Here is a 45,523-nt window from a genome sequence, read left to right as displayed (position 1 = left end):
GCCGGGGAGCCAGGAGCCCACGAGCGGGAAGCCGGGGAGCCAGGAGCCCACGAGCGGGAAGCCGGGGAGCCAGGAGCCCACGAGCGGGAAGCCGGGGAGCCAGGAGCCCACGAGCGGGAAGCCGGGGCCCGCTGACCGGTTCCCGTCACTCCGGCCGGTCCCGCCCGCGCCCTGACCTCCGCCGTGAACGGCCCGCGCTCCGACGCCGCCGTCACGTCCGAGGTGTCGCCGACGATCACGCACCGCACCAGTCGGGTGCCCTGCGCCCGTGCCACCCGGTCAGCCCGGGCGCAGGCCGCGGCGGCTCCCTCCGCCCAGTGGTCCGCCGCGGCGAGCGCCGCGAGGTCCGCGCCCCCGGCGGCGCGATGCCGGGTCACCACGGCCTGCCCGAGGGCCAGTCCGACACCGAACACCACGCAGAGCGCGGCGATCGCCCCGACACTCCAGACGGTGGCGGATCCGCGATCCGAGCACCTGCGTCCCGTGCCACGCGTACGGCCGCCCGGTGAGGAACGCCCTCCGACGGCGGCCACCGGGCCGCCTGCTGCCGGGCGCGCCCTCATGACCCCGCCCCCACCGTCTCCTCCGCCTCCGCCACGGCCTCCTCCCGCAACCGGAACGGCAGCATGCCCATCCCCGGGGGGTCGGCCACCACGACGACGCGGACGCGCTCTCCCTGCCGGGTCACCGTGACCGTCGCACCGCGCGGTGCGGCCTCACGGGCCACCTCGGTGACCGCGCCGTCCGGATCCTGGCGGGCGGCGGCCCGGGCACCCGCCCGGGCCGCGTCCACGCACCGGATCTGGGCCAGCACGACCAGCAGCCCCCACACCAGCGTCGTCACGACCAGCACCAGCACGGGCAGCGCCATGGCCGCCTCCGCCGTCACGAACCCCCGATCGCCACCTCGTTCACATCCGCGCACTGAGGGCTCGCTTCACGATGTCCTGCAGTTCCGACTTGACCTGCCCGCTCGTCACCACCTCGTACAGCAGCACCGCGAACGCCACCGCAGCGATGATTCCCATCGCGTACTCGGAGGTGACCATCCCCGCGTCCTGGCGCATCCTGGCCCGCAGCCGGGCCCGTACCTTTCCGTACATCTCAACCCCCGTAAGGTCTCGATCGTTTACTCACTCACTGTTCGAACTGCGCGCCGTGTCTCACACCCACCGCCCCGTCAGCCGCCACCCCCTCGCAGCACCCCGCCCGCGAGTCCGATCACCACGGGCAGCACGCCGACCGCAACGAAGGCGGGCAGGAAGCACAGCCCCACCGGCGCGGTGACCAGGACGGCCGCCCGGCGGGCCCGGGCCGTCGAGGTGCGCGTCCGCTCGGCACGGACGTCGGCCGCGAGCCGCGCGACCGGCCCGGCCGCGGGCACTCCGGACTCGTCGGCCCGCTCCAGGAGCCGCGCCAGGGCCGCGGCACCCGGTATCGAGGCGAGCCTGCGCCACGCGGCGGCGGGTTCGCCGCCGAGCCGCACCTCCGCCGCGCCCCTGGCCAGCGCTTCCCCGACCGGTCCCGCGAGGGCCTCGCCGACGGCCCGGGCAGCGGTCACCGGAGCGGCTCCGGCCGCGATGCACGCGGCCAACAGATCGGCGGCGAGCGGAAGTTGTCGGGCGGCCTCCCCCTGGTCGAGCTCCTCGGGCGGATCGCTCGCCGCCGACCGCCGGTGCCACCGCCACAGTGCGGCCGCCCCGGCCAGCCCGACGGCGACTCCCGTCGGCCCACCGACCAGCACCCACCCGGCGAGCGCCACCGCGACCGAAGGCAGCCACCGCCGTGCGGCGGCCGGCGTCGGGAGCCGTGGCCTGGTTCGCGTCTGCGGCGATGCCGGCCCCGCATCCAGCAGCGAGGCCAACCGGCGTCGCAGCCTCCGGTCCCGGCGCGCCGTGCCGAACCGGCGCACCAGCGCCCCCAGGAACAGCGCAACCCCCACCGTCACCCCCAGCCTGTGGAAAACGTCCACGCTCATGCCGCCTCCGCCCGTCGCACGATCCGCAGGGACCACCACAGGCCCACGCCCTCCAGCACGCCGCCGACGACCAGACAGCCGAGGCCCGCTCCGGTGTGCAGCAGTACGCGCAGCGGTTCGGCTCCCATGGCGGTCCCCAGGAGGAGGCCCAGAGCGGGCAGGCCGGCGAGCATCACCGCCGTGGCCCGGGCACCGGCCAACTGAGCGCGGAGGTCGGCGCGTTGGTCCCGCTCCGCCCGCAGCGCCCCTTCCAGCCGGTCCAGCCCGGCCGCCAACCCCGCGCCCCGGTCCACGGCCACCCGCCAGCAGGCGGCGAGGCCTCGCAGTCCCTCGGCGCCCGGTTGCCGTGCGGCCGTGGCGAGGCTGCCCGGCACGTCCCCGCCGAACCGGGCCGCCGCCAGCACCGCCGCCTGGGCCTCCCCGAGCCCGTCCGAGTCACGGGCGGCACGCAACAGCGCCTCGCCCGGCTGCCGTCCGGCCCGCACCTCCCCGGCCAGCGCCCCGCACAGGGCGATCACCGCGGCCGCACGTCGCTCCCGGACCCGGCGCGCGTCCCGGGCCAGACGCGTCCGGCGCAGCAGCGGCACCGCCACCGCCCCCGCGACGAGCGGCAGAACCGACGCACCCAGCACCGCCGGCACCAGCCCGGCGGCCAGCGCCCACCATTCGGCCCCCAACCGCGCACGGATCCGCCGCAGTTCGCCGATGGCACGACCCCACGCGGGCGACCCGGTGGCCACCGTGCCGCCGCCGGCGAGCAACAGCCGTGCCCGCCGCGCCCCGGTGTGGCGCCCGCCCATCAGCCACACCGCCGCCCCGGCACACGCCATCGCCGCCACCATGGACAGCCGGCCCAAAGCGCTCTCACCCATTGCGCTCGTCACCCCTTCCCCGGTTCTCCTCCGGCGACCGGTGAAGCAGCCCCCGCAGCCGCTCCCAGCCCGGTTCCTCCGCGAACGCATCCGCGCCCCAGCGCAGCGCCGGCACCGTCCGGACCAGCCCCGAGGCATCCCGTTCCAGCACCCGCACCTCGTCGATCCGCCGCCGCCCGGAGCGGTCGCGCACCAGATGCAGCACCACCGACAGCGCGGCCGCGAGCTGGCTGTGCAGCGCGGCCCGGTCCAGTCCCGCGGCCGTACCGAGTGCTTCCAGACGGGCCGGGACGTCCGCGGCGGCGTTGGCGTGAACCGTGCCGCACCCGCCTTCGTGGCCGGTGTTCAGCGCGGCCAGCAGATGGACCACTTCGGGGCCGCGCACCTCTCCCACGACCAGCCGGTCCGGCCGCATGCGCAGCGCCTGCCGGACCAGGTCCTCCAGCGTCACGAGACCCGCGCCCTCCTGGTTGGCGGGTCTGGTCTCCAGACGGACCACGTGCGGATGGTCGGGCCGCAGCTCGGCGGAGTCCTCCGCGAGCACGATCCGCTCACCCGGCCCGACCAGCCCCAGCAGCGCGCTGAGGAGAGTGGTCTTGCCGCTGCCGGTCCCACCGCTGACGAGGAAGGACAGCCGCGCCTCCATCAGCGCCCGGAGCACGCGGTCCCCGCCCGGGGGCACCGTGCCCGCCGCGATCAGTTCCTCCAGCGTGAACGCGCGCGGCCGTACGACCCGCAGCGACAGACAGGTGCAGCCGACCGCGACCGGGGGCAGCACCGCGTGCAGCCGGGTGCCGTCGGGCAGGCGGGCGTCGACCCACGGCCGGGCGTCGTCCAGCCGGCGTCCGGCCACCGCGGCCAGGCGCTGCGCGAGGCGTCGTACGGCGGTCGCGTCCGGGAAGGCGACGGGGGTGCGCTCCAGCCCGCCGCCGCGATCCACCCACACCCGGTCCGGGGCGCACACCAGGACATCGGTCACCGTCGGGTCGGCGAGCAGCGGCTCCAGCGGGCCGCTGCCGATCAGCTCGGACCGCAACTGCTCGGCCGCCCCGAGCACCTCCGCGTCCCCGAGCACCCGGCCCTGTTCCCGCAGCGCCTGCGCCACCCGCGCGGGCGTCGGCTCGGCCCCGCTCTCCGCCAGCCACTGCCGCACCCCGTCCAGCAACTCCGCGGACAGTCCCGAACCGGTGGCGCGGGCGATGTCAGCCCTGGGCTCCCCCGCGCCGCTCCCCACGGCACCCGGCGTCCGCCGCTGCTCGGCCGCCGTCCCCGGTCGCCCGGCCACCGTCCTCATGAGGCACCCCGCTCGATCAGGGCCCGCTCCCAGAAGGCGGTGCAGAAGCGGGCCAGCGGTCCCCGCGCGGCCGCGCCGGGCGGTGTCCTGCCCTCGCCGGGGCGCAGCAGCCCCGACTCCACGGGCAGGTCCCCGGCCAGCGGCAGCCCGAGCAGCCGGGCCACCTCGCGGTCGTCCAGTCCCGGCGCGTACGGTCCCCGTACCGCCACTCGCAGGTCGCGCAGGACCATGCCGACCGCCGAGGCCACCCGCCCGGCGGCCGCGACGGCGCGCAGCTCCGCGGGCACGACCAGCAGAGCGAGGTCGAGCTGGGCGAGCGCCTCTGCGATCCCTTGGTCGACACGGCGCGGCAGGTCGACCACCACGGCGCCGCCGCCTCGTCGGGCGGCGGCCAGCACCGCGCGCACGGCCTGGGGCGGGATGGCGACGCAGTCGCCGCGGTCCCAGCTGAGCACCCGCAGCGAGTGCAGTTCGGGCAGCGACGCCTCCAGAGCGCCACCGCCGACTCTCCCCCGCGAGGCGGCGAACGCCGGCCAGCGCAGTCCCTCGGCGGCCTCCCCGCCGAGCAGGACGTCCAGTCCGCCGCCCAGCGGGTCGGCGTCCACGAGCAGGGTGCGCAGGCCCTCCCGCGCGGCGGTGACGGCGAGGGCGCAGGCGAGTGTGGATGCTCCGGCCCCGCCTCGGCCGCCGATGACGCCGACGGTGAGCGCGGGCCGGCCGACGCCCTCGGCGACGTCGGCGATGCGGTCGACCAGCCACTGCTCGCCGTCGGGCAGCACCAGCACGTGGTCGGCGCCGATCTCGACGGCGCGCCGCCAGACTCCGGAGTCGTCCTGGTCACGGCCGACCAGCACTACTCCGCGCCTGCGTGCCGCCCCGCGCACGCGCCGCGCGGCGTCGTCCCCGACGAGCACCAGCGGCGCGGCCTCCCAGGTGCCTCTGTGCTCGGGCACTGCGTGGTGGACCTCGGGTGTGGCGCCGGCTGCCGCGCACAGGCGCAGCAGGTCGTCGAGGAGCTCGGCGTCCTCCGTGACGATCAGTGGTCTGCCCTGGCGTCCTGCGGCGGCGGGCGGCGGATCGTGTGTGACGGTTCCGGCCACGGGTTCGTCCCCCTTCGGTTGCGGCCCTCGCGCAGCCCCTGCGGCCCCGCGAAGCCCAAACGTGTGAAGAACCGGCAACCGGCCTTCATATGGACGGCCGATACGAACCGGCCATACGCGCCCGACAATCGGGAACCGGCCATGAACTCGCCGCGTGCCGGACGCGCAGGATTCACGGTGCAGCGATCCGGAAAATCATGTGGATCTTGGTCGATAACTGTGGACAACTCGGCAGTTGTGAATATCGGTGTCACCCATACCGGTGACCCCTGTACTGGTTCCCGTGCGACTTCCGCAGAGCAGCGCTTCGACTACCCAGCGTGACGAATCATGGGTAGGGCACTTCGGACACCGCAGCACGGCACATGCGGCACGGCAGCCGCGGCCAGAAGAGGAGAAACCCGCCCGGACATGCGACGACCCCCGCCGGGGGGGAGAGCGGGGGTCGTCTCCACGGCCGACTCGGGGGGGGAGGAGTCGGACCGGGTTAGCACGGTCGCGAACGATCCGTGACTTCCATGGTGTACCCGAGAGCCCTCTCAGGCAAACCCACGCGCCCACCTTACGCCGAATGGGCTGCCCCTATGCTCAGGGTCGTGGAAAACCACTCCTTGCCCCGCACCGCAGCGTTCTTTGATCTGGACAAGACGGTCATTGCGAAGTCGAGCACGCTCACCTTCAGCAAGCCCTTCTACCAAGGCGGCCTGATCAACCGCCGGGCCGTCTTGCGTACCGCGTACGCCCAGTTCGTCTTCCTCGTCGGCGGCGCCGACCACGACCAGATGGAGCGCATGCGGGAGTACCTGTCCGCGCTGTGCCGCGGCTGGAACGTGCGACAGGTCAAGGAGATCGTCGCCGAGACCCTGCACGACCTGATCGACCCGATCATCTACGACGAGGCAGCCTCCCTCATCGAGGAGCACCACACCGCCGGACGCGACGTCGTGATCGTCTCCACCTCCGGCGCCGAGGTGGTCGAGCCGATCGGCGAACTGCTGGGCGCGGACCGGGTGGTGGCCACCCGCATGGTCGTGGGCGAGGACGGCTGCTTCACCGGCGAGGTGGAGTACTACGCCTACGGCCCGACGAAGGCCGAGGCGGTCAGGGAACTGGCCGAGTCCGAGGGGTACGACCTCTCCCGCTGCTACGCCTACAGCGACTCGGTGACCGACCTGCCGATGCTCGAGTCGGTCGGACATCCGCACGCCGTCAACCCGGACCGCGCCCTGCGCAGGGAGGCACTCGCGCGCAGGTGGCCGGTTTTGGACTTCCACCGGCCGGTCCGGCTCAAGCAGCGGCTGCCCGCCTTCTCCGTACCGCCCCGTCCGGCACTCGTCGTGGCCGCGGCCATAGGAGCGGCGGCGGCCACCGCCGGCCTCGTCTGGTACGCGAGCCGACGACGCACCCCGATCGCCTGACCTGTCATGTCGTCGCGGACGGACGAGCATGTTCGGCATGCCGACGCCCGTTTAACTCCTGTTTGAACCTAAAAGTAAAGATGTGCGGCCAGGGCTTCCGCTTGCTCCCTGCTTGCAGTACAAAGGGTTTAACGGCCCGCGAGACCAAAGGACATCCGAAAGGATCACCTTTAGAACGCATTTGGCCCACGGACCGCGCATGAATACTGGGCACCCACGCGACGTCGACCCGTCGATTACGGGCCAGCCGCACCAGGTGACGGGCAGAGATTCCGACCTGATGGGCACATATCGAGGACGCTTGGTAACTCGGTGGACATGCCAGCGGCGGTACGAGTCCTCGTACCGCCGCAACCCTTTGGGGCCCCCGCGAGGGGGCCTTCCCCTTTGCGCCGCGCCGCTACCCCGCGCCGCTACCCCGCGCCGCTAGGCCGCGCCGCGCTGCAGCGCCTCACACACCGCCGTCGACTCGCGCACGCCCAGTTCGACCGCCCGGCCGCAGTGCGCGATCCAGGCCGCCACGCCCTCCGGCGTGCCGGAGACGTAGCCGTCCAGGGCCGCCAGGTAGGCCGCGCGGCCGAGTTCGGCGTGGCCGACCTCGGCAGGGCAGACCGACTTCGGGTCGAGACCGCTGCCCACCAGGACGATGCGCTCGGCCGCACGCGCGACCAGACCGTTGTGGGAGGCGAAGGGGCGCAGTGCGAGGAGCTCGCCGTGCACGACGGCCGCCGTCACCAGGGCGGGCGCCGAACTGCCCGCGATGATGAGCTCCGCCAGGCCCTCCAGGCGACCGGACACCTCGGCCGCACTCGGCAGCGGCAGCTCGACCAGCGGCTCGTCGACGCCCTCGCCCTCCTGGCGCGGCCGGCCGACCGCGTCCTCCTTGCTCGCGGCGGCCACCAGGTGCAGCCGGGCCAGCACGCGAAGCGGCGACTGCCTCCAGATGGACAGCAGCTGCCCGGCCTCGGCCGTCAGCCGCAGGGCCGCGCCCAGCACGCGCGCCTCGTCGTCACCGCTGAAGTCGGTGCGCCGGCGCACCTCCTCAAGGGCCCAGTCCGCGCCGGACAGCGCCGCGGAGCCGCGGGCGCCGCGCAGCGCCGCCTCGGAGGTGATCTCGTTGCTGCGTCGCCGCATGATCCGGTGCCCGTAGACCCGGTCCACCGCCTTGCGCACGGACTCCACGGACTCGGCCACACCGGGCAGGGCACCCAGGGTCGCGAGCGGATCGGCGGTCGCGCCTGTCGTACTCATGAGTACGACCCTACGCACCCGAGCGCCCCACCCCACGAAGGAGTGGTCTTCTTCACTGCGGCCGCCACTTACAGCTATCGCACCACTACGCTTCGTGAACATGAAAATTGCTTTCGTCGGGAAGGGCGGCAGCGGCAAGACCACGCTGTCCTCCCTGTTCATCCGCCATCTGGTGGCCGCCGGCGCACCCGTCGTCGCGGTCGACGCCGACATCAACCAGCACCTGGGCGTCGCGCTCGGCCTCGAAGAGACGGAGGCCGCCGCGCTGCCCGCGATGGGCGACCGGCTGCCGCTGATCAAGGACTATCTGCGCGGCACCAACCCGCGCATCGCCTCCACGGAGACGATGATCAAGACGACTCCGCCGGGCGCGGGATCGCGGCTGCTGCGCGTCCGCGAGGCCAATCCGCTGTACGAGGCCTGCGCGCGCACGGTGGAACTCGACGGCGGCGCCGTCCGTTTGATGGTCACCGGCCCCTTCACGGACGCCGACCTGGGGGTCGCCTGCTACCACTCCAAGACGGGAGCGGTGGAGCTCTTCCTGAACCACCTGGTGGACGGCCGTGACGAGTACGTCGTGGTCGACATGACGGCGGGTTCGGACTCCTTCGCCTCCGGCATGTTCACCCGCTTCGACATGACGTTCCTCGTCGCCGAGCCGACCCGGAAGGGGGTCTCCGTCTACCGCCAGTACAAGGAGTACGCCCGCGACTTCGGCGTCGTCCTGAGGGTCGTCGGCAACAAGGTGCAGGGTCAGGACGATCTCGACTTCCTTCGCGCGCAGGTCGGGGAGGACCTGCTCGTCACCGTCGGGCACTCGGACTGGGTACGCGCCATGGAGAAGGGCCGGCCGCCCCGGTTCCACCTCCTGGAGGACGCCAACCGCCGGGCCCTGCGCATGCTCCGGGTGGCCGCCGACGCGACGTACGAGCTGCGCGACTGGGATCGGTACACCCGCCAGATGGTGCACTTCCACCTGAAGAACGCCGGCACGTGGGGGAACGAGCGCACCGGAGCCGACCTGGCCGCGCAGGTCGACCCCGGCTTCGTGCTGGGCGAGGGCGTCACCGCTCCCGCGTGACGGCCGCTACGGCCTGGGCGCCCCGGGCACGCCCTTCGGGGCCGGGGCGGGGTGGGCCGACAGGAAGGACGCCCAGCCCTGGCTCGGGGCCTCGCCGACCTTCAGGCTGCGCAGCTTCTCCAGGGTCTGCGGGTCCTGGGCGTCCAGCCAGTCGACCAGCTGCCGGAAGGAGACGCAGCGCACCTCGGGCTTGTTGCACACCTCCTTCACGACGTCTTCGACGGCGCGCATGTAGGTGCCACCGTTCCAGGACTCGAAGTGGTTGCCGATGATCAGGGGCGCCCGGTTGCCGTCGTAGGCCCGGTAGAAGCCCTTGAGCAGGCCGTCCCGCATCTGGTCGCCCCAGTAGTCGAACTTGTCGGGGTCGCCCTGGGTGAGGGTGCCGGACTGGTTGACCATGAAGTTGTAGTCCATGGTGAGCTGCTCGTAGGTGTGCCCCGGGAAGGGCACCAGCTGCATCGACACATCCCACAGGCCGTACCGTTTCTTGGGCCACACCTGGTTGTTGACGCCGCTGGTGTCGTAGCGGAAGCCCAGGTCACGGGCCGCCTTCATGAAGTTCTTCTGGCCCTCCAGGCAGGGGGTGCGGGCGCCGATGAGCTCCTTGTCGTAGTCGAAGGGCAGCGGGGCCGCGGTCGTCATGTCGCTGTTGGTCTTCCAGGTCTTCACGAACTGCTTCGCCTGGGCGATCTCGCTCTTCCACTCCTCGACCGACCACTGGCCGACGCCGCCGTTGTTGCCACAGAAGTGGCCGTTGAAGTGGGTGCCGATCTCGTTGCCCTCCAGCCACGCCAGGCGCAGCTGCTGGACGGTGTCGGCGATGCCCTTCGCGTTGTTGAAGCCGATCTCGGAGCTTCCCTGTGGGTGCTGCGGAGGCTGGTACAGGTCGCGCTTCTCCTCGGGCAGCAGGTACACCCCGCTGAGGAAGTACGTCATCGTCGCGTGGTTGGCCTGGGAGACCTTGCGGAAGTGGGAGAACAGCTTCTGGCTGTCCTCGCCCGCGCCGTCCCAGGAGAACACGACGAACTGCGGGGGCTTCTGACCGGGCTGAAGCCGCTCCGGTCCGGGCAGGTGCGGCTGGGCTCCGGTGTAGGCGGTGGAGCCGTCGCCGATCAGGCGGAGAACGCTCCCCGGCGCCTGCACCCCCTTCTGCGGGCCGTGCGCCCCTTGCCCGGTGCTCGCGTCGCCGCTGGCGCAACCGGCGAGCGACGAGGCACAGGCCGCGGCGACGACGGCGCCCACGGCGATCCTCTGGGTGGCGGCCATGTTCCGCCCACCTTCTTCCTTCTCTCGTCCAACGCCGAGACGGCGTGTGCTGTTGACGTGCCGGACATACCGGCAGCGCCGCCAAGGTCGCATGGGGCCAAGAGGGGAATTAGTACGACAAGCCGATAAACAGATCACTTCACTCATCGGGGTGATTCGACGCCTCGTATGCACGCAAATTCGATGCATGACCTTTACGTGGCATTACGATCGCTTTACCGATCTTTGCTGTTCTTTGATCCAGTCGACTCAGTTGATCCATCCCGCCGCTGCACGCCGTGACCCACGGCCGCGACCAGACCCCCCGCCCCGGCGGAGACCAGCAGTTCCGCGACCGCGCCGCCCCGGAGGAGACGGGAACCATGTCAGCCTGTGTTCCGGCCCGCGCCGACGACCCCGCTCGGACCCAGCACCCCCACCAGCCCCACAGCCCGCCGCGGCCGCGCCGTTTCCGCATCGACGGCGCCGACCTGTCGGCCTCGATCGCGGTCTTCCTGATCGCCCTGCCCCTGTCCCTCGGCATCGCGCTCGCCACCGGCGCCCCGCTCCAGGCCGGCCTCGTCGCCGCCGCCGTGGGCGGCCTGGTCGCCGGACGGCTCGGCGGCTCCCCGCTCCAGGTCAGCGGCCCGGCGGCCGGACTCACCGTGGTCAGCGCCGACCTGATCCACCGTTTCGGCTGGCGTACGACGTGCGCCGTCACCGTCCTCGCCGGGCTCGCCCAACTCGGGCTCGGCTGCCTGCGGGTGGCGCGCACCGCGCTCGCCGTCAGCCCCGCCGTCGTCCACGGCATGCTGGCCGGCATCGGCGTGACCATCGCCGTCGCCCAGGTGCACATCGTGCTCGGCGGCAGTCCGCAGAGCTCGGTGATCGACAATCTGCGGGCGCTGCCCGCACAGTTGGCCGGGTTGCGTCCGGCCGCCGTGTCCGTGAGCCTGCTGACCCTGGCCCTGCTGCTGCTCTGGCCGCGGCTCCCCGGTCGGCCCGGACGCCTTCTGGCCAAGGTGCCGACACCCCTCGTGGCCGTCGCCGGGGCCACCGCGACCGCCTCGCTGACCGGGCTCACCCTGCCCCGGGTCGACCTGCCGTCCTGGCGCAGCCACGCCCTGGCCGGTCTGCCCGAGGGACCCGCGCTCGGGATCGTCGCGGCCGTGCTCACCACCACGCTGGTGTGCAGCGTGCAGTCGCTGCTCGGCGCCGTCGCCGTGGACAAGCTGGCCGCGGGCCGCCCCGCTCCGGCCGCCCCCGTCCCGCGCTCGGACCTGGACCGGGAGCTGCTTGGTCAGGGTGCCGCCAACGTCGTCTCCGGCGCGCTCGGCGGACTGCCGGTCGCGGGGGTGGCCGTGCGGAGTTCGGCAAATGTGCGCGCGGGTGCCGTGAGCCGGAACTCCACGGTGCTGCACGGCGTTCTCGTAGTAGTCGCCGCGCTGCTGATGGTTCCGCTCCTGGAGCTCATCCCGCTCGCCTCGCTCGCCGCCCTGGTGATGGCCGTCGGCATCCAGATGGTGTCCCTGCACCACATCCGCACGGTGACCCGCCACCGAGAGGTGCTGGTGTACACCGTCACCACCCTCGGCGTGGTGGCCTTCGGTGTGCTGGAGGGCGTGGCGCTGGGCGTCGCCGTGGCCGTGGCCGTCGCTCTGCACCGCCTCACCCGCACCCGGATCACGCACGACGAGAAGGAAGGAGTCCATTACGTACATGTACGAGGGCAGTTGACGTTCCTCGCGGTGCCCCGGCTCAGCCGGGCCCTGCACCTCGTGCCCCAAGGGGCGGACGTGGTCGTCGCGTTGGACGGCTCGTTCATGGACCACGCGGCGTACGAGGCACTGCAGGACTGGCAACGCACGCACACCGCGCAGGGCGGCTCCGTCAGACTCACCGGCCGGCATGCCGCGGTCCGCATCGCCGAACCCACCGACTCCCACGGATGCCGCTGCCGGCCCTGGACGCCCTGGCGCAACCACCAGTGCGGGGGCCCGGGAGCGGCTTCGGCAGCCGACGGCGGCACGGACACCGGCGGGCCCACCGAACCGGGCCCGAGCAGGCAGCAACTGGCGCGTGGCATCAGCGCGTTCCAGCGCAACACCGCACCTCTGGTGCGGGGTGAGCTGGCACGGCTGGCGCGGGAGGGGCAGCAGCCCTCCCAGCTCTTCCTCACCTGCGCCGACTCGAGGCTGGTCACGTCGATGATCACGTCCAGTGGTCCCGGCGACCTGTTCGTGGTGCGGAACGTGGGCAACCTGGTGCCGCCGCCCGGCGAGGAGAGCGGCGACGACTCGGTTGCGGCCGCGATCGAGTACGCGGTGGACGTCCTCGGGGTGCGCTCGATCACGGTGTGCGGGCACTCCGGGTGCGGAGCCATGCAGGCGCTGCTCAACTCCGGTGCGGCCGGGAGCGGGACACCGCTCGGGCGGTGGCTGCGGTACGGGCTGCCCAGCCTGGCACGGCTGGCGGACGACGGCAGCGCCTGGCCCGGGCTGGCCGGGCGACGGCCCGCCGACGCGGTGGAGCAGCTGTGCCTGACCAACGTCGTCCAGCAACTGGAGCACCTGCACGCCCACGACTCGGTGGCGCGGGCCCTGCGAGAGGGCGCGCTGGAGCTGCACGGGATGTACTTCCACGTGGGCGAGGCACAGGCGTACCTGCTCGCGGGGGCGGCCGGGGACGAGGTGTTCACCGGCGTCGCAGCGACGGAGGACCTGCCGAGCCGCACATGAGCGACGACCGGCTCGGCGCCGGGCAATGGCGCGGCGCCCATACCGATCACGCGGCACCCACCGCCGAAAGCCGCCACGCGCCCCGCGACACGCTCGCCGCAGGCAAGGTCTGTGGAATGGGTGAGGGCCGTGCTGAACTTGGGCGGCTCGGCGTCCGTGAACACAGGTGTTCGCCGACCGTCGAGGCCGACGCGGGCCCGCAGCTCAGGGGCACCGCGGCACGCACTGTGGGCGGCCGAGCAAACGTTACGCAAACAGGTCTAAACCAATGTTCCGTCGGCCCTTGTCATCGGGCCCCCGGGTCTGATGAGCTGTGGCCTGGGACACAACGCCCCTGCGAGAGGGAGATGTCGTGAGCAACGAAAGCCTGGCCAACCTGCTCAAGGAAGAGCGCAGGTTCGCGCCCCCCGCCGAGCTGGCCGAGGACGCCAACGTCACGGCGGAGGCGTATGAACAGGCCAAGGCTGACAGGCTCGGCTTCTGGGCCGCGCAGGCCCGCCGGCTGACCTGGGCCAAGGAGCCGGCCGAGACGCTCGACTGGTCGAATCCGCCGTTCGCCAAGTGGTTCAAGGACGGCACGCTCAACGTCGCGTACAACTGCGTCGACCGGCACGTCGAGGCCGGGCACGGCGACCGCGTCGCGATCCACTTCGAGGGAGAGCCCGGCGACAGCCGCGCCATCACGTACGCCGAGCTCAAGGACGAGGTGTCCAAGGCCGCGAACGCCCTGCTGGAGCTGGGCGTTCAGAAGGGCGACCGGGTCGCGATCTACATGCCGATGATCCCGGAGACGGCGGTCGCGATGCTGGCCTGCGCCCGCATCGGTGCCGCGCACTCCGTGGTCTTCGGCGGCTTCTCCGCCGACGCGCTGGCCACCCGTATCCAGGATGCCGACGCCAAGGTCGTGATCACGGCCGACGGCGGCTACCGGCGCGGCAAGCCGTCCGCCCTCAAGCCCGCCGTCGACGAGGCGATCGAGCGCGTGGACAACGTCGAGCACGTGCTCGTGGTCCGCCGCACCGGCCAGGAGGTCGCCTGGACCGAGGGCCGGGACGCTTGGTGGCACGAGCTCGTCGAGCGGCAGTCGGCCGAGCACAGCCCGGAGGCGTTCGACGCGGAGCACCCGCTGTTCATCCTCTACACCTCGGGCACCACGGGGAAGCCGAAGGGCATCCTGCACACCTCTGGCGGCTACCTCACGCAGACCGCGTACACGCACTGGGCGGTCTTCGACCTCAAGCCGGAGACCGACGTGTACTGGTGCACCGCCGACGTCGGCTGGGTCACCGGCCACTCGTACATCGTGTACGGGCCGTTGGCCAACGGCGCGACGCAGGTGATGTACGAGGGCACGCCCGACACCCCGCACCAGGGCCGCTTCTGGGAGATCGTGCAGAAGTACGGGGTGACGACCCTGTACACGGCGCCGACCGCCATCCGTACGTTCATGAAGTGGGGCGACGACATCCCCGCGAAGTTCGACCTGTCCTCCCTGCGCGTGCTCGGTTCGGTCGGCGAGCCGATCAACCCGGAGGCGTGGATCTGGTACCGCAAGAACATCGGCGCCGACCGTACGCCGGTCGTCGACACCTGGTGGCAGACCGAGACCGGCGCGATGATGATCTCTCCGCTGCCGGGCGTGACGGAGGCGAAGCCCGGTTCGGCGCAGCGGCCGCTGCCCGGCATCTCCGCCACGGTCGTGGACGACGAGGCGAACGAGGTGCCCAACGGCGGCGGTGGCTACCTGGTGCTCACCGAGCCGTGGCCGTCGATGCTGCGCACCATCTGGGGTGACGACCAGCGGTTCATCGACACGTACTGGTCGCGGTTCGAGGGCAAGTACTTCGCCGGCGACGGCGCGAAGAAGGACGACGACGGCGACATCTGGCTGCTCGGCCGCGTCGACGACGTCATGCTGGTCTCCGGGCACAACATCTCCACCACCGAGGTCGAGTCGGCCCTGGTCTCGCACCCGTCGGTCGCCGAGGCGGCGGTCGTCGGGGCGGTGGACGAGACGACGGGGCAGGCGATCGTCGCCTTCGTGATCCTGCGCGGTACGGCCGCGGAGACCGAGGACCTGGTGGCCGAGCTGCGCAACCACGTCGGGACCGCCCTCGGCCCGATCGCCAAGCCCAGGCGGATCCTGCCGGTGGCGGAGCTGCCGAAGACCCGCTCCGGGAAGATCATGCGCCGTCTGCTGCGCGATGTCGCGGAGAACCGGCAGCTCGGGGACGTCACGACGCTGACCGACTCGACGGTGATGGACCTCATCCAGACCAAGCTCCCGGCGGCGCCGAGCGAGGACTGAGCGGGACCGAGCGGAACCGGACCCTGAGGAGCACCCGGCGCGTGATGCGCCGGGTGCTCCCTGTGCTTGGACCCGCGCGCCGCACATTGGGTAAAATAGGCAAAGCAACACGCAACAGGACACCTCAACAGGACACCGCAACAGGACACCGCAACAGGACACTGAGGCGCGCCGGGAAGTCTGGTCGGCATGTGCTCTGACATGCCCACCGACCGGAGGTTCCGTCGTGACCGCGCCCCGCACCAGCGCCGCCCGCAGGGTTCTCGGACGTCTGTCCCTGCCCGAGCGGACCTTCGTCGCGGACGCGCTGCGCACCGAGACCGTCGGTGGCGTCCTGCTCCTCCTCGCCGCGATCACCGCCCTGACCTGGGCGAACCTTCCCGCGCTGCACACGAGCCACGAGACCGTCGGCCACTTCCGCTTCGGCCCCTCCACACTCGGCCTGCACCTGTCCGTCCAGCACTGGGCCGCCGACGGCCTGCTCGCGGTCTTCTTCTTCGTGGCCGGCATCGAGCTCAAGCGCGAGCTCGTCGCCGGTGACCTGCGCGAGCCCAGGGCCGCCGTCCTGCCGGTGATAGCGGCACTGTGCGGCATGGCGGTGCCCGCCCTCGTCTACACGCTCACCAATGTCACCGGCGGTGGTTCGCTCGGTGGCTGGGCGGTACCGACGGCGACCGACATCGCCTTCGCGCTCGCCGTGCTCGCCGTCATCGGCACCTCGCTGCCCAGCGCCCTGCGTGCCTTCCTGCTGACGCTCGCCGTCGTCGACGACCTGTTCGCCATCCTGATCATCGCGGTCTTCTTCACCCACACCATCGACTTCGCTGCACTCGGCGGGGCGGTGGCCGGCCTCGTCGTGTTCTGGCTGCTGCTGCGCAAGGGCGTACGCGGCTGGTACGTGTACGTCCCGCTCGCCCTGGTGATCTGGGCGCTGACCTACCACAGCGGCGTCCACGCCACCATCGCCGGCGTCGCGATGGGCCTGATGCTGCGCTGCAGCACCCGGGACGGCGAGCAGCACTCCCCCGGCGAACGCGTCGAACACCTCGTACGGCCCCTGTCCGCGGGGCTGGCCGTGCCGCTGTTCGCGTTGTTCAACGCGGGGGTGGCCGTCTCGGGCGGCGCGCTCGCGGACGTGTTCACCAGGCCGGAGACACTCGGAGTGGTGCTGGGCCTGGTCGTCGGCAAGGCGGCCGGCATCTTCGGCGGCACCTGGCTCACGGCCCGCTTCACCCGTGCCACGCTCAGCGAGGGCCTCGCCTGGGCGGACGTGTTCGCCGTGGCCACACTCGCCGGGATCGGCTTCACCGTCTCGCTGCTCATCGGTGAGCTGGCGTTCGCGGGCGACGCGACGCTGACGGACGAGGCCAAGGCCGCGGTCCTGTGCGGCTCGCTCATCGCGGCCGTCCTGGCAACGCTCCTGCTGAAGATGCGCAACGCCAGATACCGCGGGCTGTGCGAGGCCGAGGAACGGGACGACGACCTCGACGGCATCCCGGACGTCTACGAGCAGGACGACCCGGCGTACCACCTCCGCATGGCCGAGATCCTGGAGCGGAAGGCCGCCGAACACCGTCGGCTCGCCGAGGTGAAGGCCGCCGAACACCGTCGGCTCGCCGAGGCCAGGGCCGCCGAGCACCGCCCGCTCGCCGAGGCCGGGGTGCCCGAACGGGAGGAACGGCTTGCCGAAGTGCCGGGCGGGGCAAGCGAGGAGAACGACAGTCCGGCATGATCTGACGGGACGGTACAAAAGACAGGACCGTTCCCAGTCGGGCAGAAGTCAGGCAGCAGTCGAAGCCGGGCGGAAGCAGACACCGGGACAGAAGAGTCCAGGCAGGAGAGGGAGACCGCGATGAGCGCACCCGACGGCAGCCCGGTCGGCGCCGAACGCAGCATCGGCCAGCTGTTCGCCTCGGCGACGACCGAATTGTCGGCGCTGGTGCACGACGAGATCGCGCTGGCCAAGGCCCAGCTCAGGCAGGACGTCAAACGCGGGGCGACCAGCGGCGGCGCGTTCACCGTGGCCGGCGCGGTCCTGGTGTTCTCCCTGCCGATGCTGAACTTCGCGCTGGCCTATGGCATTCGGACCTGGAGCGGCTGGAACCTCGCGGTCTGCTTCCTGCTGTCCTTCGCCGCCAACGTCCTCGTGGCCGGCGGCCTCGCCCTGATCGGCGTGGTCTTCGCGAAGAAGGCCAAGAAGAGCCAGGGGCCGCAGAAGGTCGCCGCGTCGATGAAGGAGACGGCGAACGTGCTGCAGAAGGCCAAGCCGCACCCCCGCCCGGAGACCCCGGCCCTGGAGGAGCGGGCACCCGAGGCCATCGAGGCTGTGGCACGCTCGTCGTCATGACGGACCCCGGCACCCCTTCGGCGCAATCGGCGCAATCGACCTCGGTTGTACGGATCGACGTACCCGGCGGCGGAAAAGTGACGCACCGGGACGTCGCCGCCAACGGCGCCCGCTTCCACATCGCCGAGCTCGGCGACGGCCCGCTGGTCCTGCTGCTGCACGGCTTCCCGCAGTTCTGGTGGACCTGGCGGCACCAGCTGGTGGCACTCGCCGACGCCGGTTTCCGGGCCGTCGCCATGGACCTTCGGGGCGTGGGCGGCAGCGACCGTACGCCCCGCGGCTACGACCCGGCCAACCTCGCGCTCGACATCACCGGCGTGATCCGCTCGCTCGGCGAGCCGGACGCGGCGCTGGTCGGCCACGACCTGGGCGGCTATCTGGCGTGGACGGCGGCCGCCATGCGCCCCAAGCTCGTACGGCGGCTCGCGGTCGCCTCCATGCCGCATCCCCGGCGCTGGCGCTCGGCGATGCTCTCCGACGTCAGGCAGTCGGCCGCGAGCTCGTACATCTGGGGCTTCCAGCGGCCCTGGATTCCCGAACGGCAGCTGACCGCCGACGACGGCGCGCTCGTGGGCCGGCTCGTGCGGGACTGGTCGGGTCCGCGGGTGCCGGACGACGAGGCGGTGGAGATGTACCGCAGGGCCATCTGCATCCCGTCCACCGCGCACTGCGCGATCGAGCCGTACCGGTGGATGGTGCGCTCCCTGGCCCGCCCCGACGGCATCCAGTTCTACCGCCGCATGAAGCGGCCGGTGCGCGTGCCGACCTTGCATCTGCACGGCTCCCTCGACCCCGTACTGCGCACCCGCAGCGCGGCCGGTTCGGGCGAGTACGTCGAGGCGCCGTACCGCTGGCGGCTGTTCGACGGGCTGGGACACTTCCCGCACGAGGAGGACCCGGTGGCGTTCTCCGCCGAGCTCGTCAACTGGCTCAGGGATCCCGAACCGGACCGATGAGACGGGAGCCGCGCCGGTTTCCCGCACCCGCATCGGTGACCGAGCCGATGCGCCCGGCACCCGAGCACGAACACCTGTCCTACGAACGGCCAATTGCCCGGCGCATAGGCCAATTGGGGCGCCGCGGGGCGGTTATCGACCTTGGGGCTGGGGCACACGTCGGGGTATGGGCTGGACGCACGACTTCAGTGACGCAGCAGGCACCCGCCGTTCGGCGAACGGCCTCAACTCCCATCAGCGGGGCACCCCGCAACTGACGGGCTCCGACCCCAGGGTGGGCATTCCGCGCATTCTGCGCCGCCGGGCCCGCTGGGTCTCGGTACGCCTGCGTCACCCCCGCGGCTGACCCCCGTACGGGCTACATCGCGCAGCTCTCGCTGTCCACCTGCTGGTTCGCGGTACGCCCCTTGGCGATGTCCTGCTGGATCTCGTCCGCCGTGAGCGCGTAGCCGGTGTTGGCGTCGTCGAGCGACTTGGCGAACACCACGCCGTAGACCCGGCCGTCGGGCGTGAGCAGCGGCCCGCCGGAGTTGCCCTGACGGACGGTCGCGTAGAGCGAGTAGACGTCACGGCGGACCGTGCCACGGTGGTAGATGTCCGGGCCGCTGGCGGAAATGCGCCCGCGCACGCGTGCGGCACGGACGTCGTACGAGCCGTTCTCCGGGAAGCCGGCGACGATCGCGCTGTCACCGCTGCGCGCGTCACCGCGCGTGAACCTCAGCGCCGGGGCCCGGAGGTCGGGTACGTCGAGCACGGCGATGTCGCGCTCCCAGTCGTAGAGGACGACCTTCGCGTCGTACTTCCGGCCCGTGCCGCCTATCTGGACGGTGGGCTCGTCGACGCCGCCGACCACGTGTGCGTTGGTCATGACCCGGCGGTCGCCGAAGACGAAGCCGCTGCCCTCCAGGACCTTGCCGCAGCTCTGGGCGGTGCCCACCACCTTGACCACGGACCGCTTGGCGACGGTGGCGACGGTGCTGCGCGCCAGGGCCGGGTCCGGCGGACGGACGTCGGTGATCGGCTCGTTGGCGAAGGGACTGAAGACCTGCGGAAAGCCGTTCTGCGCGAGGACCGAAGTGAAGTCCCTGAACCAGTTGTTGGCCTGCGCGGGCAGCACCTGGGAGACCCCGATCAGCACCTTGGAGTTGCGGACCTCCTTGCCGACCGTCGGTATCGTCGTCTGGCCGAGGGCCGACCCGATCAGCCAGGCGACCAGGAGCATGGCGAGGACGTTGACCAGGGCGCCGCCGGTCGCGTCCAGCGCGCGGGCCGGGGACCAGGTGATGTACACCCGCAGCTTGTTGCCGAGGTGGGTGGTCAGGGCCTGGCCGACCGAGGCGCAGACAATGATGACGACGACCGCGACAACGGCCGCGGTGGTGCTCACCGGCGAGTCGTCCGTCAGCGCGTCCCAGATGACCGGAAGCGCGTACACGGCGACCAGGCCGCCGCCCAGGAAGCCGATCACCGACAGGATGCCGACGACGAATCCCTGGCGGTACCCCACCACCGCGAACCACACAGCGGCGACCAGCAGCAGGATGTCCAGCACGTTCACCGCGTCACGCCTCGCCTCATCATCTTCCGATCACCACAGGTCGGCCGGGGACCCGGGGATTGTCTCCCAGGCGGGACGGCACGGAGCCACCCTGTCATGAGCGCCAGTCGAGTGGGACACGCTTGTCGCGGTCCCAGGGCCGCTCCCAGCCCGCGTAGTGCAGCAGGCGATCGATGACTCCGGCGGTGAAGCCCCACACCAGCGCCGATTCGACCAGGAATGCCGGTCCCCGGTGGCCGCTGGGGTGGACGGTGGTCGCGCGGTTCTCCGGGTTCGTGAGATCCGCCACGGGGACCGTGAAGACGCGGGCGGTCTCGGCCGGGTCGACGACCCCGACCGGGCTGGGCTCGCGCCACCAGCCGAGCACGGGCGTGACGACGAAGCCGCTGACCGGGATGTACAGCCGGGGCAGCACGCCGAACAGCTGGACACCGCCCGGATCGAGCCCGGTCTCCTCCTCCGCCTCGCGCAGGGCGGCCCGGAGCGGACCGTCGCCGCCCGGGTCCCCGTCCTCCGGGTCGAGGGCACCGCCCGGGAAGGACGGCTGGCCGGCGTGGGAGCGCAGCGAGCTCGCCCGTTCCATCAGCAGCAGCTCGGGGCCGCGCTCACCCTCGCCGAAGAGGATCAGGACGGCGGACTGCCGGCCCGCGCCGTTCTCCGGGGGCAGGAAGGGGCTCAGCTGGACCGGCTGGACCGTCTCCACGACGCGTGCGACGGGATCCAGCCAGCTCGGCAGCCCATCCTTGCTGAGCGCCACCGGCCCGCCGTGCGTCTCGCTCGCCCGCGTCATCGCCACCCCCGTCGTCCTGTTGCGTCCAACGCCTTGCGGCACCGAGTTCGTTCCACCGGCCCAAAGGTGCGGGCGCGAGCGGACGGCGTGCGCCGCGGTCCGCGCTCCCCCAGTCCCGTCAGTCCCGTCAGTCCCGTCAGCCCTGTCAGTCCCGTCACCCGGCCCCCAGGGGCGGCGCCGGCTTGCCGCCCGCGTCCAGGTACGCCTGCGGGGGCTTGAGGCGCTGGCCCGGGAAGCCGCCCTTCTCGTACTTGAGCAGCTTCCTGGCCTTCTCGGGGTCGGTCTCGCCCTCGCCGTACGCCGGGCAGAGCGGTGCGATGGGGCAGGCACCGCAGGCGGGCTTGCGGGCGTGACAGATGCGGCGGCCGTGGAAGATCACGTGGTGGGAGAGCATCGTCCAGTCGCTCTTGGGGAAGAGCGCGCCCACGGCGGCCTCGATCTTGTCGGGGTCGGTCTCCTCCGTCCACTCCCAGCGCCGCACCAGCCGCTGGAAGTGGGTGTCCACCGTGATGCCCGGGTGGCCGAAGGCGTTGCCCAGGACCACGAAGGCGGTCTTGCGGCCGACGCCCGGCAGCTTGACGAGGTCCTCCAGCCGGCCCGGGACCTCGCCGCCGAACTGCTCCACCAGCGCCCTGGACAGCCCCATGACCGACTTGGTCTTGGCCCGGAAGAAACCGGTGGGCCGGAGGATCTCCTCGACCTCCTCCGGGTTGGCCGCGGCCAGGTCCTCGGGGGTGGGGTACTTGGCGAACAGGCCGGGCGTCGTCTGGTTGACCCTGAGGTCCGTGGTCTGGGCGGACAGGACCGTGGCGATCAGCAGCTGGAAGGGGCTCTCGAAGTCCAGCTCCGGGTGCGCGTACGGGTACACCTCGGCGAGCTCGCGGTTGATCCGGCGGGCACGGCGGACCAGGGCGGTGCGCGACTCGTCCCTCGGCGGCCTCGGGGCGACGGTCTGCGCGGGGGAAGCCTGCCGCACGGCGGCCGTCGCCTTCTTCGGAGCCACGACCACCTTCTTGGGAGGCCTGGCCTTCTTGACGGCGGCCTGCGCGGCGGCGGTGCCCTTCTTGGCGGAAGGCGCTTGCTTGGCCGTGGGCTGCTTGGCTGTGGCCGACTCGGCCGCAGCCGTCTTCTTGGCCGGTGCCGTCTTCTTGGCCGTGGTCCTCTTGGCCGGTGCCGTCTTCTTGGCGGCTGCCACTTCCTTCCCGGTGGCCGCCTTCTTCGTAGGCGCCGCCTTCGCCGCAGAGGGCGCTTTTGCCGTTTTTGCGGTTTTCTTTCCACCCTCGGACTCTTGTTCGCCCACAGCGGAATCCCGACGTACAACCACCCGCCCAGCCCCCTCGGCCTGTGCTCTCACCGGCGATTTGGACACCCGGCCAGCCTAAAGCCCGTCGCCGACATCCGCCCCGGGCCCAGGAGATCAGCGCCCAATTGGACCCCTGCCGCTTACCTCGGGACACCTGTGCGGCATCCTTGTGACAGATCACACTGTTTGGACCGTCCGGCAAAATGGGGAACACGGACCCCTGGCACACGGGGGAGCAAGATCCCCTGAGCAGGTCGACAAGGAGAGAACTCGTGGACGACGTTCTGCGGCGCAATCCGCTCTTCGCGGCGCTCGACGACGAGCAGGCCGCGGAGCTCCGCGCCTCCATGACGGAGGTGACCCTCGCACGGGGTGACTCGCTCTTCCACGAGGGCGACCCGGGCGACCGTCTGTACGTGGTCACCGAGGGCAAGGTCAAGCTGCACCGTACGTCCCCCGACGGCCGCGAGAACATGCTGGCCGTGGTCGGCCCCGGTGAGCTCATCGGCGAACTGTCCCTCTTCGACCCGGGCCCGCGCACCGCGACGGCGACCGCGCTGACCGAGGTGAAGCTGCTGGCCCTGGGACACGGCGACCTCCAGCCCTGGCTGAACGTACGGCCCGAGGTGGCCGGCGCCCTGCTGCGCGCCGTCGCCCGGCGCCTGCGCAAGACCAACGACCAGATGTCCGACCTGGTCTTCTCGGACGTGCCGGGCCGTGTCGCCCGCGCCCTGCTGGACCTCTCCCGCCGCTTCGGCGTGCAGTCGGAGGAGGGCATCCACGTCGTGCACGACCTGACCCAGGAGGAGCTGGCCCAGCTGGTCGGCGCGTCCCGCGAGACCGTGAACAAGGCCCTGGCCGACTTCGCCCAGCGCGGGTGGCTGCGCCTGGAGGCCCGCGCGGTGATCCTGCTGGACGTGGAGAGGCTCGCAAAGCGGTCCCGCTGACACCGGAGCAGCTGACGCCGGAGCGCTGACACCGCGTCCTGGCTCGTACGCCGATGGGCCCCGTCTCGTGTGTGGCGGGGCCTTGTCGGATTTCACGGACTGAACGGTCTCCCGTGCCCGATCCCGTACACAGCAAGGGCCTCGACAGCGAGGGCTACATCGCCCGCGAGGGTTCCCTCGCGCGCGTGCCCGCCGTGTTCCGGCCCGTCGTCTCCGCCGCACGCGAACGGTTGGTGGATGTCTTCGGGGCGCGGATGCACAGCGCGTATCTCTACGGGTCGATCCCCCGGGGCACCGCACGCCCGGGACGCAGCGATCTCGATCTGCTGCTCGCGTTGCGACACGAACCGGGCGACGCCGACCGGCAGGACGCCCGTGCGCTCGGTGCGGCGCTCGACCGGGAGTTCCGGGAGATCGACGGGGTGGGGACGCTGCTCTTCGGCCGGGCCAGGCTGCTCTCCGAGCCGGAGCGGTACGACCTGGGCTGGTTCGTCGCGTGCCTGTGCACGCCGCTGCTCGGGGACGATCTCGCCGAACACCTGCCCCGCTACCGCCCCGACTCGCTGCTCGCGCGCGAGACCAACGGCGACCTGGCCGCGCACCTGCCCCGATGGCGGGAGCGGATCACCGCGACCGGGGACACGGAGGAGGCCCGCAGAACCCTCGTACGGTTCATGTCCCGGCATCTGGTCCGGACCGGGTTCACCCTCGTCATGCCGCGCTGGCGGGGCTGGACCAGCGATCTGTACGAGATGGCGGGCGCCTTCGGCGCCTACTACCCGGCGCGGGCCGCGCAGTTGCGCGCAGCGGCCGGGCACGGGTACGAGCCGGTCGGCGACCTCGCCGTCCTGCGCGGTTACGTCGACGACCTCGGGCCCTGGCTCGCCGAGGAGTACGCGCGCGTGCACGGCGTCAAGGCGCCCCGGCCGGAGTGATCCCGGCTTGATGCCGGAGCGATCCCCGGGTTGATGCCGGAGCGATCCCGGCTTGATGCCGGAGCAATCCCCGGGTTGATGCGGGAGTGCTCCCGGCTTGATGCCGGAGCAATCCCCGGTCAGATGAGCCCATGCTCCCGCAGGTAGTCCAGCTGTGCCCGTACCGACAGCTCCGCGGCCGGCCACAGGGAGCGGTCCACGTCGGCGTACACGTGGGCGACGACCTCGGCCGGGGTGCGGTGGCCGTCCTCGACCGCCGTCTCGACCTGGGCGAGCCGGTGGGCGCGGTGGGCGAGGTAGTACTCGACGACGCCCTGGGCGTCCTCCAGGACCGGGCCGTGACCGGGGAGAACCGTGTGCACCCCGTCGTCGACCGTGAGCGAACGGAGCCGACGCAGAGTGTCCAGGTAGTCGCCGAGGCGGCCGTCCGGGTGCGCCACGACCGTGGTCCCGCGGCCCAGGACGGTGTCGCCGGTGAGGACGGCCCGGTCGGCCGGGACGTGGAAGCAGAGGGAGTCCGCGGTGTGCCCGGGCGCCGGTACGACGCGCAGCTCCAAGCCGCCCACCTTGATCACGTCCCCGGCGCCCAGGCCCTCGTCGCCGAGCCGCAGCGCCGGGTCGAGCGCCCGCACGTCGGTGCCGGTGAGCTCGGCGAAGCGGGCCGCGCCGTCCGCGTGGTCCGGGTGGCCGTGGGTGAGCAGGGTCAGCGCGATGCGTTTGCCGGCCTGCTCGGCGGTGTCGACGACGGCGCGCAGGTGGCCCTCGTCCTGCGGCCCCGGGTCGACCACGACGGCCACGTCGGAGCCGGGCTCCGAGAGGATCCAGGTGTTGGTGCCGTCCAGGGTCATGGCGGAGGGGTTGGGCGCGAGGACGTTGACGGCCCGCGCGGTGGCGGGGCCGGAGAGAACGCCGCCCCGGGGCTGACCGGGAAGCGCTGCTGCGTCCGTCATGCGAGGGGACCTTCCTGGACGTGGTGCGGGCGGGGGCCGTCCTGGACGTGGTGCGGTCGGGGGCCGTTCGGTGTCATGCCGGAGCCGTCCCGGTCGGGATGTGCTTGGTGAACTCCTCATGGCCGGGCCAGGACAGGACGATCTCGCCGTCCACCAGGCGGGCACTCGCGAGCACGGGCGTCAGGTCGCGGGTCCGTGCGGCCACGAGTGCCTCGGCGGCGGTGGCGTACGGGATGAGCTGGCGCAGGGTGGCGATGGTGGGCGGCATCATCAGCAGCTCGCCCCTGTCGTACGAGGCCGCCGCGTCCTTCGGGCGGATCCACACGGTGCGGTCGGCCTCCGTGGAGACGTTCCGGGTGCGCTGTCCCTGGGGGAGGGCGGCCACGAAGAACCAGGTGTCGTAGCGGCGGGGTTCGAACTCCGGAGTGATCCAGCGGGTCCAGGCGCCCAGCAGGTCGGAGCGCAGGGCCAGGCCCCGGCGGTCGAGGAACTCGGCGAAGGACAGTTCGCGGGCGACCAGGGCCGCGCGGTCGGCCTCCCAGTCCGGGCCCGTGGTGTCGCCGACTACGGAGTCCGGCGTGGGCCCCGCGAGGAGCACGCCCGACTCCTCGTACGTCTCCCGGACGGCCGCGCAGACGATCGACTGGGCGGCGTTCTCGTCGACGCCGAGGCGGTCCGCCCACCACGCGCGCGTGGGACCGGCCCAGCGGACCTGGTGGTCGTCGTCGCGGGGATCGACGCCGCCGCCGGGGTACGCGTACGCGCCTCCGGCGAAGGCCATGGAGGCGCGTCTGCGCAGCATGTGCACGGCGGGGCCGGCGCCGTTGTCCCTCAGGAGCATGACGGTGGCCGCGCGCCTGGGCACGACCGGGGTGATCGTGCCGTCCGCGAGCGCGCGGATGCGGTCCGGCCAGTCCGGGGGAAACCACTGCCCATTCGCCATGGGCGGAGGCTATCCCGTGGCGCGCGAATGTTCGAGAGGTACCCGAGGCCGGCGACCTCACGCCCCGTCCCGGGGCGCGCACCGGGACTCATCACGGACGGCCGGGCCGACCAGGGCGGCAAGCGGCCGACACCACCGGACCGCTGAAGGGCCTGGTGCGGCTGGGGCCGATCGCGGGGCGGACGTACACGGCACGGCCGATCGTGGACCGCGGGGTCGTCCGCTAGCCGGGGTCGGCCCCGGACCGGAATCGGCCGCGAACCGGAGTCCGCCCCAGGCCCGCATCAGCCACAGGCCCACCACCACGCCCACCCGAGCACGGCGACGGACCGACAACGGCATCAGCCACCAGCTGCGGCAACGGCCTCCGTCACCAGCTGCGGCAACGGCACCCGCCACCCGCCCCGACGGGCCGGACACCGTGCGGACGTGGTCAGGGAAGCAGCTCGACCTGGATCTCCACCTCGACCGGGGCGTCCAGCGGCAGTACGGCCACACCGACCGCGCTCCGGGCGTGCACGCCCTTCTCGCCGAGGACCTCGCCCAGCAGCTCGCTCGCGCCGTTGACGACACCCGGCTGGCCGGTGAAGTCGGCGGCCGAGGCGACGAAGCCCACGACCTTCACCACGCGCGCGATGCGGTCCAGGTCACCGACGACGGACTTGACGGCCGCGAGGGCGTTCAGCGCGCAGATGCGCGCCAGCTCCTTGGCCTCCTCAGGGGTGACCTCCAGGCCCACCTTGCCGGTGACCGGCAGCTTGCCCTCCACCATGGGCAGCTGGCCGGCGGTGTACACGTACGGGCCGGACTGCACGGCCGGCTGGTAGGCGGCCAGCGGCGGCACGACCTCCGGCAGCGTCAGGCCCAGTTCGGCCAGTCTCGCCTCGACCGCGCTCATGCCTGCTTCTCCCGCTTCAGGTAGGCCACCAGTTGCTCGGGGTTGTTCGGACCGGGCACGACCTGGACGAGCTCCCAGCCGTCCTCGCCCCAGGTGTCCAGAATCTGCTTCGTGGCGTGGACGAGCAGCGGCACGGTTGCGTATTCCCACTTGGTCATGTGGCCGACTGTAGTCGCTGTTATCCACAGCCTCCCGCGTAGCCCGTGCGCGGACTGGTTAGGCTCGAAGGCGTGAGCAGGCTCCAGGTCGTCAGCGGCAAGGGCGGGACCGGCAAGACGACGGTCGCCGCCGCCCTCGCGCTGGCCCTGGCCACGGAGGGGAAGCGGACGCTCCTCGTCGAGGTCGAGGGTCGGCAGGGCATCGCACAGCTCTTCGAGACAGAGGCGCTGCCCTATGAGGAGCGGAAAATCGCGGTCGCTCCCGGGGGCGGGGAGGTGTACGCACTGGCCATAGACCCCGAACTGGCCCTGTTGGACTACCTCCAGATGTTCTACAAGCTGGGCAGCGCCGGCCGGGCCCTGAAAAAGCTCGGCGCCATCGACTTCGCCACCACCATCGCGCCCGGCCTCAGGGACGTGCTGCTGACCGGCAAGGCGTGCGAGGCGGTGCGCCGCAAGGACAGGACCGGACGTTTCACGTACGACTATGTCGTCATGGACGCGCCGCCGACCGGACGCATCACCCGCTTCCTGAACGTCAACGACGAGGTGGCCGGGCTCGCCAAGATCGGCCCGATACACAATCAGGCGCAGGCCGTGATGCGAGTGCTGAAGTCGGCCGAGACGGCCGTGCACCTGGTGACGCTGCTGGAGGAGATGCCCGTCCAGGAGACCGTGGACGGCATCGCCGAACTGCGCGCGGCGCGTCTGCCGGTGGGGCGCATCATCGTGAACATGGTGCGGCCGCAGGTGTTGGACGCCACCGACCTGGAACTCGTACGCACTGTTCCGCGTACCACCGTCGCCCGGTCCCTGTCCTCCGCCGGGCTCGGCGGTGCACGGCGCGGCGGGAACGCCGAGCGGCTGGTGGATCCGCTGTTGGTGCAGGCCGAGGAGTACGCCGAGCGGTACTCGCTGGAGCAGGAGCAGCGGTCCGTCCTCGGCGAGCTGGGCCTGCCGCTGCACGAACTGCCGCTGCTCGCCGAGGGCATGGACCTGGCGGGCCTGTACGAACTGGCGACCGAGCTGCGGAAGCAGGGGATGTCATGAGCCCGGACCCGGCCCACGCGCGGGAGACCGCCCCTGCGGCCTCCGCCCACGCGCGGGAGAACGCACCCGCGGCCTCCGCCCGGGCGCAGGAGACCGCGCACACGGCCTCCGCCCCGGGGCAGGAGACCGCGCGTTCCTCCGCTCCCGCCCACGACGGCACCCGGCGACTGGCGCCGACGCGCCTGCTCGACATCGATCCGCTGCTCGACGACCCGAACACCCGGATCGTGGTGTGCTGCGGCTCGGGCGGGGTCGGCAAGACGACGACGGCGGCGGCCCTCGGGCTGCGCGCCGCCGAGCGCGGCCGCAAGGTCGTGGTCCTGACCATCGACCCGGCCCGCCGGCTCGCCCAGTCGATGGGCATCGACTCGCTCGACAATGTTCCGCGCCGGGTGAAGGGCACCGAGGGCGACGGCGAGCTGCACGCCATGATGCTCGACATGAAGCGCACCTTCGACGAGGTCGTCGAGGCGCACGCGGACCCGCAGCGGGCGGCCGCGATCCTGGCCAACCCCTTCTACCAGTCGCTCTCGGCGGGCTTCGCGGGCACGCAGGAGTACATGGCGATGGAGAAGCTCGGGCAGTTGCGGGCCAGGGACGAGTGGGACCTCATCGTCGTCGACACACCGCCGTCCCGCTCGGCCCTGGACTTCCTGGACGCGCCGAAGCGGCTCGGCTCCTTCCTGGACGGCCGGCTGATCCGGCTGCTGACGGCCCCGGCGAAGCTGGGCGGACGTGCCGGGATGAAGTTCCTGAACGTCGGCATGTCGATGATGACCGGCACCCTCGGCAAGCTGCTGGGCGGTCAGCTGCTGAAGGACGTACAGACCTTCGTGGCCGCGATGGACACGACCTTCGGCGGCTTCCGCACGCGCGCGGACGCGACGTACAAGCTGCTCCAGGCGCCAGGGACGGCATTCCTGGTGGTCGCGGCCCCGGAGCGGGACGCGCTGCGCGAGGCCGCCTACTTCGTGGAGCGACTGGCCGCCGAGAGGATGCCGCTCGCCGGTCTGGTGCTCAACCGGGTGCACGGCAGCGGCGCCGACCAGCTGTCGGCCGAACGGGCGCTCGCCGCGGCCGAAAATCTTGAGGAGCCCCGCATTGTGGATCAGGGGGACGGGAAAGCTGGACTTCGTAACTCTCCCGACACGTACGGAAGTTCAGAGACTGGCGCGTCTTCTCTCCCTTCGCCCCCCTCACCCGGTTCTCCCCCGTCCGAGGCACCCACTCCCGACGAGGACTCCCCCACACAGCCGTCCGTCGACGAGCTCACCGCAGGTCTGCTGAGGCTGCACGCCGAACGCATGCAGTTGCTCTCCCGCGAGCAGCGCACACGTGACCGCTTCACCGCACTGCATCCCGAGGTGGCGGTGGCCGAAGTCGCGGCGCTGCCCGGCGATGTGCACGACCTCGCGGGGCTGCGGGACATCGGAGACCGGCTCGCCGAGCACCGGCGCGAGCTGCCCGAGACAACCGTCTGACGTCGGGTGCGGCATCGATGCGCCGTCGGTGCGGCATCCTTGCGTCACCTGACGCAGCGTGAACACCGCCGACCTGCACGGAACGGCCGGCGTACGCACGCCGAACCGCGACGTGCCCGTGCCGTGGCCCTGGCGGGCCACCCACAAAGACGTACGACCCGCCCGCACGATGTACGACCCGCCCGAGGATGCGCGGGGACCGAGGAGGGTTCCCTCGGGTGACCGAGGGGGTGCCCTCAAGCGACCGGAGGGGCCCGCTCAGCTCACGGCCGCGTAGGTCTCGTACACCTGGTCGTCGTCGAGGGAGACCAGGCCCGCCCCGCGCTCGTACTCCAGTCGGGCCGTCTCGAGCAGCCTGCGCCACGAGGTGACGGTCGGCCGCCTGCGCAGCAGTGCGCGGCGCTCGCGCTCCGTCATGCCTCCCCACACGCCGAACTCGACGCGGTTGTCCAGCGCGTCGGCCAGACATTCGGTGCGTACCGGGCATCCGGTGCACACCGCCTTGGCCCTGTTCTGCGCTGCTCCCTGAACGAACAGTTCATCCGGATCGGTAGTGCGGCAGGCAGCCTGCGCACTCCAGTCGGTTACCCAGCCCATACCGGCGCCGTCCTCTCCCGAATCGAGGCTCCCCCACGGCGGCAGCGGCATATTCACCGCCGCCAGTTGAGGACGTTACGGAAGGTGGGCACAGCGCAACACCCCCTTCGGGCCCAATCTTGAATGGCCCGAACGGACTATGGGTAAGCGGCAGATCACCCGCGGGAGTGAGCTGACGACATGCGCGACATTCCCGGCATAACGGGACGTTTCCATTGCGCCACAACGGACGCCAGGTGGCACACGAGGCGAATTCGGGCACGCATCTCAACACATCCTCGCGCCGCCTCACGACGCGCCGGTGACGCATCCTCAACGCGCCCTCGGCACGCATCGACGCGCTCTTCGCGCGCCTCGGCAAAGAAAGTCGTGAAGATCCGGAACGTTTCGAGGTCGCCGGACGTATTGATACGTGGCCGCACAGCTGTGACAGTTGAGAGCAGCTTAGGCCAAGGCATATACGTCTGTCCGGCGAATGAGAACGTAGGCTGCCCTCATGCCAAAGAAGCGCTCGGGCGGAGGTCTGTCGCCAACGCAGCAGGCCGCGAAGTTCCTCGGTGTCAGCGTGCTCGCGGGAGCAGTCCTGGCCGGCATCGCACTGCCCGCGGCCGGCGCACTCGGCCTGGCCGCCAAGGGTTCGGTCGAGGGATTCGACGACATCCCGGCCAACCTCAAGCGCCCGCCGCTCAGCCAACGCACCACAATCCTGGACAACCAGGGCAATCAGATCGCGCAGGTCTACTCCCGCGACCGTACGGTGGTCGACCTCAAGGACATCTCGCCGTACATGCAGAAGGCGATCGTCGCAATCGAGGACTCGCGGTTCTACCAGCACGGCGCGATCGACCTGAAGGGCGTCCTGCGTGCCCTGAACAAGAACGCGCAGAGCGGCGGCGTCGCCCAGGGCGCCTCCACGCTCACCCAGCAGTACGTGAAGAACGTCTTCATCGAGGAGGCCGGCGACGACCCCACGAAGGTCGCGCAGGCCACCCAGCAGACCCTGGGCCGCAAGATCAAGGAACTGAAGTACGCGATCCAGGTCGAAAAGGACCTCGGCAAGAAGAGGATCCTCGAGAACTACCTGAACATCACGTTCTTCGGCGAGCAGTCCTACGGCGTCGAGGCCGCCTCCCAGCGCTACTTCTCCAAGCACGCCAGGGACCTCAACCTGCAGGAGGCGGCTCTGCTGGCCGGCATCGTCCAGTCGCCGAGCCGCTACGACCCGGTCAACGACGAGGCCGAGGCCACCAAGCGGCGCAACATCGTGCTGCAGCGCATGGCCGAGGTCGGCGACATCTCCCAGGCCGAGGCCGACAAGGCCAAGAAGGCGCCACTGGGCCTGAAGGTCACCCAGCCGCGCAACGGCTGCATCACGGCGGTCAAGGGCGCGAGCTTCTTCTGCAAGTACGTCGAGCAGGTCTTCCTCAACGACCCGGTCTTCGGCAAGACCCGTGAGCAGCGGGCCAAGGTCTGGAACGAGGGCGGTCTGACCATCCGCACGACACTGGACCAGCAGTCCCAGGAATCCGTGCAGACCTCCCTGAAGGACCACGTCTACCAGTCGGACAAGGTCGCCGCGGCGGCCGTGCTGGTCCAGCCCGGCACCGGCAAGATCGTCGCGATGGGCCAGTCCAAGCCGTACGGCTACGGGAAGAACGAGACCGAGTACAACTTCGCGGTCGACCGGGACATGGGCGGCTCCAACTTCGGCTTCCCGACGGGTTCTACGTTCAAGCCGTTCGTGGCGGCCGCCGCGCTGGAGCAGGGCAAGCCCCCGACGCAGGAGTACTCGTCGCCGAACAAGATGGAGTACCCGGGCCCGGTCCAGACGTGCGGCAGCCATCCCTGGGTGAACCGCAGCCACGAGGTGGTGCCGAACGAGTCCGCCTCGGAGGTCGGCCCGTACCGCCTCAAGGAGGCGATGGCCAAGTCGGTCAACACCTACTTCGTGCAGATGATCACCGACATCGGCCTGTGCCCGGTGATGAAGATGACCGACGCCCTGCACGTCGTACAGGGCAACGGCGACAAACTGCCCGAGGTCCCCGCGATCGCCCTCGGCGCCAAGGGCATCTCGCCGCTGCGGATGGCGGCGGCGTACGCCACCTTCGCCGACCGCGGCGTGTACTGCACGCCGATCGCCATCGAGGCGATCACACAGAAGGTGGGAAACCGGCAGAAGTCACTCCCGGTGCCCAAGTCGGCGTGCACGCGGGCCATGTCCGAGAAGACCGCGGACACGATCAACACGCTGCTGCAGGGCGTCGTCGACTCCGGTACGGGCCAGCAGGCCGGTCTCACCGACCGTGACAACGCGGGCAAGACGGGTACGACGGACGAGCGCAGGAACGCGTGGTTCGTCGGCTACACGCCGAACATGTCGGGCGCGGTGTGGGTGGGCAGCGCCACCCAGAAGGTGAAGATGTACAACATCGACATCGGCGGTGAGTACCACGACCTGGTCTACGGCGGTCAGGTGCCGGGCCCGATCTGGCGGGACGCGATGACCGGCGCCCTGGAGGGCAAGGACTCGCCGTCCTTCAACCTGGTCGACATCCCGGACGAGGACGCCAAGGGCAAGGACAAGGGGAAGCACGACGGGGACAACGGCGGCCTCATCGGTGGTCTCATCGGCGGCCTGACCGGCGGCGCCAATGGCGGCAAGCACGGCGGCGCCACCAACGGCGGCACTTTCCCCAAGCCGACCTTCTCCTTCCCGGCGGGCTTCATCCAGGGCCCGACCGGCGGGAACACCAACGGAGGCCGCAAGAATTAGCGTCCGGTATCCGCATCGGCCGGGATGGACCTGGCGATGCCGGACACCGGCCGGCGCAGTCCGGGCGCCGATCTGACGCATTTACGCCAATCCCCCGAAATGGGCATTCTCCCCAGCGGGATCCGTGGAGCATTCATCCGCGGCTCCTCCAGGGAGGTGCCCATTTCCATTTGCCGCTTCACGTGGAGGGGAACATGAAACTCCGAACCCGCATCGGCACTGCCCTGGGCACGCTGGTCAGTTCCCTCGCGCTCGTCGCCGGTGGCGCGAACGCCGCCTCGGCCACCGCGCCGGCCTGCGACAACTTCGGATGCGACGGCCACGATCCGAACATCCAGACCTGGCAGACCGGCCCCTTCAGCCCGTACGGCCCCTATGACCTCGGCGGCTCGTTCTCGTACGAGCTGCGCTGGGGGAAGACGGACGGGGACCAGTACAGCTGGGGCCGCCTCGAATTCTTCAGCGGCTCGGACGAAGGCAAGTGGAACGTCTACGTCCAGCGCTGCACCAAGGACCACTCCACCTGCTACTGGCGACTGGGCCTGAAGAAGGGCGGTGCGTCGGGCTGGACCTCGAAGGTGCCGGGCGCGGCGAACCTCTACTACACGCGCACCCCCATGTACTACAACCCGTCGGGCTACGAGATGCGCGCCTGCGTCGAGGACGCGTCGGGCACCCAGCACTGCGCTCCGTGGTACTAGTGCCCCGGCAGGCGACCGACCGCCGAGTGCGGTAACCGTCGGCCGGTGAGCGCACCGGAGGCGCAATAACGCCACCCCGTAGACCCCCTTTGCCGTTGTTTGTCGCCATTGATTCAGCTGTCCGGGACGGCAAACGCTTCCTAAAATGGGCGGCAAAAAGGCAGCAATCGACTGCGACGGGGGTAGGCGAATTGACCACAACGCCTGAATCTGACACCGGTGCGCCTCACATAGACGCCGATGACCGGGAAATCCTGAACCTGTTGTACGCCGGGTTGAACGACGCGTCCATTGCCCGGCAGTTCGGCCTGGGACACCGAACGATCCAGCGCAAGGTACAGCGGCTCATGGAACGACTGCAGGCCAACGGCCGCGTGGCCCTGGGTGCCCGCGCCCAGGAACTGGGCCTGCTGCACCACCCGCACAGACCGCCCCGAACCCGGGGGATACCGCCGTGCGGCACTCCACGGTGACGTGCAGCGGGGCCGACCGTGACGGGGGCCGGCCTCAAGCCGGACCACCCGGGGGGCTGGTGAACGGGAACGCATCGGCGTCGGGCGGGCGGACGGGATGCGGTCGGACCGCACGCCGTCCGCCCGTCCGCCCGGGCCACGCATCCGCGCATCCCGCTTATGCAGTACGCCGGCCGGCGCGGCCCGCAGGGAGCACGGGGCCGCGCCCGGGCTGCTCCCCAGCCTCAGTCTCAGCCTCCGCCGCGCCCTCAGTCTCAGCCTCAGCCGCGTCAGTCTCAGCCTCAGCCATTTGCCTCAGCCGGCGAGGATCCGCTTGACGATCGCGGCGACGCGCCCGCCCTCGGCCAGCCCGGCCACCTTCGGGTTCACGATCTTCATGACCGCACCCATGGCCCGCGGCCCCTCCGCACCGGCCGCCCGGGCCTCCGCGACGGCCTGCGTGACGATCTCGCTCAGCTCCTCGTCGGTCAGCTGCTTGGGCAGGTACGCGGCAAGGACCTCACCCTCGGCCTTCTCCCGTTCGGCCTGCTCTGCCCGACCGCCCTGAGCGAAGGCCTCGGCCGCCTCGCGGCGCTTCTTGGACTCCTTGGTGATCACCTTGAGGACCTCGTCGTCGGAGAGCTCACGCTTCTCCTTGCCGGCGACCTCCTCCTTGGTGATCGCGGCGAGCGTCAGCCGGAGCGTCGAGGAGCGGAGCTCGTCGCGCTCCTTGATCGCGGCATTGAGGTCTGCGTGCAGCTTGGACTTGAGCGTGGTCATGGGTTTGATTGTCGCAGGTACGGTGAGGAGGCCGCGCGCCGATTTCGTGGCCCCCGCCAGTGTGTTGGCCCTTCCGCGATCCGGCGGATGATTTCCGCTGCACTGCATGCGCCTGACACGATGGAGTCATGCGCGCGCGATACGGAGTACCCCTGGGCATCACTGCGGCAGCGACCGCCGGTCTTCTCTACTCGGCGGGGATCGAGGTCCGCTCGTTCCGGCTGCGCCGGGTCACCGTGCCGGTCCTGCCCTCGGGCATGCGCCCCCTGCGCATCCTTCAGGTCTCCGACATCCACATGGTCGGCGGTCAGCGCAAGAAGCAGCGCTGGCTGCGTTCGCTGGCCGGGCTGCGCCCGGACTTCGTGATCAACACGGGCGACAACCTCTCGGACCCGGAGGGCGTACCTGAGGTCCTGGACGCGCTCGGCCCGCTGATGGATTTCCCCGGGGCCTATGTCTTCGGGTCCAACGACTACTACGGCCCCAAGCTGCGCAACCCCGCCCGTTACCTGTTGGAGAAGACCAGCGGCCGGCACGGCCTGAACGGCAACCCTCCCGCGGTAGGGGTGATCCACAACCCGTGGGAGGACCTGCGCGACGGCTTCGACGCGGCGGGCTGGCTCAATCTCACCAACACGCGCGGCACCCTGAAGGTCGAGGGCGTTTCGGTGGAGCTGACGGGCCTGGACGACCCCCACATCAAGCGGGACCGCTACGCCCGGGTGGCGGGCGGCCCCTCGGGCGAGGCGGACTTCTCGATGGGCGTGGTCCACGCCCCGTACCTGCGCGTACTCGACGCCTTCGCGGCCGACGACTACCCCCTGGTCCTGGCCGGTCACACGCACGGCGGCCAGCTCTGCATCCCCTTCTACGGCGCGCTGGTCACCAACTGCGACCTGGACACGGACCGCGTGAAGGGCCTGTCCACCCACACGGCCGAGGGCCGCACGTCCTACCTGCACGTATCGGCCGGCTGCGGCACCAACCGCTACACCCCGGTCCGCTTCGCCTGCCCCCCGGAGGCGACGCTGCTGACGCTGGTGGGGCGGGAGTAGCCGACGCCGGTGGGGCGGGAGCAGGGGCACGTCCCCGATCCCCAAACCCATCTCCCGACGCGTCGCCCGAAGCATCGCCCGAACAGACTGCCCGAATCGCCCGATTTGCCCCACGCTCCCTAGCGTGAGGGCATGACCGCCCCGATACCCAGGGACATACCGGATCTCCCCGCGATACCGGGCATGTCCCCCCTCCTGCCGTCTGCCGTCCCCGCCACCGCCGTCGTGGCGCCCCTACGCCGCCCCTGGACAGGGATCTACCGCCTGCTGGTCGCCCTGGCTGCCGCGGCGGCGGTGACCGTCGAAGCGCTCCTCGGCACTCCGGCCCACGTCCTGAGCCACTTCGCGATCCAGAGCAACATCCTGCTGGCCATGGTCCTCGCCCTCTCCGCCCGCCGGGCATGGACCGCGCGCCGCCCGCTGCCGCCGGCACTGACCGGCGCGACTGTGCTCTACGTCACGATCGCGAGCCTGGTCTATCACCTGCTCCTGGTACAGACGTCCCCGCCGTTCTCCCTCACGGACGCGCCCGGCGTCCACACGGTCTGGCAGGCACTGGCGACCCAGATCCTGCACACGGTGACACCGATCGCCGCACTGCTGGACTGGCTCCTGCTGACGGCTCCCGGCGGCCTGCACCTGCGCCAGGCCGCGCCGTGGCTGCTCTACCCCATGGCCTACCTGGCCTACTGCCTGACCCGCGGCGAACTGCTCCCCCCAGGCACGCCGGGCCGCTACCTCTACCCCTTCCTGGACGTCGACCAGCACGGCTACAAGCACGTCCTGGGCAACGCCCTCCTACTCGGCCTCTCCTTCTACGCCCTGGCCGTCCTGCTGGTCGCCCTCGACCACGCCCGCCCGAACCCCATCCGCCGCCGCTCCAAAACCGGATTTCGTCTCCAGCCACCGGTGGGCTAAAGTAAACGACGTCGCCGCGACAGCAGCGGCATCGGGGTGTAGCGCAGCTTGGCAGCGCGCTTCGTTCGGGACGAAGAGGCCGTGGGTTCAAATCCCGCCACCCCGACAGTGAAGTACCAGGTCAGGGGCCTGATCCGCGAAAGTGGGTCGGGCCCCTGAGTGGTTCCTGAAGATCGTTTGGGACAGGCTGGGAGAAGATCTTGGTCGGGTTCTCCCGGGCGGTGGCCGCTGGGACTGTGTGCGGTGCGACTGAGGGCAACCGGACCTGCGCGTTCGCGAATCCAGCTCCGTAGCTGACCACGAAAACCATGGCCGGCCGACTCAACGGCCTTTAGATCACGACACATGGCAGGCCATCACTCAGCGCGCCCCCCACGGCCACGCGCACGCCCTTGCACAGCGGGTGCGAGAGTCACTCGCGGCCTCTGGTCCGCTGGGCACGAGGGCCGGCACATCGGCTCCTTCGTCGCCTCCCTCCTTGACAGCCGTATTGATGTCCTGGCGGACGTACGACTCGCGCCAATCAGCCGCAAGAAGTGCTTCGGCGAGGCCCGCCCCGCGGAGGCACTTGCCGAGGCGGGCATCGAGTACACGCGCCTGCGTGGCCTGGGGAACCCAAGTACAACCGGGCACCCTTCCTCATCGTCCGACCAGCGCCAGCAGATGGCGCGGCAGGCCCGGTCTCCGGGGCGGCCGGATGCCGCCGACCGCATGACGGATGTCCTGCTGCGCGCTGATGTCTGACGAAAGCTGCACACGGAGCAGCGGTGCAGTAGACGTTCAGTTGGTTCCGCTCGGCGAGGCAGAAGGGATCGGGGTGGTTGACGACCAGAAGTCAGACCGGACGTTCGGATCGGGGATAGAACCTCCCGCGTAATTGGGGCCGACCGTCTCAGCTGTCGGCGGCGACACAGAGGACTTGGTGACGCAGGGGGTAGCCACCTCGAAGAAGGCTTGGCCATTTCCGCCGATGAGAAGACGCACGTGGAACTGGTCGGGCGTCTCGAAGTAGGTCGCGGGGCTCTTGGCGCTCCGGTTGACGCCAAGCTGTCTGTACCCTTCGGCCTTCCAATAGCGTTCCACCACTCCCAGGAAACTCCCCCTGCGTTCCGGGGAGATGATGGTCATCACTGCTCGCCGCCGCGACACGTCACAGCTGCCCTCGGTGGACTCCCCGTGCGTCCAGTGGACGGCGGGCTGGATGGCAGCGAACGTCCCGTCAAGGATCTTGTCGGCGCGTTCCGCCGCTTCTTGCATGTTCATCTTCGGCTTCCCTCCAGCCGCCTGTTCCGAAGTACCGCATCCGGCCAAAAGCAGCAGTACTCCCAGGAGTGCGACCCTGACGCTCCTCATCGCGGCTGCTCCAAAACGATTTCGTCCGATTTCCCAACCACGATTTTGGCAATGTTATCGGCTGACATTTGATCCTTTGTTGGGGTGAAATAGTGCGAGTGCGCGTCAAACCCGCCCTCAGTCACGGGAGGGCCGTCGTCGACCAAGAAGCGTGTGGCGCCAAACGCCTTGTTCGCCGGATCGGTCCCGAACCAGATCTGGCTGGGATCGGTCTGCTGATCCTGAGCCATATAGCCGCCGATGCCCCCCACGACAGCACCGGCCGCACCACCAACGACTCCGCCCACCGGACCGCCCTGTAATCCGCTTCGGCAGTGCCCACGGCCCTGACGTCGGCGGCAGCATCGGCCCACGTCTTCGCGTCGACCCCCTGTGTGGCTGGCCTGCAGGGTCTTCTTCGAGGAATCGGTACTGATCCTCAGGTCGTCCGCCGTGCCGGCAGCGCTGGTCCACGGACCGTGGGACACGAGCTGACCGGTGAGGAGATCCCCGGTGGTACGGTCGTCGGCAACAAAATGGTCGTCACCAAGCTCCCCAACCACAACGAGGCCAGTGGCATGGGAGCCGGTGCTGCTGGTGGCGGGTCAGCGGGCACGCGGCCTCGTCATGCCGTCCCGGACGCGGCTGCGGCGCGCTGTCGATCACCGGTTGGCACGACGCCGGGCAACCGGCCGGAGCTGCTGTCGGCGGTGGAGGCCCGGATCGAGGCCGCGCTCGTCCTGGGACTCGACGCCCAGGCGGCCGTCGAACTGGAGGCCGCCCTGGACCACGACCGGCGCTCACCCTTCCGCCGGTCGCCCCTGCACAGCCCCGTGGCCGACTGTTGACGACGGTTCTCGAGCCGCGGTGGCCGCCGGGGCGCGGACGATGCGCCGCACCCCGACGGCCGGTCGGCGCCGTTCAGGAAACGACGATGTGCACGAAGGCGTTCACGGAATTCCGGCACTGGCCTCCGGTACCGTCGTCGTGCGCGTAGTAGCCGTTGTCGGAGTAACCGTCGTCCTCGTAACCCAGCTTCAGGCTGCCGCCGCGGCCGCCGACCACGTACTGCCGTCCGACCACGTTCACCAGTCGTTCCAGGTTGCCCGTCGCCCCCGGGATGGTGATCAGGCCGTGGTAGAGGTCGTTGTCCGAGGCCGGATCGACGTAACGCCTCCAGGTCTGTCCGTGACCGCCGGTCTGCACACAGCCTCCGGCGTTCACCATGACGTGGTCACCCGGGAGGAACGAGAAGTCGTACGTCGTCTCGTGCTGGGTAACGACAGGCTCGCTGATCGTGCAGTCGATCGGCAGCGTCGTGCTCCTGCAGCCCTCGCTGTACTTCACGTCCGCCGCCGACAGCACTACCGGTACCCGCCTGACGTTGCGGTTGACGGACGACGCCTGATGCGGAGCCCGCTTCGCGGCAGCCGTCGCCCGGCCGGTGCCCGCGGCCGAAGCGATGGGAGCTGTGCTCGCCACGGCGCCCGCGGCCAGGGCGGCGGCGACAACGGTCATCATGCGCTTTCTCATGCTGGGTTACTCCTCGCGGAATAGGGGTGTCGCGCCGGAGTCGGCGCCATGAGACGCAAGAGCGATACCCGGCCGTCCGACGGTGAGAAGTCCGACCGGCCCGGACTTCGCCCAGTCTGGCAACGGCCGTCCACAATCGTTTGCACCTCGTCGATACTCCATCGACAGCACGGCCCGGCATCGCGGCTTCCGCCTCACATGTGGCCGGGCTCGGCAGCGATCACATCGGTATGACGCCGCGCCGGAATTCGTTTGCCCCGGATCACCCTTCGCCCGCCGACGCTGTCGGCGAGGCCGAGGCGATCGGGGTACGCGCCGACCAGAAATCGGAGTGAACGTACGGGAGTCCCTTGGCTTCCGGGGAGTTCGGATCAAGGGGCTTCCTGGGCGCCTCGGTGACCTTCGACTCGTCGACGCACGGGGAGGTCACGTGGAAACCGGCCTGGCCCTTGTACCCGAACTCCAGGCTGACCTCGAAGCCGTCTGGCGCGGTCGCGAAGATCGCCGGCATGTCGGCACTGTTTCGCACTGACGTGATCTTGTAACCCTCCTTCTTCCAGTAGCGCTCAACGACACCGAGAAAGCCGCCACGCCGCTCGGCCGAGATGATCGTCATCACATACCGTCGACGGGTCACCGACCCGGTACCGGTGCCGTCGTTCTTGAAGTCGGTGCAGCTAGAGTCGCTCGACGGCCCCCGCATGACCTCGACCGACGGACTGATCGACTGGACGGTCGCATCGATGATCCCCTCTGCGTGATCGGCCGCTTCCTGCATGTTCATGTTCGTCTCCTGCGCCGCGCCTGCTTTCCTTCCCTCGCTTCCGCTGCTGCCGATGAGGCCACAGCCGGACACGATGAGAATGGACGCCACGAGGGCCACAGCACGAGTTTTCATCGGTATTTGTCCCAGGTCACGAGGTCAGGACGGTCCGCGACGATGGCCGCGATGTTGGCAGCGGATTCAGGGTCCTTGTCCCTGGCCGGGTTGAAGTAGTTGGAATGGGCCGGAGTCAGCCCCTGCCCGTCGACCACCGGCATCGGGCCGTCCAACACCTTGAAGCGTCTGGCACCAAACGCCTCGCTGGCCGGGTCCTTGCCGAACCAGAGGTCGTCATCGCCCTGGTCCGCGAGGTCTCCGAGGAGGTACGCACCGGCCGGGCCGCCGCCGAAGAAGCCGACGGTGCCGGCCACGGCTTCCTTCTTCGATGGCAGGTGGCTGACCGGGTCGTTCGCAGCCGCGCCCACGAACACATGGTCCTTTCCGACCCCAAGATCTTCCGCCTTGTTGACGCCGGTGCCCGGGCTCCCGACAAGGATGATGTCATCGGCTCCGGGGATTCCCCCTGGCTCCTGTGTTGCCGCGCCCACGAGGCGAGAACCGTAGCTGTGCCCGATCGCGACCAGGTGCGGATCCTTGTGATCGTTCGTCGCGGCGAGTCCGCCCATGAACGAGTTGTACGCCGGCGCGCCCTTCTCCGCGTCATGTGCGGACATGACATCCGTGTCGGACACCAGGGTGGCAGGGTCCAGGGGAGCGTCGAGCTGCGGTGCGTCGTAACCCAGCCACACGATGGATGCGCTGGACGGGTCGATGTCCCGGGCGTCGACCGCAGTGTCATAGGCGCGCTTCACATCGCCCCCGGCGAAGTCCGTGTCCAAGGCGGTACCGAGACCGGGAACATAGGCCGACACGTTCTTCGACTTGTCGGGGTTCCCGAAGGCGACGATCGCCCGACCAAGTCCCTCGTCGCCGACCCCCAACAGGTACATGGGCGGCTCTTTGGGGTCCACCAGCTGCTTCGTGGCGTTGTCCTGCAGCTGCTGCTGGATGCTCTTGAGAGCGTCCAGCTGAGTCTTGGCCTTGTCACCGTCCTCACCGGAGAGCTTGCCGATCAGGATGTCCAGGTTCTCGCGGTTGACCTCGTCCCGGACCACGGACGGAATGCCGTCCAGGTTGCCGATGATCTCCGGAAAGGCCCTCTTGTACTCGTCGCGCTGCTCATCGCTGAGGCTGTCCCACCACTTCTTGCAGTCGGCAGGCGACTTGTCCAGCGGAATGTGATCCTTGATGTACTCGCTCGCGGCCGAGCTGAGTGCGTCGGCATCGGCAGCCACGTCCGTCCACGTCTTGGTGTTGACCGTCAGCCCCGGGGCCGCCTTGAGCTTCCCTAACGCCCTGCTGTAACGGTCGTCGATCTCTGTGGCTTCCCGCACAGCATGGGCGATGCGGTCGGCGATGTCCTGGGCCTTCGCGCGGTGAGGGTTGGGGCTGCGCAGACCGGACATGTCCGGGCCGGGTCCGCGGCTGTAGATACCGTTGAACCCGGTGACTGTTCCGCCGGCGATCTTCTCTCCGCTCAGTTCGTTCTCGCCACCGGCGGGGTAGGCGACGCTGCCGGTGGCGTTCACCGTGTACGACAGCGCCTTCGCGTCCTCAAGTGCCTCGAGCAGGCGGCGACGTGGGGCGGCGATCTCGGACGAGAAACCGGTGAGTGCTCCGCTGATCAGACCGCATTCGACCTGGGTGTAGTGGAAGTTCTGCGACAGCTTGGCCAGCTGCTTCTGCGCCGCGTCCGCCGCCTCGCCCTCGTTGGCCTTCTGCAGGGCCTTGTTGATCTGCTTGTCGATGCTGTCCTTGGCCGCATCGGCCATGTCGCTGATCGCGCGATATCCGTCCGCTGCGTTCGCGTACTCGGAGGGGTTGATGGTCTGGAGTTTCTTGAGGTCCATGCGTCCGGGTCACCGGCCCTTGCCCGTGCCGCCGACGGCCGACCTTCAGCCCGGCGATCTCGGCCTTGATGGCCTCATCGGTCCTGAGCTGGTCATGCCCCACTTTTTCCAGCACGCCGGCGAGGCCGTGGCACAGCTCGCTGATGTCTTTCACGCGGCGTTCCCAGGAGTCGTGCAGCCGGAACCCTTGCCGAGCCCTGTCTGGCCGTCCTCCAGCTTCTTCAGCGCCTTGCCGATGTTGTCGCGCAGCTCGCCCACGCCTTCGCCGGCCGCGGACCACGCCTTCTTGTCGGACCGGAGCCTGCCGGAAGCGCCGCTACCGCTCGCACTCGTGCCGCCCTGGTCGCCGGGCAACTGGTTGAGCCGCATCCGTGCGGAGTGCCGTTCGGCCGCTGCGGCCTTGAGCTGTTCCCACTCCTGCCACGCCACGCGTGGTTCCCCTCCCCCATGTCGTGCGCCGCCGATTCGTTGTAAACGTGCGACCGCAACGCTGTGGTAAATCGAGAAATACGTTACAGACCGTTCATGATCTGTCCTATCCGTACCGGTCACCACGAGTGTCTGAGTATCCGTACTCAGACGGGACCAGGTCCTGGATCGGGCGGTGGGACACGGCGCCAAGCGCCCGGGTGCGCCCCGAGGGAAGAGGGAACCCGCGTGTGGCGTAGGGGTGTTGGCCCGGGGCAGATGCGAAACGTGAGAAGTGGCTTTACGGATGTTCATCCAGGCTCCGAAGACCACGACACCGCCGACGCCCAGCACGGCCCAGCGATCAGGACCGTTTGCTCACTGAACGAAACAGCGCACGACAGGCTGCCCGCACAAAGGCACCGGTCGCGGTGCGGCCGACGGCTGCCGAGTCGCCCTGGCGGACGCGGTCAGCAGGGGATGTCGAGCGTGACCTTGGCGCCGTGCCCGGTGTTGGCCGCGTGTGCGGTGCCGTCGTGGGAGGCGGCGACCGCCGCGACCAGGGCCAGGCCCAGTCCGGAGCCGGGGCTGGTGCGGCTGGCCTCGGCACGGGCGAACCGGTCGAAGGCCTTGGACAGGAACGTGGGCGGAAAGCCGGGGCCCTGGTCCGTCACGGACAATCGGAGCCGGCCCTCGGTGGCCTCGGCCTGGACCCGTACCTCGCCGTGGCCGTGGCGCAGAGCGTTGTCGACCAGGTTGGCGATGGCAGGCTCCACCCAGCGTGGGTCCACCCGCACCGCCGCCGGGACCACGGCCAGGAGGAGGGCACGGCCGTCGCGGGCGGCGGCCTTGCGGTGCCGGTCGGTTGCCGTGTGCACCAGGTCGGCCACGTCGACCGACGTGCGGCGGATCTGCTCACCGCTGCCCAGCTGCTCCAGGTCGAGCAGGGCGTTGGACAGGTCGATCAGGCGGTGCACCTCGGTGTCGACCGCACGCAGGGTCGCGGTGAGTTCCTCGCTGGTGCGGGGGCGGTGCAGGGCGAGGTCGAGTTCGGCGCGCAGCAGGGTGAGGGGGGTGCGCAGTTCGTGGCTGGCGTCGGCGATGAACCGTCGCTCGCGTTCGGTGGACGCCTCGAGGTGGTCCAGCATCCGGTTGAGGGTGTGGCCGAGGCGGGTGAGTTCATCGTCCCGGTCGGCGGGGACCGGCAGCCGGAGGCCCTGGGCGCCGTCGGCGAGGGTCGCCGCCCCGTGGCGGTAGCGCTCGACGGGGCCGAGGGCGGCGCGGGCGGTGCGGTAGCCGACGTACGAGGCGGCCAGCAGGGTGAGCCCGGAGGCGAGGCCCAGTTGTCCAAGCAGTTCACGCAGGGCCTCGTCACGATGGCCGCGTGCGACCGCGGCCACGGCGACCACGGTGGTGCCCCGCCGCCGGACGCGGGTGGCCTCCAGACGCAGCGGGTCCGGGCTGATCGGCAGCAGGGCGCCCTGGTCGCGCCGTACGGTGCGGCCGGCGGTGACGTCCTCGAACTCGGCCGCGGTGAGCAGCTGCCGGCCGCGGGCGGCCTCCCCTGCCTGCAGTACTCGCCCACCGGCGTCCAGTATCTGGTAGGTGCTGCCTGTCGGAGCGGCCGGGAGCTGTCCGCCCGTGCGCACGGCCATGGCCAGGCTGTGCTGGTAGGCCGTCAGGTCCTCGTCCAGCTGCCGGTCGAGGGCGTACTGGACGCGCCAGTAGACGAGCGCGGCGGCGCCGCAGAGGACGACCGACATGGCCAGTGCGACGGTGAGCACCAGCCGCAGCACGATCGGCATCCGCCGCATCCGGGCACGCAGGCCGCCGCCCGGCGCCACGGGCGTGCTGCCGCCCGGAGTCATGCGCCGTTCTCCAGGCGGTAGCCCTCGCCGCGCAGGGTGGTGATGCTCGCGCGGCCGAAGGCCCGGTCGACCTTGGCGCGAACCTTGGAGACATGGACGTCTATCGCGTTGCTGCGCAGGTCGGTCTCGCCGTCCCACACCTCGTCCAGCAGCCGCAGCCGGCTGACCACCTTCCCGGCGTTGCGCATCAGTACGTGCAGCACCGCGAACTCGCGCCGGGAGAGCTGTAGCTCGGTACCGGACCGCCAGGCGCGCCGGCGCTCGGGATCCAGCACCAGATCACCGACCTCCAGCCGGCCCTCGCTGTCGGTACGGCGGCGCGAGATCGCCCGCAGTCGGGCGTGCAGCTCCTCCAGCGCGAACGGCTTGACCACGTAGTCGTCGGCGCCCGCGTCCAGCCCCGCGACCCGCTCGCTGACCGCGCCTCGCGCGGTCAGCAGGATCACCGGCACGTCGATGCCCTCGCGGCGCAGGGTACGGCAGACCTCGATGCCGTCCATGCCGGGGAGCATGACGTCCAATACGACCGCGTCCACCCGCGGGTCGCGGGCGGCCTCCAGCCCCGAGGGCCCGTCGTGGCGGCCCTCCGCGCTGTGGTCGGACTCCTGCAGATAGCGGACGACCAGCTCGACCAGGCGTGTCTCGTCGTCGACAACCAGGAAGTGCACGCCGGACAGCGTAATCGGACGGGTTCGCGAAGCCGGACGCCCCGGCCCCCGGCCAATGGCCCCGATCGCTTGGCGTCGGGGTCTTCGGCCTCAGTCCGGTT

The 45,523-nt window shown here is 70.7% G+C and carries 44 protein-coding genes, 1 tRNA gene and 1 pseudogene; 20 read left to right on the top strand and 26 right to left on the bottom strand.

Going from position 1 to position 45,523, the window contains the following annotated elements; genetic code table 11:
* Positions 1-152: 152 nt before the first annotated feature.
* The 7 genes and pseudogenes from AB0A61_RS02205 to ssd all read right to left on the bottom strand — a co-directional run.
* Positions 153-533: pseudogene (locus AB0A61_RS02205) on the bottom strand (Rv3654c family TadE-like protein); the annotation flags it as partial.
* Positions 534-559: 26 nt separating this feature from the next.
* Complete coding sequence (locus AB0A61_RS02200) at positions 560-871, bottom strand: TadE family type IV pilus minor pilin (RefSeq protein WP_361284664.1); 312 nt, start codon at positions 869-871, stop codon at positions 560-562.
* Between the two features lie 40 nt (positions 872-911).
* Positions 912-1,103: a DUF4244 domain-containing protein gene (locus AB0A61_RS02195; RefSeq protein WP_361284661.1), complete on the bottom strand. Its 192-nt coding sequence runs from the start codon at positions 1,101-1,103 to the stop codon at positions 912-914.
* Positions 1,104-1,180: 77 nt separating this feature from the next.
* A complete protein-coding gene (locus AB0A61_RS02190; protein WP_361284658.1) occupies positions 1,181-1,978 on the bottom strand; it encodes a type II secretion system F family protein in 798 nt (265 codons plus the stop codon).
* Complete coding sequence (locus AB0A61_RS02185) at positions 1,975-2,850, bottom strand: type II secretion system F family protein (protein ID WP_361284656.1); 876 nt, start codon at positions 2,848-2,850, stop codon at positions 1,975-1,977. Before AB0A61_RS02185 ends, AB0A61_RS02190 begins: the two co-directional genes overlap by 4 nt.
* Entirely contained in the window at positions 2,843-4,144 is a 1,302-nt protein-coding gene (locus AB0A61_RS02180; protein ID WP_361284654.1) for a TadA family conjugal transfer-associated ATPase, read from the bottom strand. Before AB0A61_RS02180 ends, AB0A61_RS02185 begins: the two co-directional genes overlap by 8 nt.
* The gene (ssd, locus tag AB0A61_RS02175) at positions 4,141-5,244 is read right to left on the bottom strand and encodes a septum site-determining protein Ssd (RefSeq protein ID WP_361284651.1); all 1,104 of its coding nucleotides are present in this window, start codon (positions 5,242-5,244) and stop codon (positions 4,141-4,143) included. Before ssd ends, AB0A61_RS02180 begins: the two co-directional genes overlap by 4 nt.
* Before the next feature lie 584 nt (positions 5,245-5,828).
* Between ssd and AB0A61_RS02170 the strand changes: the two genes are divergently transcribed.
* Positions 5,829-6,662 carry an HAD-IB family hydrolase gene (locus tag AB0A61_RS02170; RefSeq protein WP_361284648.1) on the top strand — a complete coding sequence of 278 codons (834 nt, stop codon included), beginning with the start codon at positions 5,829-5,831 and terminating at the stop codon, positions 6,660-6,662.
* A 426-nt stretch (positions 6,663-7,088) separates the two neighbouring features.
* On the opposite strand, the gene AB0A61_RS02165 is transcribed toward AB0A61_RS02170, so the two are convergent.
* Positions 7,089-7,913: an oxidoreductase gene (locus AB0A61_RS02165; RefSeq protein WP_361284645.1), complete on the bottom strand. Its 825-nt coding sequence runs from the start codon at positions 7,911-7,913 to the stop codon at positions 7,089-7,091.
* Positions 7,914-8,013: 100 nt separating this feature from the next.
* On the opposite strand from AB0A61_RS02165, the gene AB0A61_RS02160 reads away from it, so the two are divergent.
* The gene (locus AB0A61_RS02160; RefSeq protein WP_361284641.1) at positions 8,014-8,994 is read left to right on the top strand and encodes an ATP-binding protein; all 981 of its coding nucleotides are present in this window, start codon (positions 8,014-8,016) and stop codon (positions 8,992-8,994) included.
* A 6-nt stretch (positions 8,995-9,000) separates the two neighbouring features.
* On the opposite strand, the gene AB0A61_RS02155 is transcribed toward AB0A61_RS02160, so the two are convergent.
* Positions 9,001-10,260, bottom strand: coding sequence for a hypothetical protein (locus AB0A61_RS02155; RefSeq protein ID WP_361284638.1), 1,260 nt, complete (start codon positions 10,258-10,260; stop codon positions 9,001-9,003).
* A gap of 362 nt (positions 10,261-10,622) precedes the next feature.
* Between AB0A61_RS02155 and AB0A61_RS02150 the strand changes: the two genes are divergently transcribed.
* From AB0A61_RS02150 to AB0A61_RS02125, 6 genes are all read left to right on the top strand, one after another.
* Positions 10,623-12,977, top strand: a complete 2,355-nt coding sequence (locus AB0A61_RS02150) for a SulP family inorganic anion transporter (protein WP_361284635.1) — start codon at positions 10,623-10,625, stop codon at positions 12,975-12,977.
* A 352-nt stretch (positions 12,978-13,329) separates the two neighbouring features.
* Positions 13,330-15,285 (top strand): acetate--CoA ligase, encoded by a 1,956-nt coding sequence (gene acs, locus AB0A61_RS02145; protein WP_361284632.1) that lies wholly within the window; start codon positions 13,330-13,332, stop codon positions 15,283-15,285.
* Positions 15,286-15,511: 226 nt separating this feature from the next.
* The gene (gene nhaA, locus AB0A61_RS02140; RefSeq protein ID WP_361284629.1) at positions 15,512-17,017 is read left to right on the top strand and encodes a Na+/H+ antiporter NhaA; all 1,506 of its coding nucleotides are present in this window, start codon (positions 15,512-15,514) and stop codon (positions 17,015-17,017) included.
* Positions 17,018-17,137: 120 nt separating this feature from the next.
* Complete coding sequence (locus AB0A61_RS02135; RefSeq protein WP_361284626.1) at positions 17,138-17,632, top strand: phage holin family protein; 495 nt, start codon at positions 17,138-17,140, stop codon at positions 17,630-17,632.
* Positions 17,629-18,588, top strand: a complete 960-nt coding sequence (locus AB0A61_RS02130; RefSeq protein ID WP_361284623.1) for an alpha/beta hydrolase — start codon at positions 17,629-17,631, stop codon at positions 18,586-18,588. The genes AB0A61_RS02135 and AB0A61_RS02130 overlap by 4 nt, the downstream gene beginning before the upstream one ends.
* A 166-nt stretch (positions 18,589-18,754) precedes the next feature.
* Positions 18,755-18,934: a hypothetical protein gene (locus tag AB0A61_RS02125; protein ID WP_361284620.1), complete on the top strand. Its 180-nt coding sequence runs from the start codon at positions 18,755-18,757 to the stop codon at positions 18,932-18,934.
* 12 nt (positions 18,935-18,946) lie between these two features.
* Here AB0A61_RS02125 and AB0A61_RS02120 read toward each other — a convergent pair whose 3' ends face one another.
* The 3 genes from AB0A61_RS02120 to nth all read right to left on the bottom strand — a co-directional run bounded on the left by AB0A61_RS02120 (position 18,947) and on the right by nth (position 22,131).
* Complete coding sequence (locus AB0A61_RS02120) at positions 18,947-20,146, bottom strand: MarP family serine protease (RefSeq protein ID WP_361284617.1); 1,200 nt, start codon at positions 20,144-20,146, stop codon at positions 18,947-18,949.
* Between the two features lie 94 nt (positions 20,147-20,240).
* Positions 20,241-20,936, bottom strand: a complete 696-nt coding sequence (locus AB0A61_RS02115) for a CoA pyrophosphatase (RefSeq protein ID WP_361284614.1) — start codon at positions 20,934-20,936, stop codon at positions 20,241-20,243.
* Between the two features lie 154 nt (positions 20,937-21,090).
* Entirely contained in the window at positions 21,091-22,131 is a 1,041-nt protein-coding gene (gene nth, locus AB0A61_RS02110; RefSeq protein WP_361284611.1) for an endonuclease III, read from the bottom strand.
* Between the two features lie 380 nt (positions 22,132-22,511).
* Between nth and AB0A61_RS02105 the strand changes: the two genes are divergently transcribed.
* Together AB0A61_RS02105 and AB0A61_RS02100 are read left to right on the top strand one after the other, a co-directional pair.
* Positions 22,512-23,186, top strand: coding sequence for a Crp/Fnr family transcriptional regulator (locus AB0A61_RS02105; RefSeq protein WP_009189818.1), 675 nt, complete (start codon positions 22,512-22,514; stop codon positions 23,184-23,186).
* A gap of 113 nt (positions 23,187-23,299) precedes the next feature.
* Positions 23,300-24,121, top strand: a complete 822-nt coding sequence (locus tag AB0A61_RS02100) for a nucleotidyltransferase domain-containing protein (RefSeq protein ID WP_361284608.1) — start codon at positions 23,300-23,302, stop codon at positions 24,119-24,121.
* Positions 24,122-24,240: 119 nt separating this feature from the next.
* Here the strand turns inward: AB0A61_RS02100 and AB0A61_RS02095 are convergent, their stop codons facing one another.
* The 4 genes from AB0A61_RS02095 to AB0A61_RS02080 form a co-directional block, all read right to left on the bottom strand.
* On the bottom strand, positions 24,241-25,071 hold the full coding sequence (locus tag AB0A61_RS02095; RefSeq protein ID WP_361284605.1) for an MBL fold metallo-hydrolase: 831 nt from the start codon (positions 25,069-25,071) through the stop codon (positions 24,241-24,243).
* A gap of 73 nt (positions 25,072-25,144) precedes the next feature.
* On the bottom strand, positions 25,145-26,014 hold the full coding sequence (locus AB0A61_RS02090) for an NUDIX hydrolase (protein ID WP_361284602.1): 870 nt from the start codon (positions 26,012-26,014) through the stop codon (positions 25,145-25,147).
* Between the two features lie 433 nt (positions 26,015-26,447).
* Positions 26,448-26,912, bottom strand: coding sequence for a RidA family protein (locus AB0A61_RS02085; protein ID WP_361284599.1), 465 nt, complete (start codon positions 26,910-26,912; stop codon positions 26,448-26,450).
* Positions 26,909-27,070: a DUF4177 domain-containing protein gene (locus tag AB0A61_RS02080; protein WP_003975360.1), complete on the bottom strand. Its 162-nt coding sequence runs from the start codon at positions 27,068-27,070 to the stop codon at positions 26,909-26,911. The genes AB0A61_RS02085 and AB0A61_RS02080 overlap by 4 nt, the downstream gene beginning before the upstream one ends.
* 72 nt (positions 27,071-27,142) lie before the next feature.
* On the opposite strand from AB0A61_RS02080, the gene AB0A61_RS02075 reads away from it, so the two are divergent.
* Positions 27,143-28,120 (top strand): ArsA-related P-loop ATPase, encoded by a 978-nt coding sequence (locus tag AB0A61_RS02075; RefSeq protein ID WP_361284596.1) that lies wholly within the window; start codon positions 27,143-27,145, stop codon positions 28,118-28,120.
* Positions 28,117-29,601, top strand: a complete 1,485-nt coding sequence (locus AB0A61_RS02070) for an ArsA family ATPase (RefSeq protein WP_361284593.1) — start codon at positions 28,117-28,119, stop codon at positions 29,599-29,601. The genes AB0A61_RS02075 and AB0A61_RS02070 overlap by 4 nt, the downstream gene beginning before the upstream one ends.
* Positions 29,602-29,859: 258 nt before the next feature.
* On the opposite strand, the gene wblA is transcribed toward AB0A61_RS02070, so the two are convergent.
* Positions 29,860-30,198 carry a transcriptional regulator WblA gene (gene wblA / locus AB0A61_RS02065; RefSeq protein WP_361284590.1) on the bottom strand — a complete coding sequence of 113 codons (339 nt, stop codon included), beginning with the start codon at positions 30,196-30,198 and terminating at the stop codon, positions 29,860-29,862.
* Positions 30,199-30,694: 496 nt separating this feature from the next.
* Here wblA and AB0A61_RS02060 point away from each other — a divergent pair, with 496 nt between their 5' ends.
* From AB0A61_RS02060 to AB0A61_RS02050, 3 genes are all read left to right on the top strand, one after another.
* Complete coding sequence (locus AB0A61_RS02060) at positions 30,695-32,974, top strand: transglycosylase domain-containing protein (protein ID WP_361284587.1); 2,280 nt, start codon at positions 30,695-30,697, stop codon at positions 32,972-32,974.
* 194 nt (positions 32,975-33,168) lie between these two features.
* On the top strand, positions 33,169-33,675 hold the full coding sequence (locus AB0A61_RS02055) for a hypothetical protein (protein WP_361284584.1): 507 nt from the start codon (positions 33,169-33,171) through the stop codon (positions 33,673-33,675).
* Between the two features lie 89 nt (positions 33,676-33,764).
* On the top strand, positions 33,765-34,148 hold the full coding sequence (locus AB0A61_RS02050) for a LuxR C-terminal-related transcriptional regulator (protein ID WP_361284581.1): 384 nt from the start codon (positions 33,765-33,767) through the stop codon (positions 34,146-34,148).
* Positions 34,149-34,442: 294 nt separating this feature from the next.
* Here AB0A61_RS02050 and AB0A61_RS02045 read toward each other — a convergent pair whose 3' ends face one another.
* Positions 34,443-34,907 carry a GatB/YqeY domain-containing protein gene (locus AB0A61_RS02045; protein WP_361284578.1) on the bottom strand — a complete coding sequence of 155 codons (465 nt, stop codon included), beginning with the start codon at positions 34,905-34,907 and terminating at the stop codon, positions 34,443-34,445.
* A gap of 128 nt (positions 34,908-35,035) precedes the next feature.
* On the opposite strand from AB0A61_RS02045, the gene AB0A61_RS02040 reads away from it, so the two are divergent.
* The 4 genes from AB0A61_RS02040 to AB0A61_RS02025 all read left to right on the top strand — a co-directional run bounded on the left by AB0A61_RS02040 (position 35,036) and on the right by AB0A61_RS02025 (position 37,624).
* Positions 35,036-35,962 carry a metallophosphoesterase gene (locus AB0A61_RS02040; RefSeq protein WP_361284575.1) on the top strand — a complete coding sequence of 309 codons (927 nt, stop codon included), beginning with the start codon at positions 35,036-35,038 and terminating at the stop codon, positions 35,960-35,962.
* A 132-nt stretch (positions 35,963-36,094) separates the two neighbouring features.
* Positions 36,095-36,880: a Pr6Pr family membrane protein gene (locus AB0A61_RS02035; protein WP_361284572.1), complete on the top strand. Its 786-nt coding sequence runs from the start codon at positions 36,095-36,097 to the stop codon at positions 36,878-36,880.
* A 32-nt stretch (positions 36,881-36,912) separates the two neighbouring features.
* Positions 36,913-36,986 (top strand) — tRNA-Pro (locus AB0A61_RS02030).
* Between the two features lie 239 nt (positions 36,987-37,225).
* Positions 37,226-37,624 (top strand): DUF488 family protein, encoded by a 399-nt coding sequence (locus AB0A61_RS02025; RefSeq protein WP_361284569.1) that lies wholly within the window; start codon positions 37,226-37,228, stop codon positions 37,622-37,624.
* A 36-nt stretch (positions 37,625-37,660) separates the two neighbouring features.
* On the opposite strand, the gene AB0A61_RS02020 is transcribed toward AB0A61_RS02025, so the two are convergent.
* Both AB0A61_RS02020 and AB0A61_RS02015 read right to left on the bottom strand, forming a co-directional pair.
* Positions 37,661-38,143, bottom strand: a complete 483-nt coding sequence (locus AB0A61_RS02020; protein ID WP_361284566.1) for a hypothetical protein — start codon at positions 38,141-38,143, stop codon at positions 37,661-37,663.
* 86 nt (positions 38,144-38,229) lie between these two features.
* The gene (locus tag AB0A61_RS02015; RefSeq protein ID WP_361284563.1) at positions 38,230-38,520 is read right to left on the bottom strand and encodes a hypothetical protein; all 291 of its coding nucleotides are present in this window, start codon (positions 38,518-38,520) and stop codon (positions 38,230-38,232) included.
* Positions 38,521-38,691: 171 nt separating this feature from the next.
* On the opposite strand from AB0A61_RS02015, the gene AB0A61_RS02010 reads away from it, so the two are divergent.
* A complete protein-coding gene (locus AB0A61_RS02010) occupies positions 38,692-39,060 on the top strand; it encodes a hypothetical protein (protein WP_361284560.1) in 369 nt (122 codons plus the stop codon).
* 73 nt (positions 39,061-39,133) lie between these two features.
* Here AB0A61_RS02010 and AB0A61_RS02005 read toward each other — a convergent pair whose 3' ends face one another.
* From AB0A61_RS02005 to AB0A61_RS01980, 6 genes are all read right to left on the bottom strand, one after another.
* On the bottom strand, positions 39,134-39,745 hold the full coding sequence (locus tag AB0A61_RS02005; RefSeq protein WP_361284557.1) for a hypothetical protein: 612 nt from the start codon (positions 39,743-39,745) through the stop codon (positions 39,134-39,136).
* 262 nt (positions 39,746-40,007) lie between these two features.
* Complete coding sequence (locus AB0A61_RS02000) at positions 40,008-40,628, bottom strand: hypothetical protein (RefSeq protein ID WP_361284555.1); 621 nt, start codon at positions 40,626-40,628, stop codon at positions 40,008-40,010.
* Between the two features lie 11 nt (positions 40,629-40,639).
* Positions 40,640-42,478, bottom strand: coding sequence for an alpha/beta hydrolase (locus AB0A61_RS01995; protein ID WP_361284552.1), 1,839 nt, complete (start codon positions 42,476-42,478; stop codon positions 40,640-40,642).
* A 150-nt stretch (positions 42,479-42,628) separates the two neighbouring features.
* Positions 42,629-42,907: a hypothetical protein gene (locus AB0A61_RS01990; RefSeq protein WP_361284549.1), complete on the bottom strand. Its 279-nt coding sequence runs from the start codon at positions 42,905-42,907 to the stop codon at positions 42,629-42,631.
* A gap of 449 nt (positions 42,908-43,356) precedes the next feature.
* Complete coding sequence (locus AB0A61_RS01985; RefSeq protein WP_361284546.1) at positions 43,357-44,754, bottom strand: HAMP domain-containing sensor histidine kinase; 1,398 nt, start codon at positions 44,752-44,754, stop codon at positions 43,357-43,359.
* Entirely contained in the window at positions 44,751-45,422 is a 672-nt protein-coding gene (locus AB0A61_RS01980; RefSeq protein ID WP_361284543.1) for a response regulator transcription factor, read from the bottom strand. Before AB0A61_RS01980 ends, AB0A61_RS01985 begins: the two co-directional genes overlap by 4 nt.
* Positions 45,423-45,523: the final 101 nt, after the last annotated feature.

It is taken from the genome of Streptomyces sp. NPDC046197 (assembly GCF_040646295.1).
Taxonomy (GTDB): Bacteria; Actinomycetota; Actinomycetes; order Streptomycetales; family Streptomycetaceae; genus Streptomyces.
This window is presented reverse-complemented; position numbering and strand designations above follow the sequence as displayed.

Coding starts and splice junctions, on each gene's coding strand:
- AB0A61_RS02025 (WP_361284569.1), top strand. CDS start 37,226: ATGGCAGGCCATCACTCAGCGCGCCCCCCACGGCCACGCGCACGCCCT.
- AB0A61_RS02200 (WP_361284664.1), bottom strand. CDS start 871: ATGGCGCTGCCCGTGCTGGTGCTGGTCGTGACGACGCTGGTGTGGGGG.
- AB0A61_RS02045 (WP_361284578.1), bottom strand. CDS start 34,907: ATGACCACGCTCAAGTCCAAGCTGCACGCAGACCTCAATGCCGCGATC.
- AB0A61_RS02125 (WP_361284620.1), top strand. CDS start 18,755: ATGGGCTGGACGCACGACTTCAGTGACGCAGCAGGCACCCGCCGTTCG.
- AB0A61_RS02055 (WP_361284584.1), top strand. CDS start 33,169: ATGAAACTCCGAACCCGCATCGGCACTGCCCTGGGCACGCTGGTCAGT.
- AB0A61_RS01995 (WP_361284552.1), bottom strand. CDS start 42,478: ATGGACCTCAAGAAACTCCAGACCATCAACCCCTCCGAGTACGCGAAC.
- AB0A61_RS02040 (WP_361284575.1), top strand. CDS start 35,036: ATGCGCGCGCGATACGGAGTACCCCTGGGCATCACTGCGGCAGCGACC.
- AB0A61_RS02070 (WP_361284593.1), top strand. CDS start 28,117: ATGAGCCCGGACCCGGCCCACGCGCGGGAGACCGCCCCTGCGGCCTCC.
- AB0A61_RS02060 (WP_361284587.1), top strand. CDS start 30,695: ATGCCAAAGAAGCGCTCGGGCGGAGGTCTGTCGCCAACGCAGCAGGCC.
- AB0A61_RS02180 (WP_361284654.1), bottom strand. CDS start 4,144: ATGAGGACGGTGGCCGGGCGACCGGGGACGGCGGCCGAGCAGCGGCGG.
- AB0A61_RS01985 (WP_361284546.1), bottom strand. CDS start 44,754: ATGACTCCGGGCGGCAGCACGCCCGTGGCGCCGGGCGGCGGCCTGCGT.
- AB0A61_RS02160 (WP_361284641.1), top strand. CDS start 8,014: ATGAAAATTGCTTTCGTCGGGAAGGGCGGCAGCGGCAAGACCACGCTG.
- AB0A61_RS02190 (WP_361284658.1), bottom strand. CDS start 1,978: ATGAGCGTGGACGTTTTCCACAGGCTGGGGGTGACGGTGGGGGTTGCG.
- AB0A61_RS02130 (WP_361284623.1), top strand. CDS start 17,629: ATGACGGACCCCGGCACCCCTTCGGCGCAATCGGCGCAATCGACCTCG.
- AB0A61_RS02035 (WP_361284572.1), top strand. CDS start 36,095: ATGACCGCCCCGATACCCAGGGACATACCGGATCTCCCCGCGATACCG.
- AB0A61_RS02150 (WP_361284635.1), top strand. CDS start 10,623: ATGTCAGCCTGTGTTCCGGCCCGCGCCGACGACCCCGCTCGGACCCAG.
- AB0A61_RS02020 (WP_361284566.1), bottom strand. CDS start 38,143: ATGAACATGCAAGAAGCGGCGGAACGCGCCGACAAGATCCTTGACGGG.
- AB0A61_RS02115 (WP_361284614.1), bottom strand. CDS start 20,936: ATGACGCGGGCGAGCGAGACGCACGGCGGGCCGGTGGCGCTCAGCAAG.
- AB0A61_RS02135 (WP_361284626.1), top strand. CDS start 17,138: ATGAGCGCACCCGACGGCAGCCCGGTCGGCGCCGAACGCAGCATCGGC.
- AB0A61_RS02080 (WP_003975360.1), bottom strand. CDS start 27,070: ATGACCAAGTGGGAATACGCAACCGTGCCGCTGCTCGTCCACGCCACG.
- AB0A61_RS02165 (WP_361284645.1), bottom strand. CDS start 7,913: ATGAGTACGACAGGCGCGACCGCCGATCCGCTCGCGACCCTGGGTGCC.
- AB0A61_RS02090 (WP_361284602.1), bottom strand. CDS start 26,014: ATGGCGAATGGGCAGTGGTTTCCCCCGGACTGGCCGGACCGCATCCGC.
- AB0A61_RS02185 (WP_361284656.1), bottom strand. CDS start 2,850: ATGGGTGAGAGCGCTTTGGGCCGGCTGTCCATGGTGGCGGCGATGGCG.
- AB0A61_RS02085 (WP_361284599.1), bottom strand. CDS start 26,912: ATGAGCGCGGTCGAGGCGAGACTGGCCGAACTGGGCCTGACGCTGCCG.
- AB0A61_RS02155 (WP_361284638.1), bottom strand. CDS start 10,260: ATGGCCGCCACCCAGAGGATCGCCGTGGGCGCCGTCGTCGCCGCGGCC.
- AB0A61_RS02005 (WP_361284557.1), bottom strand. CDS start 39,745: ATGAGAAAGCGCATGATGACCGTTGTCGCCGCCGCCCTGGCCGCGGGC.
- AB0A61_RS02095 (WP_361284605.1), bottom strand. CDS start 25,071: ATGACGGACGCAGCAGCGCTTCCCGGTCAGCCCCGGGGCGGCGTTCTC.
- AB0A61_RS02195 (WP_361284661.1), bottom strand. CDS start 1,103: ATGTACGGAAAGGTACGGGCCCGGCTGCGGGCCAGGATGCGCCAGGAC.
- AB0A61_RS02170 (WP_361284648.1), top strand. CDS start 5,829: ATGCTCAGGGTCGTGGAAAACCACTCCTTGCCCCGCACCGCAGCGTTC.
- wblA (WP_361284590.1), bottom strand. CDS start 30,198: ATGGGCTGGGTAACCGACTGGAGTGCGCAGGCTGCCTGCCGCACTACC.